The sequence below is a fragment of the Streptomyces sp. NPDC048671 genome (genome assembly GCF_055587045.1).
In genome coordinates, this window is record NZ_JBVJHB010000011.1 from 1 (window position 1) to 55,410 (window position 55,410).

The following is a 55,410-nucleotide window of genomic DNA, read 5'->3' on the forward strand; positions in this document are numbered from 1 at the left end:
TCACCGGTGACCAGCACTTACAGGACAGGTCTTAGCCGGAGACACTCGAATGAGAATCAATCAGGATAACGGCGTGAGACTCAGCAGTTCGGTCTCACATGGAAAACCGACTCAAGAACAAGAACACGAAAAACGCCGATGTATGGACCGCGGTCCAGCACCTCCACAAAGCAATTGCCGCCGGCGGCGGCGTCGACCCGAAACTACTTGCCCTGGTCCACCTTCGCACCAGCCAGATCAACAGCTGCTCCGCATGCATCTACGCCAGTATCACCGGCGCGAAAAAAGCCGGCGAAACAGACGAGCGACTCCACAACGTAGCGGCATGGCGCGAAGCACCGTTCTACACCGACGCCGAACGCGCGGCACTCGCACTCACCGAGGCAGCCACCCGACTCCAGGACGGCGCCGAAGGCGTCACCGACAAAATCTGAGAAGAGGCCAACTCCCACTTCACCGAGGAACAAATCAGCGCAATCAACCTCGAGATCGCACTGACCAACTTCTTCAACCGACTCAACCGCACCATCAAAGAGCCCGCCGGCCAAACCTGGAACTGAAACCAGCACAGCTCATACCCACAGACCAAGCAACAGCCACCGAACTCACCAAAACACCACCCCCGACCCCTCTTCAGTCAGAATGCCAGCCCACTCCACGTCCACGAGGACCTGCTGCACCAACAGCATGTTGACGTAGACCAAGACAGACCGGGGGCACCGTCACCTACACCGGGGTGAACCCGAAGGCCGGTGGCGCGGACGGCGGCAAGGAACTGGACAGCACCATTGTCGCCGTGGGCGACGGCGACCCCGGCCTGGTCTCCCTGAAGATCGGCACCATCACGGTCGATCAGCCGATCGTCACCAACTGGCACACCTTCCTGGCGGACGCCGTCCCCTTCGGCTGAGCCGCCAGCGAAAGCCCGCCAACCGCCCTGCGGGAACTGGTCAGTCGCGGTGGGGGCCGATGACGGAGGCCCCGTCGTGCACGGTGATCGCCATGGCCGGGCAGATGTCGGCCGCGTCCAGGACCCGTTCGTCCGGCTCGATCCCCTCGGCCCGCACACGGGCGCGCTCGCCGTCCAGGGCGAACACCTCCGGGACCGTTCCGGCACACATCCCCGAACCCTGGCAGAGCTGGGGGTCGACGTGTACGTTCCAGGTCACGGCGCTCACCACTCCACCGGCATGACGCGCGGACCGCGCACCAGCATCTCGGACTTCCAGGTGACATCGCCCGCCAGGCGCAGCTCCGGGAAGCGGGCTATGAGGGCGGACAGTGCCTCCTGGAGTTCCAGCCGGGCCAGCGGGGCGCCCAGGCAGTGGTGGACTCCATGGCCGAATCCGAGGTGCTGGTTGCCCTCCCGAGCGATGTCGAGCACGCCCGGGGCGGTGAACCGCAGCGCGTCGCGGTTGGCGGCGCCCACGGCTACCAGGACCGGGCTGCCCGCGCGGACGAGCGTTCCGCCGACCTCGATGTCCTCGGTGGCGTACCGGGGCTGGCCGGCCCCGCTGCCCAGGGGCACGAAGCGGAGCAGTTCCTCCACGGCGTTCGGTACGAGCTCCGGCTCGGCCCTGAGCCTGGCCAGCTGGTCCGGGTGGTCGAGGAGGGTGAGGACGAAGTTGGGGATCTGGGACGCGGTTGTCTCGTGCCCCGCGACCAGGATGCCCACGCAGAGATCGATGAGTTCGAGCTCCGAGAGCCGGTCGCCGTCGTCGCGGGCCTCGATAAGGGCCGTCATCAGGTCATCCTGCGGTACCTGGCGGTGCTGGTCGATCAACCCGGCCATGTAGGAACGCAGTTCGGCGCGGCTGGCGTCGAACTCCTCGGCGGTGAGCGAGCTGGTCGACAGCGCGTCGTCGCTCCATACTCGGAACCGCGGCCGGTCCTCTGTGGGCACGCCCAGCATCCGGCAGATCACCGCGACCGGCAGCGGCAGCGCGAACAGGTCGACCAGGTCGGCGGGCGGCCCGGCCGTCTCCATCTCGTCGAGCAGGGCGGCGGTCAGTTCCCGGACCTGGGGGCGCAGCTTCTCAACCTGGCGGACGGTGAACGCCTTGGCGACCAGGGATCGCAGCCGGGTGTGGTCCGGCGGGTCCATGCCGAGGATCCCGCCGTCGCGCTGCCCCTCGGACTGGCGGGGCTCGTCGTGCGCGGCGGCCGCCGCGCGGCTGAAGCGCTGGTCACCGAGGACCAGCCGGGCATCGGCATAGCGGGTGACCAGCCAGGCCGGTTCTCCGTACGGCAACTGGACCCTCAAGAGGCCCGATTGGTCGCGGACGCGCTCATATGCATCGGAAAGCTGGAGTCCGTCGGGGGTGTTGAAGGGGTAGGCAAGGGGCGCGATATCTGCGGTCGTCACTGCGGCCTCCCGGATGTAAGCAGCTGCTTACAACGGTAGGAGTGTCCTTCGCGGGCAGTCAACGACGCTTTACAGCCGTTATCCTGACGGGCCGTCCGAGAGGAATGCCGCCATGGAACCCGGTTCCGTACCGCCGTCCGAAGAGCGCCGCAGGAATGCTCGGGCCACCCGTCGCCGCCTGCTGGAGGCGGCCCGTGACCTGTTCGCGGAGCGGGGCTACGAGGAGACGACGGTCCGGAGCATCGCCGCGCTGGCCGGGGTCAACCAGGCCTTGCTGTTCCGGTATTTCGGCTCGAAACGGGGTTTGCTGACGGAAGTCGTCGCGCTCGGCGGGCTGGAGCAGTTGCGGGCGACGCCGCCCGAGGAGCTTTTCGAGACCGCCCTGCGTTCGATGCTGACCCGGAGCGCGGAGGGGGCGGAGGACCGTTCCCTGGAGGTCTATCTGCGCTCGGTCGGGCGGGGCGACGAGGCGGCCGGAACCCTGCGGGAGCTGGGGGAGGAGTACCAGGGTGCGCTGGCCGGGCTCTCCGGTGCCCCGGACGCGGTGCTGCGGGCGGATCTCGCCATGGCCTGGCTGCTGGGGATCGGACTGATGCGGACGGTCGTCGCGCGGGAGCCGCTGGCCGGTGCCGAGCCGGACGATGTCTGCCGTCTCGTCCTCGGCACGCTCAGCCATCTGTGGTCGGCAAAGCCGGGCGACGGCGAGGCGTAGGAGGCGACGGCGAGGTGTAGGAAGGGCCCCTTGTCCGTTGTATGACGATCACCACCGGCGTCCGTCCACTCCCTCCCGGTTGACCCCCTCGTCTCGTCGTTTTGTCTGTGATCGTGTTGCGTCGATCGGCAGTTCGCGGATTTGACCCGTAGTTGGCGGGCCGCGATCCGGTGACTGTGAGTTACAGTCGCTCGCGGCCTCGATGCACCAGGGCGGGTTCGCGCCGTCCTGGCCCAGCCGTATGTGGTGAGGCGTACCGGCGGTCCCGGTGGTGCGGCCTCGCGCCCCTGGTTCAGCGGCGGGCCGGACGGGCGCAGCGTACGTTCCTGGAGGTGATCGCGTTCCGGGGCAGGGCGAGGCCGAAGGCCCGTTCCAGTCCTTCGAGGAACAGCGCGATGTTGTCCGTCCAGTTGGCTGCCTTCTCCGCGATGCGGAGGTGCAGGTTGAGGAAGGACAGCGGCGCTTCCGGGGCGAACGGCGCCTCCCCCGGGGTGTACCAGATGAGCTCGTACATGTCCCGCCGGTCTTCGGCGCCGTCCTCGATCGGGAAGGGGTTCTGGTACACCCCGTCCTCGAAATAACTGAAGGCGTAAATGGCCTTGGCCATGGTCGCACCGAGCGTGATCTGCTGCTCGGGAGGCGCGTCGAGGGAGCGCGAGAAGGCATGGTCGAAGTCGTGGTATCCCAGCCACGTCCAGCCGTTCTCCTCCCCGAAGGCCAGCACGCGGGTGAGGTCGTCGGTGCCCTCCCGTGCGTCCCGCTCCTCGACCTGGTGGAGCAGCAGCCCGTCGGCGATGTCCTGCGCGTCGGCCCCGTAGGCGAGGGCGGCGTCCTCGGCGGTCAGCCCCTTGATGAACACGATTTCCGTGAAGGGCTCTTGGCGCCGCCAACTGCCGGCGATCCACGCCACGCCGTCGCCCACCGGGCCCTGGCGGGCGAGGAACTCCTCGAACGCGGCCGCCTGCTTCGGGGGCATGTAGCCCTGGCGGGCTGTGCGCGCCCTGTCCTCCAGCCAGTCGAGCTCCGCCACGGACCTCAGCTCGGCCACGACCACCCGGTCCCGCACGAAGGTCATCCGCCCCCCGTCAGCATGCACGTACCGGATGTACGGGCCCTGCGGGTCCGGGCCGAACGGGTGCCGCTGCCCCAATCCAGATCTGGGCCGGTGTCGCGCTCCGCCGTGGGCCCGTTGGGCAAAGTGTTCCAGCTCGGCGAGCTCCGCCGCGGGGAGGAGCACACTCGTCGGCTCGCCGCCGTCGACGACACACACCCGCTCGCCGGTCTCCTCGACGCGACCGACGAGACCCGCGAAGTCCGCTACGGCGTCGCTCAGTTCAACGTTGTCCATACGAGGGGACATTACTGGCGGCGATGCGACGGCCGGGCCGGGGCGGGTTCTGAACCGCCTCTGCACCACAGAGCGTCACCGCTGCGCAGCCTGACTCGCCGACAAGCGGTCAACAGACCCGCCAACAAGAAATCCACGAAACACGGCCACCTGGGGCTTCGACACCCCAGCCTCGCCAACCAACGATCAAAGTCAGAGATCGACGCCACAGGCAGCGACCCCGTCCCAGCTCCGTCCTCTGTCCACAGGCCCCGGCTCCGAAGGCGTGGTCAACAGGCCGGGCGCAGCGGGCGCGCGGCCCGTACGAAGAGGGAATCGTCATGGAGACGACATCGCCGAAGCTGCCCGAGCTCACCCCGGAGCAGATCTGGCTGGCCGCCGACTACGTGGAGCTGGTCTGGCAGGACCAAGGCAGCGAACAGGAGCGGGCCGCGCTGGAGAAGTTCCACCAGGACGGTGAGGCGCTGGCACGGCTGCCAACTTCACGCCCGACTTCTGGACCTCGCCCGTCGCCTGGGATGTTCTCGTGGCGGAGATCAAGCAGTTCGACCGTTCCGTGCGTACGGGCGTCGCTGCGATGGGTATCGAGCCGTCCTTCGTCCCAGAGGTCTGACGGCTCTTCCGTCCGGTCGGGACGGCATGGAATGATCATGATATGGCCGGTGTGATCACGGCCTAAGAGCCGTCCTGGATAGGCCCGTTCACCGGGCTGAGCCCGCCGCCAGTTCACCAAGCCGGTGACCGCGTTGCGGCGCGACGGAGCGGACGCCATCCGGGGCGACCATGGGGTCTTCCGCTGGAGGACCGAGCGTTGTTGATCGCGGTGCACTGGCATCGGCGGACGGGCCGAACCCGGACAGCCTCGCCTGTCGTACCGGAGGCCGGCTTCGCACCGATGACGCCCTTTGAGGTCCAGGTGCGGGGCGAGGCCGTCGCCCTCCCTTCGCGCATCTACATCGAGGAGCCTGGCATCGGCTTCGACCGGGCCCTGTCCGGAACCCAGCAGATGATCTTGCACTGCTTGTACTCCCGGCACCACGATGGCCGGGTCCGCCAACGGCACCTTCGAGCAGATCACGGCGTCGGGTATGCCATGGGCGAGCCCGTTCGTGACAATGCCCGGAAGCATCAAGCACGCCCGGACAGTGACCGAGCCCCGTAACGAGCTCAGCTCCCCAGCCGTAGACAGAACCAGCCGTACGAAAATCTCGCGCCAGACCCACCGATCAGCAGCCACACGTTCATCGCCAACATCTCACGTGGCCCAGAGGTGTCCCGACCAACCCGTGAACCCGGATGCCATGGAGGGCTCAACCGGACGAGGGCTCAGGCGAGTTGCTTGAGGAGTTCGGCAGCGAGCAGACCGGAGGAGGCGGGATTCTGGCCGGTGACGACGTTACGGTCGACCTCTACATGCGGCGCCCACGGCTCGCCCGCCTCGACCTTCAGACCGGCCTCGGTGAGCCGGTCCTGCAGCAGCCACCTCGCCGTCTCGGCGTTACCGGCCAGCTGCTCCTCGGTGTTGGTGAAGGCGGTGATCCGGTAGCCGGCGTAGGCGTTGGTGCCGTCCTCCTTGAGCGCGGCCAACAGCGCGGCCGGGCCGTGACACACCACGCCCACCGGCAGGCCGGACTCCAACGCCTCGGTGAGGACGCGACCGGAGTCGGCATCGACCGCCAGATCCTCCATCGGGCCCTGACCGCCGGGAACGTACACCGCGTCGAAGTCCGCCGCCCGCACGTCGGAGAGAGCCAGCGGGCTACGCAACTCCGCAGCGCCTTCCACCGCGGCCCGGACCGCGGCAGCGTTCGCCTCACCGCCATTGGCCCGAGCGCTGAGACTGGACGGGTCCGCCGGCGGAACCACGCCGCCCGGAGTGGCCACAGTGATCTCGTGGCCCGCGGCCTTGAACGCGTCGTAGGGGATGACCGCCTCGTCGGCCCAGAAGCCGGTGCGTACCTTGCCGCCGTCGGCCAGCGTCCGCTGATCAGCGCCGGTCATCACAAAAAGGATCTTAGCCATGTGCTCTCCTGAAGGGTTCCGGCCCGCATGGTCGCCCTCCCCGCAAGGGGGGCCGTCGCCGGGCGCCACCGTGGCGACACCCACGACGTTAGACCCGCACGCCGCGGAAGTGCCAATAGAGCTACCCGTGGAGATACCGATCCTGGCCATCGGAGATCCGATGCGAACCATGGATGCGATGACAGCCGTGGAGCCCGGACACAAGGCGTCGCTCTCACTCGCGTCGGAGCGGTCCGGCAGTCGCCACCGCCACCACGGCCCCACACCGGGCGTCGGTCCAGTCACGTACCGGGAGTGTGTCGTCGCCGGCCTTGAGGAGTGCCTCGTGGCGGACCCACAGCCGCAGCAGCGCCGAACCCGGGTCGGCGCGGTCGGCGGCGGCCCGGACCTCGGCCTCCGGGAGGAGCCGGGACAGTACCGGCAGCGGGCCGGGGCGGCGGTCCGCGGGTTCGACGTCGACGCCGATCGGGCCCGGCCCCACGGCGGCCGCCACGCGGCCGTCGGCGTGGCTGAAGGAGAGGCCGACGCCGGGATGCGTGCGCAACGAAGGCCGGCCGTGTCCGAACCTGCCGCAGTCCGGGCAGTGTTGGTCCAGCACGGTGTCGAACGGGGACCGTCCTATGAAGCGCGCGGCGCACAGCCGTACGAGCAGGCGGGCCGCCACCACGTCGTCGCGACGGCTCGGCACCCGGATCCTGGCCAGTCGCCGCAGCTCCCACGGCAGGAGCAGGCTCTCGTCCAGGTCCGGGTGGTCCAGAACCTCGCCGGTCGCCGCGACCGCCACCAGAGCCGGCTGTTGCGCCGGCTGTGGCACGGGCGGGGTCTCGCTCACGGGCGGGGGCTCACCCTGCGGCCGCCACGGAGGAGACCAGGAAGCGCTCCCGTACGCGGTTGAGCGTACGGAAGTCGTCGATGGTGACCTCCTGGAGATCGATGCTGCTGCCCGAGATCTCCTCCAGGAGGTCGATGAACTCCAGGAAGTCCATCGAGTCGATGAGGCGTGCCTCGATCAGGTCCTCGTCCGGGGCGATCTCCTCGTCGAGTCCGGGGTTCTTCTCGTACAGCCATGCGATGACACGTTCCATGGGGCGCGGTCGCTCCTTGCTCTTCGCGGATTTCCTGATTCCTGGGACCGTTCGAAGCCCAGGCTCCGGGGTTCAGATGCCGACGGCCCTCAGTTTTTCGAGCGCCTGCTCGGGGCTGCCGTGGGCCAGAATCATGGCGTGGACCCAGCGTTCGACGCCGAAGGCGACGCACGCGCTGTACACCGGTCCGTGGGAGCCCGCGCGGATGTCCAGCCGCTCGCCGAAGAAGTTGCGGTGCCGGTTGACGGATGCGATGGCCGTCCCGTCGGGGGCGCTGAACTCGTGCTTGACCGGGTCGAGCGCCATCAGCCGGGCCCGGGAGCCGCCCTTGTCGTAGAACGGGTCGTCGGCGGCGGCGCGAGTCAGTTCCAGGCCGAGGAGCGCTGCGGTCTCCTGCACGAACTCCGCACCCTGCTGCAGGTGTTCGACGGCGCCGTCCTTGGTGCCGAGGTAGAGGACTTCGCGCATGTGGAAGCCCCAGAGCCGGCGCAGAGCGTCGTAGTGGGTCTCGTTGCGGAAGCACCGACCGGTGGCGGAGAGGCGCAGGCCCTCGTCCCCGACATCGCGCCCCTCCAGGGAGAGCAGCAGTCCGTAACAGGTGGCCGACGGCAGCAGGTAGCCCGTGGGCCGCAGCGGCAGGCCGGAGGGCGGGCCGCCGCCGGCGAGGACGTCCAGCGCTTCGGAGGTGAAGCCCCCTGCTGAGACACCGAGTTGGGGGAAGTTGCGGAAATAGTCGAGCTTGGTCAGACCTTCGGCGGGCAGCAGCGGCGGGCCCACCACCTCGGGGGCGCCGAGGCGTCCGGCGAGACGGGTCAGGAGTGCGTCCAGGCCGTGTAACAGGGCCGTGTGCACGGGGTCCAGCGGGATCAGGCCGGGCCCCGGGCTCTTGAGACCGCCGTCCGGCAGGACCGTGATGCCGGTTGTGCTCATGAAAGAAATGCTCCTCTGGGGTGGTCGAACAGACGAGGGCCGGAGCCGCGCAGTGGGACCTTAGGCCAGCATCCGACGACTTGTCTAGACCAAAGGTGCAGAGCCAACTCGGCTCGGCGCGAGGGCGTTTCGGATGCGGCCACGCACCTTTGTGACATCCGTCGCGACACTCGGCATCCACTTGACAGCGGAGCAGGTCTGGACCAATTCTGCTCAGCGACGTGGGTGCTCATCTCCGCCCGCAGCAGCCATCCGTACACGCCGCCCACCGCCATCGCTCCGCCGAGGGCCGCCCCGTGCTGCCTTCGTCCGCGCCCTCGGCCGGGCCGCACACCGCCGCGCTCCCCCGTGGCATCCACCGAAGTTCCGCTGGAAGGGACCCCATGACGCCCCCCGTTACCCACCGTCGGCGACGCCCCCGTCTGCACCGGGCGGCGACGGACGCTCCATATTTCAGCGCGGACGGCGAGGCCTACCTCGCGCAGAGCACCCTGCGGGAGCTGAAGAAGACGCAGCCCCTGCGGGTGCTGTCCGAGGAGGACTTCGCGCACTGGCAGACGTACGGGTACGTCGTCGTCCGCGAGGCCGTGCCGGCGGAGACAGCACGGCAACTGTTGGACTTCACCTGGGAGTTCCAGGGGCTCGACCCCGACCGACCCGACAGCTGGTACGAGGACCGGCCCTTCCGCTCCGAACTCGACCAGCAACTGCACGTCTACGGTTTCGTCGAGGCGTACCACCACCAACTGCTGTGGGACAACCGCCAGGCGCAGCGCGTGTACGACGCGTTCGCCGACGTGTGGGACTGCGAAGAGCTGTGGGTGACGCTGGACCGGCTGAACCTCAATCCGCCCAACGTCCGCAACCGCGACCGTGCCCTGATCGAAGCCACGGACCGCGGCTTCGACATCGAGCTGCACTGGGACATCGACACCACGCTCGGCGTCCCGCCGCAGCGCGTGCAGGGCATCATCGCGCTGAACGACACCAGCCCGGAGACGGGCGGATTCCAGTGCTGCCCGGAGCTGTTCAGGCAGTTCGACGAGTGGAGGATCCGCCAGAGCCCCGGCCGTGATCCGCTGCGCCCCTCCATCGACCGGGCCGAACTGCCGGTCGTGCGGCCCGAGCTGCACCCGGGCGACCTGCTCATCTGGAACGGCCTCCTCGCGCACGGCGTGGCGCGGAACATCTCCCCGGACGGGGTGCGGGCGGTCCAGTACCTGTCGATGATGCCCGCCCTGGAGGAGCACTCCCGGCTGCGGCAGTCGAGGGTCGAGTCCTGGCGGCACCTGCGCACGCCGCGCTGGAACCGCACGCTCGTCGGCGATCCCGTACTGCACGAGTCCAAGCGGTACCCCACCGCCGCGCTCACCCCGTTGGGCAGCCGCCTTCTCGGACTGGCGTCGTGGCAGGATGCCCGGGATGGCGGCGCCGCGGTGGGCGGCGCCACGAACCCGGCTGACGGCGAGCGGGGCGGAGCGTCCTCGTGCGTCGTGTCTGCCTGACCCTTCCCACCGATCGCGCCTGCGAGGCGACGATCGCCGCCGTCGCCGAGGAGGCGGCGCAGGGCGCCCGTGACTTCGGGGCCGAAGTCCGGCTGCTGATCCTGGACTCCGCCGACGCGCCGGTGCGCGCCGCGCATCGCAAGGCGGTCGAGGCGCTGGACCCCGCGCCCGGCGTGATCGTCCACCACATGGACGAGGATGCCCAACGAGCCCTGCTGCGGGCGGTGATCAGCAGCTCCGAAGTCGCCCGGCCGGAGAAGGTGCTCGACCTGCTGCTGCCGCAGGGCGTCTCCTACGGCGCCTGCACCAACCGCGCGTTCCTGATCGCGGAGGCCCTGGGCTGCGCGTCCACCCACCGTCGGGACTCCGACAGCCGCTACCAGTCGGCGGACGGCGCCCCGGTCTTCCCCCTCCACCACGAGTTACGGTCGCTGGGCCTCCCCGCGTCCGAAGCGGCGGACTTGGTGTCCCGGCGGCGGCTGGACCCGGCGTACGCGCACCGGCGTGTGTCCCTGGTCGGCGGGTCGTTCGTCGGCGAGATGTCCGTGGACGTCGAGGAGATACGCCGGCTCGATCCAGCCGTGTACCACGAGGTCATCGGCCTCTCGATACCGTCCGGACAGCCCGAGATCTGGCGCCGCAGTCTCGTCGAGAGCTCGTTCCGGGGCGCCGGGACCACCCCGTACACCGGCGACCTGACCACTCTGACGCTCGTCGCCGCGACGCGGGTGGACATGTGCAACATCGCCTTCGACCGCGAGGTGTACGGCCGGGTGCCGCTGCCGCCGGCCCTCGACACGATCGGCAGCGACTACTTCCTCATCCATGTGGTGCAGGACGCCGGGCGGCCCGGCGTCCTGCACAACCGGCACATCGTCAACTACCAAACCGGGGAACGACGTTCGGATAGCGGATTCCTCGCCTACCAGCTGCGGCTGGCGAAGTTCATCCTGTCCACGCCGTACCTGGACGCCGTGTACACGCGGATGCGAGCAGCCGGGAGCACCCTGCTCGACGCCGCCGGACACGTCCGTGCCCCGGCCGTCGCCCACTATGTCCGGGAGGCCGCGGCGCTGGACCCCGCGGAGAACTCCGGGCGCCTGGACGTACTGGAGCGCTGCTACCGCTCGCTGGGCGGCCGCTACACCAGCGCCGCCGACCTGTTCGCCGCCCGTCGCAGCAGCCTTCTCGACCGCGCACGCACGGACATGGAGGACTTCGCGCTGCTGATCGACGCGTGGGAACCCCTGACCCGCACCGCCCGCCGTACCGGGCCGGCAGCGGCCTCGCCGGCTCCGTCCCTCTGAACCGCCCCAGGGCGCGAAAGGCATCACATGAACAACCCACCGGGCACCGCTCCCACGACGCGCCGGATCCCTCGGACGGTACGCCGGTGACGGCGGTCGCCCCCTCCCTGCGGCCGTCGGGCACCCGCACCCTCACCGTCGCCTACGCGGGCGGTGCGAGCGGCCGCGGGCCGCTCACCATGGGCCAGGCGAACATGATCCGCTGCATCCTGAGGGACGAGCCGGAACAGATCAACATCCACGACGTGTGGCCCGTGCCCCCGGACACCGCTCTCGACGCGGTGATCGACGCGCTGCGCCGGCTGGCCGTACGGCACGACGCCCTGCGCACGACGTTCCCCCACTCCCCCGGCGCCGCGCACCGGGAACAGGAGGTGGCCGCCGAGGGATCGTTCGGCGTCACCGTCCTCGACCACACGGACCTCTGCGTCGAACCGGCGCGGTACGCCGAGCAGGTGGCCCAGGCCGCCCGCGCGGAGCGGTTCCGCCTCGACCGCGACTTCCCTCTGCGGATCACGCTCCTCGTCGTCGGCGGCGCGCCGCGCTTCGTCGCCCTGGCGGCCAGCCACGCGGCGATCGACGGCAGCGCCCTCGCCGTTCTGCGCGAGGAGTGGCTGGCGCTGCTGGCCGGCGAACCCCTGCCTTCCGTCACTGCGTACACCCCGCTTGACCTCGCCGCCGAGGAGGCCGCACCGGCCGGGAGACGGAAGTCAGCGGCGTCCCTGCAGTACTGGGAGCGGGTACTTCGCACCGGACCCCAGGCGATGTTCGCCGAGCCGCGCGCGGTGGGCGCCGAAAGCGCGCAGCGCCGGCTGACGCTCCGCTCGCTCAGGGGCGGCCGGGCGCTGGCCCGGACCGCGGAGCGCACCGGCGCCCTGCCGTCCACCGTGCTGCTGTCGGCGTGGTGCGCGCTCGTCGCCCACCGGGCGGGCCAGACGTCGTGTGTGGCTGCCGTACCGACGTCGAACCGGTTCACCACCCGTCTCGCCCGGTCGGTCGCCACCGTCTCCCAGGACGCCCTGCTCTTCCTCGACGTCCAGGTGCCTTCGTTCGACGCGCTGCTTCGCAAGGCGTGGGGTGCGGCCCTGAACGCCTACCGGCACAGCCAGTTCGATGCCGTGGCGCTGTGGGAGATGATCGGGTCCGTCACGTCCGAGCGTGGCAGCCACTTCGCGCGCGATGTCGTCTTCAACGACACCAGCTCTCTGCCCTCGACGTTCGCGCCCGTCGTCGCGCGAGAGACCGAGGCGCCGGACCTCGAACTGGACTGGGGCCCGGAGCAGGTGCTGCCGACCCGCCTCCTCAGCTTCGTCCACGCCACCACGCCCCTGCTCCACCTCAGTCTGTGGACGGACGCACAGCTCTTCCCGGGCGCGGAGGCCGAGGACTTCCTGACCGGTCTCGTCAGGCTCCTGGAGGCATCCGCCGAAGCCGACGTACCGCTTGACGCGCTCACGGAGGTGACGGGCGTGCGGCCTCCCACCCGTCCCGCCGGCTGGCAGCGGGTGGACGGTTGCTGGATCTCGCCGCCGGACGTGGCGGAGGGCCTGGCGGCGGCACTGGGCGGCCTGCCTGTTCACGCGACCGCGCGGTCCGCGGACGGCACGGATACGGACGGCCGGGACGCGGACTCCCGGACCCTCACGGCGTTCATCGCATCCGGCGACGTCTCGCTGACACCCGGCCGGGCCCACGCGGCGCTGATGGAGACCCTCTCCGGCAACCCCGGACGGCTGGCCCCGCACCGGTACGTGATCGTCCAGGACCCGCCGGCACGGACCGACCTCACCTCGGCGTGGCTCGACCGGAACATTCTCATGGAAGGGACCGGTCGCGACCGGACGATGTGACATGACCAGAGACGATTCCACCGAACAATCGCGACCGGACGCCCTCCCCAGCCCGTGGAGCTCCCACCGCTTCCGGCTGTTCTTCACCGCCCGCAGCACCTCGCTGCTGGCCGACGGCATGCTGATGGTCTCCCTCACCACCGCCGTGCTCGGAGCGGGTTACGGCGCCGGCGGCGTGGGCTACGCGCTCGCCGCGTGGATGACACCGATCGCCCTGCTGGTCCTGTTCGGCGGCGTGCTCGCCGACAGGTTCACCCCGCAGGTGATGATGGTCGGCGCCGACGCCGTACGCATGGTGGCGATGCTCGCCCTGGCCGCGCTCCTGGTCACCACCGACATACGGCTCTGGCAGATCATGGCGCTGATGGCCCTGAGCGGCGCGGCGACCGCCATGTTCCAGCCAGGGCTGGCGAGCATGATCCCCCAGGTCGCCGAGGACATCCAGCGCGCCAACGCGCTGCTGCGGATCTCCGAGGCGATCAGCACACTGATCGGCCCCGGCCTCGCCGGACTGCTCGTCGCCTACTGGGACGTGGCGGGCTCCTACCTCGCCATCGCGGCCGCGTACGCCCTCAGCGCGCTGGGCCTCATACCCCTGCGGGGGCTCAGCACGGCCCGGGACGAGGGGAACGACCCGATCTGGCAGCGCCTGGCCACCGGATGGCAGGAGTTCCGTTCCCGTTCGTGGCTGTGGGGGGTGATCTCCGTGTGGGCGGTCTACGGCCTGTTCGTCTTCGGCCCGTCCCTGCCCCTGGGCGCAGCGCTCCTGACCGAGCAGCACGGTGCCGGCGGCTTCGGCTGGATCGCGTCCGCCGACGGCGCCGGCACCATCGTCGGCGGCCTGCTCGGCATGCGGGTCCGGCCCCGGCGGCCGCTGGTAGCGGGGGCCTGCGCGATGTTCTTCTTCTCGCTCAATCCGCTGGCCCCCGCGCTGGGCTGGTCCTTCCCGGTGGCGGCGGTCACCGGGATGATCGCGGGCTGCGGTTTCGCCTTCTGGGGCGTGATGTGGGCGACCAGTGTGCAGTCCCACATCCCGCTGGCCGTCCTCAGCCGGGTCTCCGCGTACGACGTCGCCGGATCGATCATGGTCATTCCGCTGGGCCGGGCCCTGTCCGGCCCAGCGGCGGAGTTGGCCGGCGCCGACCACGTGCTGCTCTTCTCGTCGGGCATGGGCCTCGTCTGCATCGCCGTGATGCTCTCCATCCCGGCGATACGGGGCCTGGGCCGCGCGCCGGTGGCGCCGGTCGATCCCCCCGTGCCCGACATGCGCAACGTCGAAGCGCTCACCGCACCCGCGACGGAGGCGCCCGGCCCCGCGGACGCCGCTCCCTCAGCGAAGGGCGACGGCGCGACGCCGTCCGCACCGGGCCGGGACGAGGTGCCGGTGTCCTGAGGACGCCGTGGCGGGCCCGCCGCTCGACCGCCGAGGGGCGGGCCGGCCCGTCACACTGCTCCGGAACCGAGCGAGCCCGCAGGCATCCGCACAGTCGGTCGCCACGTTCCGTAATACCGGGACCATGTGACCGGGTCCTCCTGGTCCCCGCGCCCGATGCCGTCGAGTTGCGTCCATCGCGCGTGCGGGTCATCATCGACGCCGACACCGAGCCTGTAGGTCGGCCGAATGGAATGGGCAGCATGAGCTCTCAAGGCGACGGACACGAAGCGCGACTCGCGGCGCCCGAGGTCAGCGTCGAGGCCGACGGGCGGCTGACCGTACCCGCCGAACACGTCACCGCACTCCTGCGGTCCATCGCCGGCACCTGGCAGGCGAGCACCCACGACGGCACCCCCGTACTGGTCATGGACGAGGACGCGAACGTCAGCCTCGAACCCGTCACCGTCCGCGCTCTCGCCCACGCCCTGGACAACATCGCCAACCAACTCGACGTCCAATACATCCACATCACCACCCACACGTCACACACCGAATAAGAGCGTCCGCCAGTAGGCGGTGAGTTGTGGCTAAGCGGCTTCGGTGAAGTTCGCCGACGAGTGTTGGTCACATGTTGAGCCCGTCAGCAGCGCGTGACAGGCTCGTGCCCCATGATTGATGACTTCGCGAAGGGCTACCTGCACAGCGACCTGCGAGAGATTCGCAAGGCGATGCTCTGGAAGCTCGACGGGCTCTGTGAGTACGACATCCGTCGCCCGCTGACCTCGACAGGTACCAACCTTCTTGGCCTGGTCAAGCACCTATCGCTTTGGGAGGCCAGATACTTCGGCGAGGTCTTCGGCCGACCGTTCCCCGAACTTCTGCCCCGGTGGGACGACACCGCCGAGCGCGGCGCCGACCTCTGGGCAACCGAGCACGAGACGCGCGAGGAGATCACCGGCCGCTACCGTCGCGTATGGGAACACTCAGATGCGACGATCACCACCCTCACCATCGACTCCCCCGGTCACGTGCCCTGGTGGCCGCGCCCCAACGTGAAGCTGTTCAACATCATGGTCCACGTGCTCACCGAGACCAGCCGGCATGCCGGACACGCCGACATCCTGCGCGAACAACTCGACGGCTCGACTGGGACAACAGCCGAATACGCGACTGATCAGCGCGAGGCAGCCGTGTGGGATGCCCACGGAGCGACGATCGAGCGAGCTGCCAAAGCTGCCGCCCAGAAGGACCATCACTTGACTTCGCCGTAGCCGCTTGGCGGATGCAGGGGCCGGCGGGCCGGGAGTCCCAGCGGTGGGTGTACCAGGCCCGCCTCCGTCAAGCAGGCCATCGTGGAGGCCGCGCCCATGGTCATGCAGTGGCCCGCGGAACGGTTCAATGAGGACTCGAAGCCGGTGAGCTCCTCCTGCGAGACCGCCCCAGCCCGCAGTTCTTCCGTCATCCGCCAGATGTCGGTTCCTGAGCCCACGCCCCGGCCCCGGAACCGGCCGTTGAGCATCGGTCCGCCGGTGAGGACGACGGCGGGCACGCCCGCGCGGGCGGCGCCCATCAGAGCGGCCGGCGTGGTTTTGTCACAGCCGGTGAGCAGCACGACGGCATCGATCGGATCGGCCCGTATCTGCTCCTCGATCCATGGCCGCGAGATTGCGGTGCAGCATCGACGTCGGCCGCCGGAACAGTTCACCGAGTGACATGGCCGGGAACTCCAGCGGGAAGCCGCCCGCTTGCAGCACCCCGCGCCTCACGGCATCCGCGAGGATCCGCAAATGGCCGTCGCACGGCGCCAGTTCGGAGAAGGTGTTGCGGATACCGATGACGGAACGGCCGTCGAAGTTGTGGCGTCCGCACCCCATGGCCCGCAGGTGGTGACGGGCTATGAACCCGTTCTTTCCGCCGCCTCCGAACCACGCGCGGCTGCGCAACGGCTCTCGCGGCGCGGCGGGAACTGCGGGAACTGCGGCGGATGTTGCTTCTGGCCCTGCCAGGCATGTCCGCGCTTTTGGCCGCGACGGGAGCGGCGGTTCGCGGTCGCGCTGTGACCGTGCAGGGGCCTGCCTCGACGACGGGTTTGATAATGCTATCAAATGACGAATTGAGGAAGTTCGATGAACAGGCCTCACAGGGACGGCCGTTGGGCAGCGTAGGGAACGCCGGACAACAGGACCGATGACCGGCCGGCCGACGCCGCCCCCCACATGACGGGAACGCTCGTGCGCTCACACGCTGGATCCGGCACCGAAACATCACAGGCTTGTCTCGCCCCCGCACGCGGCCTTGACTCAGCCCCGCGACAAGCGTGTTATTCACACAACAAGTTCGACTCTGTTGTTTTGTGGGCCTTTTTGGGGTGCTGTTCCATCGACGGCTCGTCGGCACCTCCGGCGGCCTCCAACGCCACATCGTCACCACACGACCCCTCCGGCGCGATGCGCGGCGGTCGCCTCAGCTCAAAGGAGCGTTCCATGTCCCGTTCATCCCGTCGGCACGTCGCCGTCGCCACCGGCCTGCTGCTCACATTCGCCCTGAGCACCGCGTGCTCATCGGGCAAGGAGGACTCCGGGGAGGACTCGGTCGGCAAGGTCGACGGCAAGATCTCCATCACGTACCTGCAGAAGCAGGGCGACCAGGAGTACTTCGTGGGCGAGGCGGCCGGCGCCAAGGCGAAAGCCAAGGAGCTCGGGATCAGCCTCAAGGTGGTCAACCTGGGCAACGACGCCAACAAGACGGTCAGCGAAGTCCAGTCCGCCGTCGCCCAGAAGGCCAAGGGCGTCATCATCGTCGTCCCGGACCCGGCCGTGGGACCTCAGGTCGCGCAGACCGCCAAGGACGGCAAGGTCGCCCTGCTGACCTCCGACGACCAGATCTGCACCACCGGTCCCGACCCGGCCTCCTGCGGCGAGGACGACCTCGTGTCCCGCATCGGCTTCAGCGGCGCCCAGATGGGCACCGAAGTCGGCAAGCGCGCCGCGGAGGAGTACAAGAAGGCCGGCTGGCAGGCCGCCGACACGCGAGTCGTCTCGGCGTGGAAGCAGGACGTCACCGTCTGCGGCGACCGTGTCAAGGCCGCCAAGAAGGCCTTCGACGCCGCGGTTCCCGGTGTGAAGACCATCAACGTCCCCACCGACAACACGCCGACCGGTGCCCAGGACAAGATCGCCGCGACGATCACCGCGAACTCCAAGGTCAAGAACTGGGTCGTCTGGGGCTGCAACGACGAGAACACCATGGGTGGAGTCACCGCGCTCCAGAACGCCGGGATCGGTCCCGACCACGTCATCGGCGTCGGCCTGGGCGCCTACCTCGCCTGCAAGGAATGGCAGACCGACAAGAAGACCGGCATGAAGGCGGCTCTCTTCATCAACGGCAAGGACGTCGGCGCCCTGGCGGTCCAGACCATGTACGACAAGCTCAAGAACGGCAAGGACTTCCCCAAGGAGGCCTTCGCCCCCACCAAGATGATCGACCACTCCAACTGGAAGTCCTCCGGACTCACCTGCAGCTGACCCGGCCCGCCCCGCTTCGGCCCGTGGCCGCACCGGCTTTTGCCGCCACGGGCCGAAGCGGCTGTGCTCCACGCCGGCCCGGCACCCTGACCACACTGCGCGCCATGCCTTCGAGGTGAATCGACAGATGACAAGAGCCCCCCACTCGACAGCCGGCCCAGACCCTTCCGACGGACCACCCGACGACGTGCCTCATTCCGGGTCCATCGGCATAGCGGACGTCACCAAACGGTTCGGTGCCGTGCAGGCGCTCAGCGGGATCACGCTCGACTTCCCACCAGGTCAGGTCACCGCGCTGATGGGCGAGAACGGTGCGGGCAAGTCGACCCTGCTCAAGATCCTCACCGGGGACCACCAGCCGACCGAGGGCCACGTCGTCGAGGGTGACGAGAGCATCACCCTCGACACCCCCGCCAGGGCGCGCGCGGCGGGCATCCGGATCATCCCGCAGGAACCCGAGATCATCCCGCACATCTCCGTCGCCGAGAACGTCTACGCGGGCGCGCTGCCCCGCAAGGCCGGCAGGCGGTTCGACCGGGCGGAGCTGCGCCGCCGGATCAACGCCGACCTGGCCCGGCTCGGCTTCGCCGGCGTCCTGGACCCCGATCTCCTCGGCTCACAACTCACCCCGGCACAGCGCCAGCTGGTCGAGATCATGCGCGCCCTCACCGGCAGTACGACGGCCCGTCTGATCGCTTTCGACGAACCCACCTCCTCCCTGGCCGAGCACGAGGTGGACGCCCTGTTCGCCCTGATCCGGCGACTGCGGGACCAGGGCATCGCGATCGTCTACGTCTCGCACCGCATGCAAGAGATCTTCCAGCTCGCCGACCGTATCGCCGTACTGCGCGACGGCAGCCTGGTCGGCGTCCAGCAGGCGGACACGACGAACGAAGCGGAGCTGGTGCGCCTCATGGTGGGCCGCGACCTCTCCACCATGTTCGTACGTCAGCGGGTCGCCACCGACCGGCTCGTACTCGACGTCAAGAACCTCACCACCGACGACGTGCACGACATCTCGCTGCAGGTCCACGCCGGCGAAGTCGTCGGGCTGGCCGGTCTCATCGGCGCGGGACGCTCCGAACTCGCCCTGGCCCTCGCCGGCGATCAGCCCGTCCACAGCGGCAGCGCGACCCTGGACGGCGCCCCGCTGCCGAGCGGCCGCCCCGGCGCGGTGATCCGGGCCGGACTCGGACTCGCGCCGGAGGAACGCAAGGCGCAGGCCCTCTTCCTGCAACAGTCCGTCCGGGCCAACATCTCCCTGGTCGTCCTCAACCGGTTGCGACGCTCCCGCTTCGTGCGACGGACCGCCGAGCGGGAACTCGCCCAGCGCTACACCGACCGGCTCCGGGTGCGCACTCCGTCCGTCGAGCACGAAGTGCGCAAACTGTCCGGCGGCAACCAGCAGAAAGTCGTGCTGGCCCGGTGGCTGGCCCGCAAGCCGAAGGTCCTGATCCTGGACGAGCCGACCCGCGGCATCGACGTCGGCGCGAAGGCCGAGATCTACCAGATCATCGCCGACCTCGCCGCCGAGGGCGTCGCCCTGCTGGTCATCTCCTCCGAGCTCACCGAACTCCTCGGTCTCGCGGACCGGGTCGTCGTCATGCAGCAAGGCCGTATCACCGGCGAGCTCAACCACGACGAGGCCACCGAAGAATCCATCCTCGCCCTCGCGATGGCCGACGACATCATCAGCACCCGCACCCCCGGAGCCACTTCATGACCACCACCAGCGCCCCTTCCCCAGCAGTCAAGGAGCCGTCGGAAGGACCGGCCTCCCGGCCGAAGCTGCTCTCCCGCATCAGCGGGCAAAACATCAGCCTCGTCGGCGCGCTGATCCTCGTGCTCGTTCTGTTCGGGATCCTCAACGACAACTATCTGAGCCTGTCCAACATGCAGGTCATCGCCGAGGCCGCCACCATCACCGGCCTCCTCGCGATCGTGCAGACCGTCGTGATCATCTGTGGCGGGCTCGACATCTCCGTCGGCTCCCAGACCGGTGTGGCATCCGTCGTCAGCGCCATGGTCTTCACCAGCACCAACACCAACGCCTTCCTCGGCGTGGCGGCCGCGATCGGCGTCGGCGTGCTCATCGGCGTACTCAACGGCTTGATCATCGTCTACGGCCGGGTCAACCCCACCATCGCCACCCTGGCGGGTCTCGCCGCCTACAAGGGCCTCGCCCAGCTCCTGTCGGACGGACGGGCCCAGGGCTATGTCCTCAACAACGACTTCTTCGTCTTCCTCGGCCGCGGGAAGATCGCCGGACTTCCCGTCATGGTCTGGATCCTCATCGTCGTCGCCGTGCTCGTCCATCTTCTGCTGCGGTACACCGACATCGGCCGCAACATCTACGCGATCGGCGGCAACGACACCGCCGCCCGCCTTGCCGGCATCAACATCAACAAGTACCTGATCTGCGTCTACGCCCTCATCGGGATCGTCGCCGCCATCGCCGGCATCCTGCTGACCGCACGCACCGGATCCGGCCAGCCCACCTCCGGCAGCGAAGGCCTCGAACTCAAGGCCATCACCGCCGCCGCGCTCGGCGGCGCGGCCCTCAAGGGCGGCAAGGGCGGCATCGGGGGCACCCTCCTCGCCGTCGCGCTCCTGGGGGCCCTCGAGAACGGTCTCACCGTCCAGGGCATCAACTCCTTCTGGCAGAACGTCGCCCAGGGCGCCCTGCTGGTCGTCGCCGTCGTCATCCAGCAGCGCCGCAGCGGCGAGAGGGCCGTCGGACTACCGCACTGATCCGCCTCCGCGCGGGAACCCTTCCGGGCCGGGGCAGGAGCGGGGGCGCTGCGACCGGCACGGTCGCGGCGCCCCCGAACGCCGACGCCAGGAGGCCCGGTCCAGCCGTGCCGCCGGTAACGAGAACCGGTGCCCCGTCCGGTGCGCGGGGGTCAGCGAGGCCCCACCATGGTGGCCGGCGGGCGTACGGCCAGGAGGAGGTCCTGATCTCGCGCTCCACCCGTACACCACCGATCCGTTCCGCGTCGTCGCCCAGGCGGCTGAGCAGGTCCACCGCCGCGCGGGGCCGGCCCGCGGTGATCTGGGCCAGTGCCAGGACGACAGGGGCCAGGACATCGCGGTAGTCGGGGCCGCCCCCCAACTCGTGCTCTGCGTGCGCGAGGGCATGCGCGGCCACACCCGAGCGGGGATGCAGGACCAGAGCCTGTTCCGCCGGCTCGTGGGCCTCCCTCACCCGGCCCTGCTCCGCCCTGGCCGGCGCCGGCCAGCTCAGCCACGGCCAGCTCTTACAGCTCCGCCAACGAGAGGACCCCGCTCACGCCACGTGCTGGTTGCTGGGGTACAGCGGTTACCGAGGATGTCCCGGCTACGCCTTGCGTGCGACGGCGCACCACATGGGAAGGGTGTCGTCCGGGGCGTCTGACGGTCCCGGACGCCAGCGAGTCAGCGTGACCACTCCCGGTTCCAGGATCTCCAGGCCGTCGCAGAAGCGGTGCACCTCCGAGCGGGTACGGGGAGTGGCCGAGGCGTGATTGGCGGCGCGCTCGTTGTAGATCCGCATGGATTCGGCGACCTCGGGAGCCGTGACGTCGGCGGCCGGATGCGACAGGGCGAGGTAACTGCCCGGGGCGAGGCGGTCCAGCAGCCGGCGGGTGATGTCCCAGGGGTCCTCGGCGTCCTTGATGTACTGAAGGACCGCGATGAGCATGAGGCCGACCGGCTGGTTCAGATCCAGGTTCCGGTGGGCCGCGTCGAGGATCGCGTCCACGTCCCGTACATCGGCCTGCACATAGGCGGTCTGCCCCCCGGGGCCGCTGAACAGGAGCGCCCGCGCGTGCGAGAGCACGATGGGGTCGTTGTCGAAGTAGACAACACGTGATTCGGGGGCGGCCTGTTGCGCCACCTCGTGGGTGTTCGCCGCGGCGGGAATCCCCGTACCGATGTCGAGGAACTGACGGACCCCGACCCCCGTGAGGTGTCGTACGGCTCGGCCGAGGAAGGCGCGGTTGGCCCGGACCGACGGCACGATGGCCGGGTTCGCCCGAGCGGCGAGCTCCGCCGCCTCCTGATCCACCGGATAGTGGTCCTTCCCGCCCAGCCAGACGTTGTACACGCGGGCTGGATGCGCGTTCGCGGGATGGGGTGCGGACAGCGTGTTCTCGCTCATCGTCTTGTCTCCTCGTGCGGCCGCCACAGCCAGCTCGAACTCAAGTCCGGACACGGTACCTCCGTGATCCGGCACTCGTTGCCCGTCAGCCCGGATCGTCTGGTACGCAGAGGGTTTCGTCTGGTATGCAGAGGGTTTCGCACCGGTTCACGGACCGGTGCCCCCGGGCGGTCAAGGGCCTTGCTCCGGTGAGACGTTGCGCGAGTGGCCCGTCGATCCGGCGCACGGCGAAGGCCAGGTCACCGCGGCGCGTATCCCCGCAGGAAGGCCCGTACGCCCGACTCGACAATCGCGCGTTCCGCCTCCTCCGGGAGCGGCAACGCCCCGTCGAAACTCACCTCGTTGATCTCGGTCACCGTGAGCAGCAGCAAATGGCGGGCCGCCCGCGCCGGGTCGTCCGTCGCGAGCAGGCCGTCGGCGGCCAGCGCCGCGAACCGCCCGGCCAGCGCGTCGGACGCCCGTTGCGGCCCGCTCTGCCGCCAGGCCGTGAGGAACTCCCGCGGGACATGGGCGCTTTCGGCCCGCAGCTGGCGCATGACCGCGAAATGGTCGGCGAATCGGTTCGACGCGGCGATCCAGGCTTCCACGAACTCGACGAGGTCCTGCTCGAGGTCGGCCGCCGTCACTCTGTGCAGCCGCCGGTCGATCGCGTCGAGATGTGCCTCGACGACCGGTTCCGACCCCTCGACCACCACGGCCCTGAAGAGCTGGACCTTGCCACCGGGGAAATGGTTGTAGATCGTGCGGGTGGAGACCACGGCCTGCTTGGCGATCGAGTCGATGCTCGTGCGCGTGTAGCCGTCACGCCCGAAGACCTTGCGTGCGCCCTGCACGATGGCCGACCGCTTCTCCGCCATGCCCTGCCTCATGGGGTGGCTTGCCTCTCTGCCGCTGCTGCCCTGGTCAAGCGTATTCGCTGAGGATAAAGTACAACGGTCATTGCATTGACTACTACGCTGGTTGTACCGTGCTTGCGATCGCGAAGCGCGCGAGCATCGGGGCGAGGGCCCGGCGGACATCCGTCACCGCTGTGAATGACCTCAACTCTGTTCTGTAAAAAGGCTGTGCACTCGTATCAGCCGAGGAAGGAACAACGTGCCCACCAAGACGCTGCAAATTCCCACCGCGGACGGCCAGGCCGACGCCTTTGCCGCCTTCCCCGACCGTGACGGCCGGCACCCTGGGGTGCTGCTGTACCCGGACGCCTTCGGCGTACGGCCCGTGGTGGAGGAGATGGCCCGTGAACTGGCCGGGCACGGGTACTACGTGCTCGTCCCCAACGTCTTCTACCGCCATGGCCCGGCACCGGTGATCGAACTTCCCGAGCACATCGGAGCGGAGACCCGGCCCGCGGTCTTCGCCCAGGTGATGCCCTTGATCGAGGCGCACACGAGCGAACGTGCCCTGCGCGACGCCGACGCCTACCTCAGGTTCCTCACCGCCCAGCCCGAGGTCGGCGCCGGACCGGTCGCCGTGATCGGCTACTGCATGGGCGGCGCCCTGGCGATGCGCACCGCAGCGGCACACCCCGATCAGGTGGCCGCCGTCGCCGGGTTCCACCCCAGCCCCCTGGTCACCGACGCACCCGACAGCCCGCACCGCGGCTTCCCCGAGGTCACCGCCCAAGTGCACCTCGGCCTCGCCGAAGGCGACATGTCCCCCGAGACCCTCAGCGAGCTCAACCAGGCCCTGGACGCCGCGGGTATCAGCCACACCTGCGAGATCTACCCCGGCACCGTCCACGGCTTCACCATGTCCGACACCGCGGCCTTCAACCCCTCCGCACTGCGGCACCACTGGGACCGCCTGCTCCCTCTCCTCGACCGCGCCCTGACCAACAGCTGAGGCTCCGGCCCGGAACCCCGGCCCGGAATCCGGCTCCGCAGGCCTGATGGACGCACCCCGCCGGCCGTGCCGCCACCTTGCCGGACTGCCCTACCAGCGGACGGTCCGACCCCGGTAGTCCAGGAACTGCAGTCCGCCCCTGCCAGCCTGGGCCTCAATCGTGTCGGCCACGCCGGGAATGCTCTGGCCGGTCGTCAGACGCGCGGCGGGGCCGCGCAGGTCGGTCTTCACCCAGCCGGGCGCCATGAGCAGCAGTGTGCGCGGATCGTCGACGTGTCGTGCGGCGAAGCTGCGCATCAACTGGTTCAACGCGGATTTGCTCGGCTGTAAACCTTGACGCACGGCGGTGCGCGGCCGGCCATGCGATGGCGTCGACCGTCAGGAACTGCTCGCCGGCCACGTTCGCCGGAGTGACCCCGGAGAACGCCATGACCTCACGGTGCAGATGGGACTGGTCGAAGTAGCCGCCGTCCGCGGCGACTCGGGCCGCGCCTTCACCTGAGACCAGTTGGTGGGCGGCACGGTCGAAGCGGACCAGGTTCGCCGCACGCTTGGGCGGCATACCGGTCTGCGCGTGGAACCGGGGCCACAGGCGCTTGCGGCTCCATCCCAGTTCGGCCGCCAGTTGACCGATCCGGACGCGGCCACGGCCGGCAACGATCCGGTTCCAGGCCCAGGCCACCTCCGGGTCCACCGGCGGCCGCGCGTCACGTCGGCGGGCGAGCAGCGCTGCCGTCAACGCGAAGCGTTCCTCCCAGGAGGAGTTCTCGCTCAGTTGCTCGCGAATCCGTGACGCCTCGCGGCCCCACAGGTCGTCGAGGGCCACCGACGTACCGTCCAGGTCGGCCGGGCAGACGTCCAGGACCGCGCGGGCGATCACCGGGGAGAGGCGTACCTGCACGCACTCGATGTTCTCGCCCCACGCACGAGCCTCGTAGCCGAACCCGAATCCGGGCCCGGCTACGAGGCTTCCCCGATGCCGCCGCCCAGCGCCGTCGTCCACGACGGACGGGCTCGTCCCGAACTCCAGGAGCAGCATCACGGCCGGGTGCGGGACCACCCGCAGCCCGGTGGCGGGCGCGCGAGGAATTCGGAACCCGGCCATGTCGACACCGGGCAACCGGCCGGGCCGCTGCTGACGCGCGATGTCCCACGCGGCGGGATCGCCGTATTCACCCACAGTGGACCGCATCATCAAATGGTACGAGGGCGGGTGGCTTTGTTCACGAGTAGCGGTTCTGGCTCAGCTTCTGTGGTCGGTGCCGGTGAACTACTGGGTTTGGCCTACCTGTTCGATCGCACCGTCCAGGCTGCGGGAAGTTGGCGTGTCCGGATGCCGTCCGTGAACCTACGTCATTCAGTCCGTGCGGTCGTCCTCGGCCGAGCAGCTCGCTGCGGAGAACATCAGCGGTCTGAGAGGGCGGGATGTGAGCCTTTGCCCGGTTCGCCGTTGAGTTTGGATGAGGCGCAGTGACCAGTGGTTCGGGGCGTGGTCGATACCGGGTGCCGGGCGATGGGTCTCAGCGGGCGGGAGCCGGCTCGGACGACGGCCGCCACTCCCGCCTGAGCAGCCCGTAGACCCGCGAGTCAGAGACCACGCCGTTGACAACGCAGTCTTCCCGCAACGTCCCCTCACGCACGAAGCCGAGCTTCTCCAGCACATGGGCAGAAGCCACGTTGCGCGTATCGGCCTCAGCCTGGACGCGATTCAGGTCCAGCGTGTCGAATGCCCACCGCAGCAAAGCGCGCGCGGCCTCGGTCGCATAACCGTGGCCCCACGCCGCATCGTCGAAGCAGTAGCCCAGCGACGCGCTACGGAAGTCCGGATTCCACCCGTTCAGGGTGCACCAGCCGATGAACGCCCCGTCGGAGACACGATCCACGGCCAGCCGCGCCCCGGTGCCTTCCTTTTCCATCTCTCGGCAACGGGTGATGAACTTCTCGGCGCGCGCGCGTTCGGTCCACGGTGGATCGTCCCAGTAGCGCAACACGTAGGCGTTGCTCTGCAGCGCGAACAGGTCGTTCGCGTCCGCGCCTTCGAAGGCACGCAGTCGAAGGCGAGAGGTCTGCAACGAGGGGGTGGGCAGCGACATACTCATGTTCCGTCCCGTGATCGGTGGCCGATCAATCAGACATCCGATGCCGGTCACTCGCAACGGGTTTCCCCGGCGGGCCGGCAGAACGACGTGAGGGGGCCGGCGGTGGGTTTGCCGGGCGGTTACGGTCGCGGCCTGGCGAACAGTCCCTGCTCGGTCTCATCGAGGATTCCGCGCCCGGTCAGGCGCTTCAGTCTGATGCGGACGTTGTTGATGTTGTTCGGCACGAGGTCCAGGTCCATCGTCTCGCATCTAGGCTGGCGCGGTGACTGATGAGCGGGAGCGGGTGCAGCCGTCGGGAGTGTGGGCCACGGCGGTTGGGGTGGCCAGGGTGCGGGCGCGGGAGACCGAGCGGGAGAACGCACTGTTCCGCGACCCACTGGCACAGGCCTTTGCCACCGCCGGCGGCCGGTGGCCCTCCTCGCCGCCGCTGCCCGACGACGAGGCCGCGCGACGCCGCCGGCTGGCCGTGTCGTTCTCCATCGTCATCAGGACGAAGTTCCTCGACGACCTGTTGCAGGAGGCCTCCGCGTCCGGAGTCCGGCAGGTCGTTCTGCTCGGCGCCGGCATGGACAGCCGGGCCTTCCGGATGGACTGGCCCGAGGACACCCGGATGTTCGAGGTCGACACGGCCGCGCCACTGGACTTCAAGGCTTCCGTGCTGCGCCAGGAGCGGGCCGGCGCACGCTGCGAGCGGATCACCGTCGCGGTGGATCTGCGTGAGGACTGGCCGGGCGCGCTGGCCGCCGCAGGACACGACCCGGCCGTGCCGACCGCGTGGATCGCCGAAGGACTACTGATCTATCTGCCCGGGGATGCGGTGGAGCTACTGCTGGCCCGGATCAGCACTCAGTCGGCGGCAGGCAGTCGGATGGGGCTGACGTTGGGCTCGCGCGGCGTGATCGACCGCTTCGGCGCGGACGCCGCGCCGGGATCGGCGGCGTCCATGTGGATCTCGGAGATGCCCGACGATCCGGTGGGCTGGCTGGCCGGGCACGGCTGGGAGGCCGACAGCCACACCCTGCGCGAGCGCGCCGCCACCTACGGCCGCCCGATCAGCACCCCTGCACAGCGCGATGAACGGCCCGGCGGACTGATCTCGGCGGTCCGCCGGTAGAGCGCCTCACGGCCCCTGGATGATCGATTCCAAGAGGGCCTGATGAGTGGAGCCGGCTTCATCATGCGCGCACTGACCGTCTACGACCACTGAAGTCCGCCCGAAAATCGCCTCGCCGGATGGTGCTGTGGTCGACAGTTGTCGGCGTACACCTTTGGTTGCTCCACGAGGTACAGATGAACGTGCTCAGGGGTGGATGGGTTGGCCAGGAGGGCGGGTGGGATCGTAGTGCGTGCGGGCGAGGGCGTCGTTTGCGCGGTGGACGGTGTCGGGTTGCGGCGGTGCGGGCCAGACGCTGAGAAGGTGCTCTTCCACCGGGGTGTCGCCTTCGTGTCCGTCGCCTTCGTCGCGTCCGCGTGCCTGAACGCGGACGCGGTACCAGCCCGCTCCGGCCGTGGCGAAGTTCCCGGCGTCCTCCTCGACATCTCCGCCCCAGCGGAACAGCCGCAGGTTGCCGCTCGTGCTGCGGATACTCACGTCGACTATGGTCTCCCACTCCTGCTCTGAAAGGAGTGGTTCATCCGCGCGGTGTTGGGTGGTCAGGCGTATACAGCCGGTGTGGGTGCCCGCGAGCACCGTGAGATGCTCCGGGCCCCCGGCCACTAGGCTGTTTCCGTCGAAGATCCGCTCGACCGTGTCGGTGTCGTCGTACTCGCTGAGGAACTCATCACCCTGTAGGTAGTACTGCCCGTAGGAGACAGACATGCGATCTGAAGTCCACGTGGTATAGCGCATCCACCGGATCATGCCCTGCCCCACTGATGGCACTGAAGCAGGCCCGTTCCCGGCTGGCGTCCTTGGACGGCCGTGCACGTTCATCCGTACCTGACTGTGCACATTGCGCTGTACGCCGACATCGGACAGGGCTGGGACACCGCGCCGGATGGGATGAGTGGCCCATCGACATCGAGAAACAACAGGGACCGCTGCACAGGGCCAGTCACGGAAACACGATAGCGACAGATCTCCACCGGAGACCGCCTCGCTGGCCGACAGCCGCCCGCCTGCTGTTATCTCTTATCTCTCGTGAGCATCCACGGTCCCCAAGATCCGCAACTGCTGCTCGTAGCAGCAGACAAACGCTGCTGCTACGGAAGTGCGGCCGGGAACATTTGTCCAAGCCACCGACGCGCACCGGCGACGACAGTGGGCCCATGACTCTCCCTGACGGACAACCTGATGTGAACGCCGACGCCGAGGCCACCGGGGATTCGATCCTGCCCCTGCCCGGTGGCGACATCCACGTGTGCCAGGACGGCCCGCGCGATGCTCCCGCACTCCTGCTGATCCACGGTTCCGCCTCCTCGACCCGCTCGTGGGACCAGCTGGTTCCGCTGCTGACCGAGTCCCACCGCGTCATCCGGATTGATCTGCCCGGACACGGCCGCTCGGCCGAACCGTCCGACCGCGGCTACGAGATCCCCGAGCAGGGACGCACCGTCGGCGCGGCGCTGGAACAGCTCGGCGTCGAGCGCGCCCTCGTCGTCGGCCATTCCAGTGGCGGCTACGCCGCCACCGCCCTCATCGAGCAGCGGCCCGACCTGGTGGCCGCCCTTTCGCTCATCAACACCGGACCCAGCCTCAACGCCTTCATCGCACCGGAGTCCGCCGCGTTCACACCGGAGCAGTGGCCACCGGCCGACGAGCAGATCCGCCGGTTCGCCAGCACGGCTTTCCGCGCCGGCTACCAGATCCCCCAAGAAGTCGTGGACGATCTGCGCGGGATGACCTTCCACGCGGTCGCCGCGTCCATGCAGGCGTCCCGCACGTATCTGGACGAACAGGCGCTCCCGGACCGGCTGGCCGTCCTCGGCAAACCGCTGCAGGTGATCTTCGGCGACCAGGACCGCAGGTGGCGGCCTTCGTCCGCTGCCGGCTACCGGGCCGTTCCGGGCGCGCGAGTCGAGTTGCTGGCCGGTGCCGGCCACACGCCCATCCTGGAGGACCCGTCGCGCACCGCCGCGCTTCTCCTGGCCTTCACCGCGCTCCACTCGGTGCGGGCCGACTGAACGAGACGGACGATCGCCAAGGGCTGTGGCCCGGACGGATCAAGCGGAGTTCGGCATCTGCCGGCTTCTGTGTTCCGGTGAACCGGCGATCCGGGCCAAGTGCCGGTACAGATGCGTCGCGGTCACAGCGACGAAGAGTGCGAACAGGGTGACCGGCAACAGCCCGAGGGGGCGGAGCACATACTCCGGGTGCTGCGAGATCTGCGGCCAGTTGACGTAGTAGTTGGCGGTCATGTCCACGGACATGACCGCGACGGCCACCAGCACGCCCGCCGGTCGGAGCCGTGCGAGCAGAACCGCTGCGAGCGGGTCGAGCAGGACGAGAGCGACGAAGTAGACGCGGATGGGCGCCGGTGCGTACGAGGCGTAGCTGTTGTGGCCGCCGCCCGCCAGGTCCACGAGGTGCACGGTGGTGCCCCAGAGGAAGCAGATGACGTACGCCGTCACAACGAAGCGCATCCCCCGCGGCAGACGACGCGATCGCCGGTCTCCGTCCTGGACGGGTGGATCTGTCGTTTTCCTCTGTTCCATGCCGCCCCCGGTTGACTGGCGGCACTCTACTTCGCGGACAGGACGCCATGGGCATCGCGTGTTGAAGCCGGCTCCATGTCCTGGACCGAGATCCTGGGCACTGTCCGGCTCGGGCCGAAGGGCGGCGCGGCCCCGTCGTGTGCCCTGCGGATCCTGGCCCCGTGGCGGGCGCACCGAGGCGTTCGTGGACGACCGGCCGGTCGTCGGTGCGACCGATACCCATTGTGCACGCGGCAGGATCGGGCTCAATGTGTTCGGAGGCCGTGCCGCCGACCAGGACACCCACGTCACCGCACTTCAGGAGACCTCACCCTCATGCTCGACAGAATCGACCTGCTGGTCATCGGCGAATGCGTCGCCGACATCGTCCGGTTGCCCGATGCCGCCGACCAGGTCCACCCGGGAGGCAGCCCGGCCAACGTCGCGTACGGCCTGGCCAGGCTCGGACACGGCGTGACCCTGCTCACCCAGCTCGGCCAGGACGCCGACGGGCGGCAGATCCGCGACCATCTGACAGGTGCCGGGGTCGAGGTGCGCACGGACGGTGCCACGGCCCCGACCCCGTCCGCCGCCGTCACCCTGGACAGCGCCGGGCGGGCCGCGTACACCTTCGAGATCAGCTGGACGCTCGGCGCGGTGTCCTTGGAGCAGCCGCCCCGGCATGTCCACACCGGGTCGATCGCCGCCGTGATGGAACCGGGTGCGGCCTCGGTCGTCGCCGCCGTCGACTCGCTGCGGACGGCCGCGACCGTCAGCTACGACCCCAATGTGCGGCCGGAGCTGATGGGGGATCATACGGACGCCGTCCGCAAGGTCGAGCGCTGTGTCGCGCTCAGCGATGTGGTCAAGGCCAGTGACGAGGACCTGGAATGGCTCTACCCGGGGCAGGAGCCGGGGCGGGTCGCCGAGCGGTGGCTCGCCATCGGACCGGCCGTCGTCCTGGTCACGCGGGGCGGCGACGGTGCCCTGGCGGTTCTGCCCGACGACCGGGTCACGGTCGGGGCGCCGGCCGTCGACGTCGCCGACACGGTGGGGGCGGGGGACGCCTTCATGTCGGGCACCCTGCACGCGCTCGTGGCGCACGGACTGCTCGGCGCGAACGGCCGGGAACGGCTCCGCTCGATGGACCGGGCCACCGTCGCCGACGTCCTGCGCCAAGCGGCGGCCTCGGCGGCCGTGACCGTCGCCAGGGCCGGCGCCAACCCGCCCGACGCGGCGGAACTCGCCGGGGCGCTCGGCCGGACCGGCGGTTGACACCGCGCGTCGGCGCGGCTGAGGGCGCGTGTCGGCCCACGTGTCGCGCCGGTGCCTCACGCGCTATCCCCAGCACCATTTGGGGTCCCGGCGGGCAGCGGCGATGAGCGGCCGGGTGGGTTTGGGGCGGGGCTGGAGCCGGTTGCGCACGGAAGGCCGTCCGGGGGCGGGCGCGCTGGTGGCGGTGAGGGTGCGGATGTGGTCGGTGAAGCCGGGGGCGGGCAGGGGCAGCTCGAAGTCGCCGATGTGGCCGACGGCCGCGGGAACGTAGTCGAGCACGGCACCGACCATGGCGGGTACCGGGGCCGGATCGGTCTTGAGCGCGCCGAGAATGCGCAGCGCTGTGGGCAGCAGGCTCGCGTCGGTGGTCGTCACCGCGTTGAGCGCCTCGCTGACGATGCCTGGCACGTCGTCAGCGGTGACGTCGGGCACGGCGTCGGTGAAGTCGTCGGTGGAGGGGGGAGCGCTCTGGATCTGCTCGGTCTGTTCGTACCACCAGCGGGCTTCACCGTGCTCGCCGAGCGCGAGGTGGTGGAGGTAGAGGCAGTAGGAGGCCGCGGGGTCGCCGGCGCCGGCCGCGTACTGCCACCAGAAGCGGGCCTTCTCCTCGGATTCGGCGAGCTGGAGGATGCAGCCGAGGACGCGCGCTCCCGGAGGTTCGGGGAGTTGTGGGGTGAGGAAGGTGTCGAGGGCGCTGAGGGCGGTGTTGCGGGTGACGACGGTTTCGCAGAGGGTCTGCAGGTTCTGGGCCGCTTCGTGCTCCGTCGGTTCCTCCGGTACGGGGGCGGATGGTGGCGGTGGGGCGGAGGACGGGCCGGTGGTGCGGAGCCGGGCGAGGAGACGGGTCTCGGCGGCGTTGATGTCGTCCTGGGTGTAAGGGGTGGTGACGAGGCGTGCGCGGGAGAGGAAATCCGTGATGTGGCGTGTCATCGCCGTCCTTCCATGGCGCGGTCGGGTCCCAGGATGTCCCGCAGCCGGCGCGTCGCATGACGGACCGTGGAGCGGACGGTGGCGCTGGTGATGCCGAGGACGTCGGCGACCGCGGGTGCGTTCAGCCCATGGAGGTAGGTCATCACCATGACGTCGAGCTGACGCTCGGTGAGCTGACGCATGGCCCTCATGAGGGCGAGGGACTCGGTGATCTGCCCGTACGGGTCCACGGCGTCGCGCAGGGCGAAGGTGTTGAAGGCCTCGTCGTCGAGCAGCGGGGGCCGGCGCCTGCGCGCACGGCTGTGGTCGTTGACCTTGTTGCGCATGACGGTCCAGGCGTAGCCGGCGGGGTTCTCGACGAGCAGGACTTTGTCCCAGGTGCGCAGCAGCTGCTCGAAGGCGCTGTCGATCGCCTCTTCGGCGTCGTGGCGGTTGTGGAGGAACGTCTCGGCGTAGTGGATGTAGCGCGGGCGGTTCATCTGGTGGAAGGCGGTGAAGGAGAGGTCGGGGGGCTGCTGGGTCATCGGATCGGTGCCCTGACGGGTGCGGCTTCGGTACTCGGTCACCGGCCTTCCGTCCTTTCGTGGGGACGGCGGCTCATCTCGCTCGCCCCGGCCCGGACTCCCGCGGCCGCCAGGTGGCGCAGCAGGGTGAGGGCGTCCTTGCCGAGGACGCGGATCGTGACCGCCAGGATCATCAGGTCACCTACGAGGTGGGTCGTCACAGGCGAGAGCCTCTGTTCGTGCGAAGAGCCGGGCGCTTCTTCGAGCCCGGGAAGTGCGCGGGTAGTGCGCCCCTCACCCTCAACAACACCTCGGAACGAACAAGTGTGCAGGGGCAATTCGGGGAAAGTTACGGAGCGACAGACCTGGTGACGCACAGATGTTCCCTCCTGCTCATCCAGCACCATTAGCCACCCCACGCCACGCGCACGCCAGCACCGTCACCAGCGCACACGCTCCACGAGCGGCACTTTGCATAAATTTGCGCGAATCCAGCAAACATTGACAGTGACTCAAGTCACACACTCGGGATCACCCCGTCGCGGCGGAGCTGTAAACCACGGCTTCTCCACGGCCACAACTCCCGTACGCGAAACATTGGATGTCTTGTGGGGCACAACCATCTCCGTGGGGTCGCCGTCCTACGGGGTGGATGTGAACAGGCGACCGAAGGAAGACTTCATGCTCTGGATACGACGCCCTGACACCCACAATGCGCGACGGACCGGCAGACGGCACGGCGCCCGTGCGGCAGCAGCGCTGGCCGCCGCACTCCTGATCTCGGGCGGTCTGACCGCTGTGTCGCTCACCCCCGGGGTGGCCCACGCGGCCGGGGGCCGCGCGGCGCCGGCGGAGGACTTCAACGGCGACGGCTACGCGGACCTCGTCACGGCAGCCCCTGGCGCGACTGTCTCCGGCAAGGCGCAGGCGGGCTATGTGGCGGTGACGTACGGCTCGGCGAACGGCATTGATCCCGCGCGCAAGACGCTCGTGAACCGCTCGACGAGCGGAGTGCCCGGATCGGCCACCGCGAAGCAGCGGTTCGGGGACACCTTCAGCAAGGGGGACCTCGACGGCGACGGCTACAGCGACCTCGTGATCGGCTCGGCCAAGGGGTCTGCGGGCAGCGTCATCGTGTGGGGTTCGCCCTCGGGACTCACCGGCGGCACCGCCATCGCCGGCTACGGGCTGACCCCGCAGGTGGGCGACTTCGACGGTGACGGAAAGGCCGATCTGGCGCTGCTCGGTGACGCCGAGGCCGAAGGCGATGACTCCGTACCGCAGTCGGCGAACCTGTGGAAGGGCCCCATCTCACGCGCGGGCAAGCCGACCGCCCGGCTCAATTTCCTGGACAAGTCGGAGTGGTGGGGCGACAACGGCTCCGGTGCGGGCTGCGCGGCCGACGACTCGTGCGTGAACGGCCCCCACTCTCTCAGCGGGCCCAACACCGCCACGTCGGTCGGTGACGTCAACGGCGACCACCGCGACGACATCGCCATCTGGGCCTACGAGGGCGACGGAGTCTGGGCCACCCATGTCCTGTACGGCGGCGCCGGCGGATTCACGGAGAGCGGCACGCTCGGGGACATCGGCTCCGAGGGCGACGACAGGGCCACCGACATCGGTGACGTGGACGGCGACGGCTACGGCGACGTGGTGATCGGCAGCGGCGGCGAGATCAGCAAGGTCACCGTCCTGTACGGCTCGGCCTCCGGCCCCTCGTACGACCGGGTGCAGAGCTTCGACCAGTCCCTGCCCGGGTTCTACGGCGCCGAGGAGGAGGGCGACCACGTCGGCTCGTGCGTCTCGGTCGCCGACGTGACCGGGGACGGCCGCGCGGAGATCGCCCTCGGTATCGACGGTGAGGACTTCGGCAGTCTGACCGACGCCGGCTCGTTCGCGCTGCTTCACGGCACCGCTTCCGGTGTCACCGGTGAGGGCAGCCAGGTGATGCACCAGAACACCGCGGGCGTGCCCGGTGTCGCGGAGACGAACGACCAGTTCGGGGCGGCCTGCGCGCTCCTCGACATCAACGGCGACGGCCATCGCGACCTCGCGGTCTCCTCGACCGCGGAGAACGCCTCGGCCGGAGCGGTGTGGACCCTCAACGGCACCGCCGACGGCCTGACCACGAAGCTCGCGACGGCCTTCGGTCCGGGTGATGTCGGGGGCCCGGTGACCAAGGCGCTGTTCGGCAGCTTCCTGCGCTGACGGCACCGCGTTGCTTGCGGCGTTGGGGGGGGGGGGGGGGGGGGGCGCCCCCCCCCCCCCCCCCCCCCCCCCCCCCCGCGGGCCCCCCGGGGGGGGGGAACCCCGCCCGGGGGGGGGGGGGCGGCGGGGGCGGGGGGGGGGGCGGCGGGGGGGGGGGGGGGGGGGGGTGGTTGGGGGGGGGGGGGGGGGGGGGGGGGCGCCCCCCCCCCCCCCCCCCCACGCCGGACACCGGAAGCCGTCGGGACCCCTGGAGCCGGCTACGACGACGGTCGGTTCGGTTCCGGAGAGACACCCCTGCCAGGGCGGAGCGCTCGCCCGCCGAGTGTTGCGCGGCGCACGGTGGTGCCGGCTGCGGATCGCGGATGATGGACTCGTGCCATGAAGACACTGCCGCCCCGCGTCCTCAAGGCGCTGGAACAATTCCACGCCGCCCGTCCGTGGGACCACAACGCCCACTATCACCGCTGGATCATGCGGCAACTCCCGAGGCGCTTCGACACGGCTCTCGACATCGGATCGGGCAGCGGGGACCTGGCCCGGTTGGTAGGCACACGTGCCACGTCCGTACAGGGCCTGGACGCCGACCCCACGATCGTTGCCCGAGCACGGGAACTCACCGCGCCGGCCGCGCCCGTCACGTTCACCGTCGCAGACGCGCTGACCGGCATACCGCCCGGTTCCTACGACGTGATCACGTGTGTCGCCGCCATCCACCATCTGCCGTTCCCCGAAGCTCTCGCGCTGTTCCGCCGGCACCTGGCACCGGGCGGGACTCTGGTCGTCGTAGGACTCGCCCGAGCACAGTCGCCCGGCGATCGCCTGCTCGGCACAGCCGCCATCCCGCTGAATATCGTGATGGCCTGGGCCAAGAACCGGGGGCGCACGTCAGCACGGCCGGAATCAATGACCGCTCCCACCCGGCCGGCGACGATGAGTTTCGCCGACATCGTTCGTGACGCCCGGAACGTGCTGCCCGGTGCGCGGCTCCGCCGACGGGTCTTCTGGCGATACACATTGGTCTGGCACCAGAACTGACGCGTGCCCCGATCGGCGGGCTCGACGGCGAGGCCGGGGAACAGGTCCGGCGCCGTACGCACGCCACGGGGCCTCTCGGCAGGTGACGAACGGAATATGTCGCGATGTCCCGGGTCCCGGACGGGGCGGGCCCCGTCATGGGCGCGGCGCGGGCTCCTCGGGGCGCACAGCACCGCCGGCATCCCCCGTCACACGCGTGCCCGGATGCCACAGCGAACAGATGAAGGCCAGCACGAGGGCGCCTGCCATGGAGTAGAACACCCACTGGTTCGCCTCGGCGAAGTCCAGACGGATCGCCTGCATCGACTCCCGCGTCAGTTCCGCGGCCCTGCCGCCACCCGTGGGCTGCCGCGCGTCCGCGTTCCCGGTGACGGCTTCGGCGATGTGGTGGGCGGCGGCGTGCGCGGCTCCGCGCGGCACGCCCTGCGCCCGCAGCGTCTCACCGACACGGTCCACCGTGACGTGCGTCAGCACCGTGCCGAACACCGCCAGGCCGATGCTGGCGGCGAAGTTGCGGACCGTCTGCGTGATGCCGGTGACCTCGCCGTACGAGGCGCCGATCGACCGGTTGACGGCGTCGGTCGAGGCGGGCGCGAGGAGGAAGCCGATGCCTGCGCCGGCGATCGCCGCGTACGGCCACTGGTCGTGCATCGCGAGCGTCGTCAGCTTGGCGGCCCACAGGGCGAAGCCGACCGCCCCGAGCGCGGCACCGATCTTCAACGCCGGGCGGACGCCGCGCTTGTCCAGGATGCGGCCACCCCACTGGGAGGCGAGGGCGAACCCCACAAAGAAGTACAGCAGGTAGAGCGCCGCCTGGTTGGGCGAGGCGCTCAGGGAGACCTGGGCGTACACCGAGGCGAAGAAGAGCATGGGCACGAAGGCCGTCATGGCGAAGAAGAGCACGAGCATGTCGACGGCGAAGGCCCGGTCCCGGAAGACCTGGAGCTTGATAAGCGGGTGGCGCCGACGCAGTTCGAAGCGGCAGAAGAAGGCCAGGATCACGAGCCCGACCACGATGCACGCCCATGTCGCCACCGCGTCCCAGCCCCAGGACGCGGACTGCTGGAGTCCCAGTACGGTCACCCCCATGCCGACCGCCATCAGCACGGTTCCCGGCACGTCCAGCGGTTCCCGGTTCGAGCTCTCGGGGATGCGGGCGAGTACGGCCAGGACGATCGCGATCACGGCGACGGGGACGTTGATCCAGAAGATGGCACGCCACGTCCATTCGGTGAGCCATCCGCCCAGCAGCGGGCCGATGGCCGTGAGCGCACCCGAGACGCCGAAGAACAACGCCAGCGCCCGCCCACGCCGTTCCACCGGGAACACCGAGATGACCACGGCGAGCGCCGCCGGAAACATCAGGGCCGCACCGAAGCCCTGGATCGCCCGGAAGCCGATCAGCCACGCCTGGGCGTAGTCACCCGTCGGCACGGCTCCGCAGAGCACCGACGCGATGACGAAGACGAGTGTGCCGCAGAGCATGACGCGGCGATGGCCGTAGATGTCGGACAGTCGGCCGCCGAACGCGAAGAAGGCGGCGAGGGTGAGCAGGTAGGAGTTGATGACCCACTGCATCTGCGAGGAGGTGAGGCCCAGCTCGTGAATGATGTCCGGTGCGGCGATCGCCACGATGGTCTGGTCGATGAACGTCATCGACACCGCGAACATCATCGCGGCCAGCGCCAGCGTCTGGTTCGGCGGCCCGTTCGCCCCGGCCGTCGCGGGGCGGTCCGGACCATGTGCCTGCGAAGCCGAGTTGCTCATGGCCCAATATTCTCCGCACCCACCCCCGTGCGCACGCCGGGCGGCAACGGGACCCTTGTCAGTATCCAGAATCCTGGTTACTGTTTGATTCGTGAACGATTTCGATGACCGCTTCCTCACGCGCAACGGCCTCGCCGCGCGGCAGCTCGCCGTCCTGCTCCTGCATCACGAGCCGGACACCCGCCTGCCCCGCGTGCGCGACTTCGCGGAGAAGCTGGGCTGCGGAAACGGTACCGTCCAGGCGGCCCTCCACCTGCTGGAGGACGCCGGAGCGATCTCCACGACCGCCCGCGGCCATCTCGGCACGTTCCTCGTCCACTCGGACCGCACCGTCCTGTGGCGGCTGTCCGGCCTGGGGACGCTGCTCGCGGCGATGCCGCTCCCCTACTCGCGACGGTACGAAGGCCTGGCGACCGGGCTGCGCAGCGCGTTCGAGGAGGCCGGCGCACCGTTCGCGATCACGTTCATGCGAGGCGCCGGAGCCCGGACCGCCGCACTGCTGGAGGGCAAGGTCGACCTGGTGGTCCTGTCGCGGTTCGCCGCCGACCAGCTGATCGCCGAGCACCCGGTGGAGCTGGTGGCCGACCTCGGTCCCGCCACCTACGTCGGCGCCCACGGCATGCTGGTGCGCCGCGGTGTCGACCTGGACGCTCCCGGGCTGCGGGTGGCGGTCGACCACGCCTCGGAGGATCTGCGGATGCTCGTGGAGCGGGTCTTCGCCGGCCGGGAGGACGTCGAGTGGCGCGAGGCGTCATACATGCAGTTGAGCGACCTGTTCGCACGGAACGAAGTGGATGCGACGGTCTGGAACCTTGACGAGGCGCAGGACCGGCTCGGCATCAGCGTCGACGTGCTTCCGCTCGGGGACGAGGTCAACCGGGAGCTGGCCCTGCGCAACTCCACCGCCGCGGTGATCGGCCGGTCGGACGGGGCCGGGGCGCTCGCCGCGGTCCGCGACTCGCTGGATCTGTCGCTGGTGACCCGGCTGCAGAACGAAGTACTGCGCGGCGAGCGCGTCCCCTCGTACTGACCAGCAGGTTCAGTGACCGGAGTCTCATAAATCCGGGGCGTCGTTCGCCCTCAAAATACAAAATCCTGGTTACTGTTGATTTTTAGGAGGATCACCATGGACGACCAGCTCGCACTGCGGATCCAGCTCTTTCGCGAAGGCGGTCAGGTCAGGCCCGAGGTGGCCGACTTCGTCACCGCCGAACTGACCTCTCTGGAGGCCGAGGGCCGCACGGTCACCGAAGCGACGGCGGGAATGCTGACCAGCCATCTGATGATGGCGCTCGGCCGGATCCTGGACGGCGAGGCGATCGAGCAGTTCCTCACCGACGACCAGGTCGCCGCCGAGCTGGCCGGGCATCCCGACGCGGTGGCCCGTGCCCGTGCAGTATCGGCCCGCGCCGAACGGGAGCTGGGGGCCGCGCTCCCCGAGTCCGAGGTCAACTTCCTCGGCATGCATCTGGCCGTACTGGCCCAGCAGTCCCCCTCCGCGCCCACGTCCTGACCGCTCACGGCAGGCGCCACGTCCCCCCTTCGCACAGAGAGAAGAACAGCCATGACGAAGATCCTCACCGGTGGAGTCGGCAAGGTCGAGGTCACCGCGGCCATCGGCAAGCTAGGCATCGACTCGCTCGATGTCGTCGTCTCCAGCGACATGGATGCGGCGATGAAGCTCCGGGCCGGCCAGGCCGACTACTACCTGGGCACCTGTCACACGGGCGCCGGCGCCTCGCTCGGCGTGCTCGTCGGCCTCATGGGCAGCGCCGCCTGCCACACCTTCGGCCGGAGTGTTCCGACGGAGGAGAAGGTCGCCGAACTGCTCGCCGACGGCAAGAAGGTCTTCGGCTTCTCGATGGACCAGATCGACATCATCGCCCCCCTCATGGCGCGCGCCATCGCCGCCCGCGGCTGAACCCAGCCTGTTCTGATCATCCCGGGCACCAAGGAGTGACTCGTGAGCACCACACTCGCCGCCGGCGCCAGCCTTGACTTCACGCTGGCCCAGCAACTGACCGTGATAGCCCTCTGTGCGCTGACCGCCTACATCGCGCACATGGCCCTGGCCGTCTTCAACGACGGGGTACGCCCCTTCATGCTGGACTTCATCCAGGGACGCACCACCCGCAGCGCGACAACGGCTGTCTCGTTCGGTCTCTCTGCCGGATTCATCTTCGGACTCGGTGCGCCGATGGCCCTGTCCACGGGTGTACTGAACCCGTGGCTGCTCTTCCTGCCCACGGACATCCTCGGGATGCTGGCGCCGAGGAAGTGGCTCGCCCCCATCCTCGGCGGCGCCTGGGGTGCGGTTGTCGTGTTCGGTCTGAACGGCGCGAACAACGTCGCGCACGATCTGCCGGTCGACTTCCTGACGGCGATGCAGCAGATGTCGACGCCGATCCTGTTCCTCTTCTCGCTGTTCCCGGTGCTCGCCATCACCAAGCAGTTCGGCCGCAAGTGGGGCGGTATCGCGGGCGTCCTCGAACTGGCCCTCGTCGTCATGACCATGAAGCTGTGGCCGAACATGTTCGCCGGAGCACTGGCCATGGCCGTCGGTGTGCTGATGCTCATCGGGCTGGCGGTCGCCAAGGACGTCAGGCAGCGCCGGGCCGACCGGGCGTCGGGCGTCGAGGAGGTCGTCCTTGAGAACGACCCGATGGCGTCGCTGTTCAGCGCCAGCGCGGCTCGTCTGCGCAAGTACCTGCCGCTGTTCATGGTCCTCGGGGCCGGGGTCTGTGTGCTCGCCCAGATGCACATATTCGGCGGCGGTGAGGCAACCAGCTTCCTGATCGCGAAGGGGCAGTACTCCGAGGCCGCCCAGGTCGACTTCTACCGAGTGTTCGGCTTCATCCCGCTGATCGCGACGACCGCGCTCGCCTCCGGCGCGTACGGCATCGCCGGTTTCACGCTGGTGTACCCGATCGGCTACCTCATGCCGAACCCGTTCCTGGCGGCTGTCGTCGGTGCGCTCGTGTTCGGCGCCGAGGTGCTGGCCCTCTCCTGGATCGGCAAGGTCCTCGGCAAGCTGCCCAGCGTCCGGGACTCCTCGGAGCACCTGCGCAGTGCCATCGGCGACACCCTCCAGCTCGCGATCCTCTTCGGTTCGCTGATGGCCGCCAACGCCATGGGCGGCGGACTCGGCATCCTCGTCGTCGGCGGGCTCTATCTGCTGAACGAGGCGATGGGCCGGCCCATCGTGAAGATGGCCGCGGCACCCGCGGCCGTGATCGTCGGCGGCATTCTGCTCAACGTCCTGTACTGGCTCGATCTGTTCACCCCGGTCAAGGGCTGACACGCCCCCCGGACCGGGGGCCTGCCGGCCCCGATACCAGGGCCGGCGGGCCCCCGGACCGGACCGGGCCCGTACGCGAAGAAGGAACCCCCACGATGAACCACCCCGCCCCGCACACCCTGCGCACCGTCACCGGCGATCTCCCGACCGCCTCGGTACGCGGCCCCGCCCTCGCCCACGAACACCTCGTCCTCGACCTGGACCAGCGGGGCGACGGCGCGGCCGTCCTCGACCCGCGACACCACGCGGCGGCCGTGACAGCCGAGCTGAGCGCGCTGCGGGAGGATTTCGGGCTCTCCCTCGTCGTCGAGCTGACCTGCCGGGGCATGGGGCGCGATGTCCGCGCCCTGGCCTCGATCGCACGGGACGCACAGGTCGCGGTGGTCGCCGCGACCGGCTGGTACTACGAGCCGTTCCACACCCCGGAGATCGACGCCTCCGACGTGGAACAGCTCACCGCGGTCCTCGTCCGCGAGATCGAGGACGGCATCGGCGGGACCGGAATCCGGCCCGGCGTCCTCGGTGAGATCGGCAGCCACGGGGACGTCCCCACGGCTCCCGAGGCCAAGGTGCTGCGGGCCGGTGCGCGGGCCGCGCGGGCCACCGGCCTCTCCCTCGCCACCCACGCGCAGCTGGGCCGGGGCGGGCTCGCCCAGCTGGAACTGCTCACCGGTGAGGGGCTGCCCGCCCACCGCGTCAGCATCGGCCACCAGGACCTGCTCGACGACCCGGGCGTCCACCGCGAGCTCGCGGCGAGCGGGGCGTACGTCGCCTTCGACACCGTGGGCAAGTCGTCCTACCAGAGCGACCGGACCCGGCTGCGGCTGCTGCTCGCCCTGGTGGAGGCCGGGCACGCCGACCGGGTACTGCTCAGCTGCGACATCTCCCGCCACGGCTACCTGCTGGACGAGGGCGGCCAGGGCTACGGGCACCTGTTCCGGAGCTTCCTGCCCGCGCTCCGGGCGGCAGGCGCCGACGACGACCTGATCGACCTGCTGACCCGTCGCAATCCGCTGCGCTTCCTGACCGGCGCGAGCGTGGAGGAGAACTGACATGAGCCCCGTACTTCCCGCCACGTTCCCGCTGGCGACCGTCGGCCTGGACGAAGCCGTCGCCACGCAGTTCCGGCTGCTGGAGGCCACTGCGGCCCACTTCGAGGGACAGCAGCTCTTCTCGTCCGACGCGGGAGTCGTCCCCGGTCTCGGCCGGCCCCGCACCACCGCCCGCGTCGAGGCCGTGCTCGCGGACTTCTTCGGGGCCCAGGACGCCGCCTTCGTCCAGGGCGCGGGCACCGGAGCGATCCGGGCCGCCCTCAACGCCGCTGTCCGGGCGGGCGACCCGCTGCTCATCCACCGGGCTCCGGTCTACCGCACCACGCAGGTCACTCTGCGGGGCATCGGCGTGGAGACGGCCGAGGTCGACTTCAACGACGCACCGGCACTCCGCGAGGCCCTGGCGTCCGGGCGGTTCCGGTGGGCGTACATCCAGCACACCCGCCAGCGCCTCGCCGATTCCTACGATCCGGCCGAGGTCATCGCAGCCTGCCGGGCGGCCGGGGTCCGCACGATCGTCGACGACAACTACGCCGTGATGCGCACTCCCGCCGCCGGTGTGGAACTGGGAGCCGACGCCTCCTGCTTCTCCCTCTTCAAGCTCCACGGGCCGGAGGGCGTCGGTCTCGTCGTAGGCGCCCGCGATCTGGTCGAGCACGTCCGCCGCGACAACTACTCCGGCGGCGGGCAGGTCCAGGGCCACCAGGCACTCGACGCCCTGCGCGCCCTCACCCACGTTCCCGTCATGTGGTCCGTGCAGTCCCGGGTGGGCGCCGAGGTCGCGGAACGGCTGACGGCCGGCGAGGTGGACGGGGTGGCGGAGGTACGGATCGCCAACGCCCAGGACCGCTGTCTGCTCGTCCGCCTCGACCGGCCCGTCGCCGCTGCGCTGCCCGCCGTCGCCGCCCGCTTCGGAGCCGCCCCCTATCCTGTCGGCTCCAACTCCCGCTACGAGATCGCCCCGCTCTTCTACCGGATGTCCAGCTCCGCGCTGGACGACTCCCCCGAGCTGGCCGACTGGATCGTACGCATCAACCCGATGCGGGCCGGCGCGGATCTCGTCATCGACATCCTGCGCCGGTCGCTCGCCGCCCTGGACGACCCGAAGGACGACTGACCGTGTTTCTCGACACCGTGCTCACCCGCAATCCCGGGCTCGTCGACGCCGCGACCGCGCTGCACCGTAACGGCGAGATCCCGCCCGACACCTACGTCGTGGACCTGGACGCCGTCGAGGCCAATGCCGCACTGCTGGCGGCCGAGGCCCAACGCCTCGGCATCAGCCTCTGGTTCGTCGTCAAGCAGCTCGGCCGCAACCCCGAACTGATCCGGGCCATCGCCCGGCACATCCCCCGCTCAGCCGCCATCGACCCGGCGGAGGCCCGCACCCTGCACGCCGCCGGGGCACAACCAGGCAACCTCGGACACCTCGTCCAGATTCCCCGGCGCGCGCTGCCCGAGATGCTGGCCTGGCGCCCGGAGACCGTCACGGTCTTCGATCCGGCCAACGCCCGCGCCGTTTCCGACGCGGCACGCGAACTGGGCTTCGTCCAGGACATCCTGATCCGGCTCGAAGGCGCCGACGGCGCCGTCTACCCCGGCCAGGAGGGTGGCGTACCGCTCGGCCGGCTGGACGCCTTCGCCAAGGAGGCCGAAGCGCTGGACGGCATCCGGATCGCGGGCGTCACCGCCTTCCCCTGCGTCCTGTGCGACCCCGAGACGGGCGTGCCGGCCGCGACCCCCAACTTCGGCCTGGCGCTCAGGGCCCGCGAACTCCTGGCCGCGCGCGGACACCACGGCCTCAAGCTCAGCGCCCCCAGCGCCACCTCGATGGCGTCCCTCCCGCTGCTCGCCGAACTGGGAGCCACCCACGGCGAACCGGGCCACGCCCTCACCGGCACCACCCCACTGCACGCCCTCGATCCGGCCCAGCCCGAGAAGCCCGCGTACGTGTACGTCAGCGAGGTCGCCCACACCCTCGACGACGGACGTCCAGCGATATTCGGCGGCGGCTTCTACACCCGTTCACACATCCGCAGCGCCCTCCTGCCGCGCACCGGCGCCCGCCTGGGCGTTCAGAACGCACCCGCCGAGAACATCGACTACTACCGGCTGCTCGACGCACCCACCCGCGCGGCGGACGCCCGTATCGGGGACACCGCGCTGCTCGCCTTCCGCACCCAGATCTTCGTCACCCGCTCGACCGTCGCCGTCGTATCCGGGCTCGCCGCCGGCAGCCCCCGGCTGAACGGGCTGTACGACGCCCAGGGCCGAGCCCTGTAAGGAGCACCTCATGGCCAAGACCGTCATCGTCGTCATCGACGGATTCGGCGTCGGCGCCATGCCCGACGCGGGCACCCTGCGCCCCGGCGACCTCGACGCCGACACCTGCGGACACGTACTCGACCACTGCCGCGCCGCGTTCGGCCGGCCGTTGCGCCTGCCGGTGCTCGGGGCGCTGGGGCTCGGGCTGGTCCACCCGCACCCGGACCTGGCACGGCGCACCCATCTGCCCGTGGCCGCGGGCAGGGCCGCGCTCGGCTATCCGGGCGCGGACACCTTCGCGGGCCACCAGACCATGATGGGCGCCGACTTCAGCCGGGTGACGGTGGCCCGGCTCGCCGACCACCTCGACGAGGTGTCCGGCGCGCTCACGGCGGCCGGCCACCGGGTCGAGCGGCTGGACGGAAAGCCGCTGCTCGTCGTCGACGGAACGGTCCTGGTCCACGACAACCTGGAGGCCGATCCCGGAATCAACTGGAACGCCTCCGGCCGCCTCGACGACCTCCCGTTCGAGGGACCCGGCGGAATCCTCGCCATCGCCCGTACCGTGCGCGCCGTCGCCCCGGTCGCACGGGTCATCGCGGTCGGCGGCCACGCGGACGGCCCGCTCGGCGACTTCGTCCGCCCCGGCGACGGGGGAACGGTCGGGCTGGACACCCCCGCCACCGGTTTCTACCGCAACGGCGGCCTCCAGGTGCAGCACCTGGGCGCCCCGCTCGACCACACCCGCCAGCTTCCCGAGCTGGCGGCACGGGCCGGGATCCCGGTGGCCCTGGTGGGCAAGGCCGCCGACATCCTGGTGTGCGAGGCGGCGACACGTCATCCGGCCGTCGCCACCGCCGACGTCCTGTCGCACACCCTGGACGCGGTGCGCGCCGAGGGCGACGCCCTCGTGGTCGCGAACGTCCAGGAGACGGACCTGGCGGGGCACCAGCAGGACACGGAACGGTACGGGCACCTGCTGGAACAGGTGGATGCCGGGCTCGCCGGACTCGTGGCGCTGCTCGCGGACCCCGGTGACCGGTTGATCGTCACCGGGGACCACGGCAACGACCCCACCATCGGCCACGCGCTCCACACCCGGGAGTACGTCCCGGTACTGATCCACCGGCCCGGCGCGGACGGCGTGGAACTCCTCCCGGACGCGCACAGCCTGGCGGACGTCGGCGCCACCGCCGCCCTGGCGCTGGCGCTGGACCCGGAGGGCCTCGCGGGCGGCACTCCGCTCCACACGGGTCGCCGCGCGGCCTGAGCGCGGCGCACAGGACAGACGACGTGACGCGGATCGGGGGCCTTCCTGAGCGGAGGGCCCCCAACCGGGCCCCGGCCTCCCGTCTCCACGTCCCGAGGACATCGCTTCTACGGTGAAATCATCGGGCCGGACGGGTGACTTGGCCCTCCTGGGCCTTCTGCCGGGTTGACAGCACGGCTATGCCTGTTGCTCGTGATCAAGAACCTGCTACGCGCCGGGACGGCGGTCGTTCTCGCCGCCATGCCTCTCACCTCGACCGGCCCCGCACACGCCACGGAGGGCCCCGCGGGGCCCCGGACGAACCCGTGCGCCACCGTCATCGCGCCCATCGGCTACGCCTGTGTCCCGGCGCCCAAGCAATGCTTCGCGGCGCCGTGTTACCAGTACGACCTTGTGCCGCTCCTGCCCAGGCCCTGGCTCCCGGACCGGTCCCGGGCCGCCTGAACCCGACGCTCGGCACTTACGGGAAGCGCTCAGGCCGCGAGCGGCATCGCGACCGTCACCATGGCGAGCAGCCCGATGTACGCCCAGGCGTGGGCGCGGTCGGGGATCCGCGGCGGGCGCCTCCGCAGCACCGCGATCACCGGCAGAGCGCCGAGAAGCAGTGCCGAGGCGGCGCGGAGGTCGACGAGGCCGACCAGGCGCACGTGCGCGTCCACGGCGGCGGGCACCGCGGCGCCGCACAGGGACACCACGGCGGCCGGGAGCGCGATGGCGAGGGTGAGGGGGTTGGCCAGGGCGGTCGCCACCCGCATCGTGTGCCCGGCCCGCCGCATCGCGGGGACGGTCATGACGCTGCCTCCCACGCCGAGGAAGGCCGCGACCGCGCCGACCGGCGCGCCGAGGGCGGCGGGCAGCGGACGCGGAGCATCGGGAACTGCCTCGTCCCGTGTGCACGGGCGCAGGAATCCCGGGCGCAGGAGCAGGTCGGCGATGGTGAGAGCGACGTAGGCGACGAAGGCCCACCGGGCCGTATCGGCCGGGGCGAGCCGTGTGGCGGCCGCTCCGGCCGCGGCGCCGACCGCCAGCAGGAGGAGCAGCGGGCCGCTGCCCCGGAGCGCGCGGAGCACCCGCCGCGGGGTGACGGCCGTCGCGAACCCGGCGTTCACCACCATCACCAGGGCCGAGGTGGCCGTCGCCACCCGCATCGCGTCCGCGCCGAGTGCGGCGTCCGCCCACACCACGACCGGCACGGCGACGAATCCGCCGCCGAAGCCGAACAACACCGTCGTCATACCGGTGAGAAGCCCGATCCCTGTCAGGATCCCTGTCAGTGCCACAACGTCCATGGGCCCCACTCCACCAGCGCGGACGGTGTTCCCGCATTCGATGGTCGGCACCATTCCTTCGCGTCCCGGCCAGTAGGGTGGACGGGTGAAGAACGTCCCCCTCACCGACGTCGACCACGTCGAACGGGCTGTCCTGCCCATCGGCACCGACTACCCGCCCGGCCACGTACTGGACTGGCACGAACACCGGCGCGCGCAGTTCCTCTACGGCGCCACCGGAGTCATGATCGTCGACACCGCCGAGGGCACCTGGACCGTTCCGCCCGAACGCGCCGTGCTGATCCCGGCCGCCACCCTGCACCGCGTCCACATGCTGGAAGTGAGCACCGGGAGTCTGTACATCGAGCCGGATGCCGTCCCGTGGTGGCCCGTGACCTGCATGGTCGTGGATGTTTCGCCGCTGCTGCGCGAGCTGCTCCTGGTCGCCGTCGGGTTCGAGAGCGACTACAGCCTGTCCGGGCGGGAGGGAGCCGTCGCCGCGCTCCTCCTGCACGAGATCGCCGAGCGCGCCCCGCTCCCGTTCCACGTCGGGATTCCCGCCTCCGCCGACCTCGCGAGGCTCTGCCGTGCGTACCTGGCCGCCCCGGACGCCGGTGTCACCAACGCCGCGTGGGCCGCGCGGACGGCCATGAGCGAACGGGCCTTCACCCGTCGCTTCCGCTCCGAGGCCGGCGACAGCCCCGCCGTCTGGCGGGCCCGCGCCCGCCTGCTCGCGGCCGTTCCGCTGCTGCGGACCGCGTCGGTCAGCGAGGTCGGCGGCCGTCTCGGATACGCCTCCCCCGCCGCGTTCACCGCCGCCTTCACGCGCACCTTCGGCCTGCCCCCGTCCCGCTTCACGGCGGGCCGCCAGGGCGTCGGCCGCGGTCGCAACTCCTGAGCGATCCGGGGGCACTTCAGCGTCCACGCCGCTCCGCCCGCTCGCCACGGCGCGTCAGCGACGCTGCCGATGCCAGGGCTGGCCAGGCCGCCGATGCTGACGGTCGGCCCGAGGGTGATCCCGCCGGCCGTGCCGACGCGGGGTAGGCAGGCCGTCCAGTCACGACGGTAACCGTGTCGGTGACGGTGACGGCAGAAAAAAGCAGGGCCCGAAACCGTATGGTTCCGGGCCCTGCTTCGAAAGTAGCGGGGACAGGATTTGAACCTGCGACCTCTGGGTTATGAGCCCAGCGAGCTACCGAGCTGCTCCACCCCGCGTCGTTGTGATCCCTACGGTACGGCATTTCGGCAGGCGCCCCGACCACTTCCCGCTCGCGAGTACGTCCGTGGCCTCCGGGCCGTCCTGAACACCCGCGATACCGGGCCGGCGGATTTCGCCCTGGCGTCGTACGCGCACCTCGTACTCGTAGCAGTCGGTCACCGTTCGAGATGCAGGTGCGCGGGAGCGCTGATTCGCTGGTGGCGTCGGCTCTCCCCGAGATCCAGGAGTGATCATGAGCGTTGCGGATGAATCCGGAGGCCGCGCCGAGCGTATTCGCGCCAAGGCGCAGGAAATGCAGGAGGCCGCGGAGCAGGCCTCCGATCCACAGGAGGCGGCGCGCCTCAAGGACAAGGCGCGCCGCCTCCAGGAGCGGAGTGATCAGGTGAGCACCAAGGGCGACGGGAGCATGAATCCCCTCTGAGCGCCCTCCTGAGATCCGGTCGGCGGCTGTTCGAGGACTGCGGTTGATACGGAGGAGGCACGCCGGCCGGATCGGCGGCCCGGCCGGCGTGCGACGGCCGGGCCCGAATGTCGCGGGACCCCGGGCCGCGGCGCTACTGCGTGAACCTCGGGAGCCACTTCACCTGGTAGTCGGGGTGCCCCGCGTGCTCCGCGGCCATCTGCCGGACCACGAACCCCAGCCCGAAGGCACGCCCCGAGGCGAAGTCCCGGTCAGGGCGGTCGGTGTCCAGCTTGGCGACCTCGGCGTACTCGTCCAGGAGAACGCGGCTCGTCTCGATGCGCTGGAGGGTTCGCGCGGGATCCTGCCGGGCGATGTGGTGGTTGTAGCCGTGCGTCCTCAGACTGAACGCGATCGCACCGACCCGGTCGTGGATTTCGCCCGGCGCCTCGGCCGGACACCGCCACCCCTCGCCGCCGGCCGCTCGTGCGAGATCCTCTTCCTCGTCGAGACGTGCCCGGACGAACGCGACCAGGTAGGAATTGTCTGTCATCAGGTTCTGAAATCCTTCCCACTCGGCCCCGCGCCTCAAGGGGCCGTGGTGGAGAGTATCCCGCCGCGCCCTCCGCCCCGTAGCAGCTCATCGCCCACCGTGTGTCCGCCGTTGCGTGCGGGGCTCCTGGGCAGTTGTTCCCGGCCTGCCGGGAAGACGGCCGAGAGGACAGCCGGGGCGGCGGCCGGAGGCCCCACCCGTTCCGAGGGAACCGGTGGGGCCTCCGGGGCGCGCTCAGCGGTACGCGAGGCCCGGTCCTCGCACTGTGCCACTCCGTGCCGTGCTGATCAGTGCTCGGTCTCCGCCGGTTCCAGGACGAGGACCGGGATCTGCCGGTCGGTCTTCTTCTGGTAGTCGGCGTAGTCGGGAAACGCCTCGACGGCGCGCCCCCACCAGAGCGCCTTCTCGTCCCCGGTCACCTCCCGGACGTTCATGTCCCGGCGCACCGGACCGTCCTGCAGTTCGGCGCGCGGGTCGGCCGTCAGGTTGTGGTACCAGACCGGGTGCTTCGGGGCTCCGCCCTGTGAGGCGACCACCGCGTACGCACCGTTGTGCTCGACGCGCATGAGCGGCGTCTTGCGGATCTTTCCGCTCTTGGCTCCCCGGGTGGTCAGAATGATGACGGGCATGTCCCGCATCGTCGTCCCTTCCGTACCGCCTGAACTCTCGTACTGCTCGACCTGGTCCCGGACCCACTGAGCGGGGCTCGGCTCGTACTCACCCTGGAGAGGCATGACTTCTGTCCCATCATCGACGATCCGGCCGTGACACTTCATCGGCCGCGGTTCCTCATCATCGCTTCAACCGCATCGGCCGCCCAGAAATCCCGTGACGGCGGACGTGTCGCGCCAGGTTCGATATGAGCATGCCGATCCCGTCCGCAGACGCGGTGACGGACTCAGCGTTGCCGTGCCCGGCCGAATCGGCGCGGCCCGGACGGCAGGCGGGTGACGGAGCCGACCATCCGGGTGTCGCCGGCCCGGTGCACCGCATCGGCTCGCAGGGCCACGGAAGGGACCCCCACCCTGTGCAGGGCAGAGGTCCCACTCCTACGGGGAGGCGCCTGCGGGGTCAGCTGACGTTGACGTCGATGCAGGCGTAGAAGGCGTTGGCCGTGTCGGCGATGTTCCAGACCGCGAGGACCTTCTGCTGGCCCTTGAGGTTGCCGAAGTTCACCTGGTGGGTGACGGTCGCACCGGGCTGGGCGCCGTTGTCGTTGAACTCGGCGATCTTCTGACCGCTCGCGAAGTACTGCCACGTGCTGGTGGCGTGACGGGCCGTCAGCACCCACTGGAACGAGGTGCTGGCGCTCACCGGAGTGACCTTCCAGCCCTTGGAGTCGTCGTCGAGCTCGGCGAACCCGCTGTTGCCGCCACTGCAGCTGGTCAGCCCCTTGGGGCCTTCCACGCTCTGGGGCTCGTAGGTGATGGAACCGCAGCTGACCGTTCCGGCGGCACACTGCGCCTGCCTGCTCGGGGGTGACGAGATGTAGCCGTGGGCGCTGGCCGAACCTGCCGGAAGGGACAGAGCGAGTACCGGTGCGAGTACGGCACCGAGGGCTACGGCGGTCTTCCTTTTCGCGTGCATGCTTCTCCTTCACATGAGGCATCGCTGCACGCGGGCGGACTGTGGGGGCCCGATAGCGGCAGTCCAGCCTCTCGAGTGTGGGGCCAAGAGGCGCGAAGGGAACGGCAGGTTCCATGACCGGATCCACCCCGGGAACACGGGTGTCCGGCGCCGTCCCTGCACTTGGACTAGACCATACCCACCGAGGCGGAGTCGTCAAGAGTGCTGCTTCGACAGGGAGTTGGGGAGCGGAGTCGAGGGGCGTCGAGGAGAGGAGCCGAGGAAGGGAGCCGGGGAAGGGAGTTGAGCGGGCTCGATGGCCATACCTAGCTGCCGGCGTCACCGTAGTGGACCGTGACCTCCTTGAAGCCGAGCGAGCCGAGCAGCCCCTGGAGCATGGCGGTGGTGTTCTTCTCGGCGCGCCGTGTCAGCCCGCTCTCCTTGGCCGCCTCGCCGATGTGCTGCGCCGCCAGCTTGTTCACCGCCTGCTCGCTGCCGGGGTTGTCGGAGAAGAAGTCCCCGATCCGGTCGAGGAGGCCGCGCTGCTTGGACACCGCGTAGGAGCGGTCGGGGTCGAGCGCCGGCTTCCCGAGTACGGCGTGCGGCAGCCGGAGCTCCGCCGTGGTCCGGTCCTTGTTGACCACGACTCCGCTGTTCGCGATCTCGCCCAGGTCGACGGAGGCACCGACCGTGCCCGCGCCGACGTAGAGGGTGCGGGAGCCGCGGATGGCGTCCGGGAGGAATTTCGTGTCCTTCTCCAGATCGACGACGACCTGGAAATTGCCTGCCGCCGCCTCGTACCTGCTCATGTCACGGATCGACTTGAGCACGGCGGGACCCGAGCGGTCCTGGGTCCTCTCGCCGAAGATGTCGCCCAGCCCCGGCAGCAGGCTGAGCCGCGTACCGAGGAGCAGCAGTACGACGGCGCCCGCGCAGACCGCGGCCGCCCTCCCCCATCGTCGGGTGCGGCGGGGGCGGTCGCCGTGGCGACGGCCCTCCGGTTCGTCGGGCTCGCCCGGTGCGTCTGTCGGCAAGTCGGTGGAGGTCATACTCCCCGTGTGACCCGGCCGCCCGGATCCACTCCGCCGTCTGCCGCGGTTCCGCCCGATTCCGTACGTTGATACAGACGGCTCGTCCGTGCCGGGCGGGTTCCGGACCGGCTCTCACGCCCCTGTGACGCCGTCGAGCCGCTCGCGTACCAGATCGGCGTGGCCGATGTGGCGGGCGTATTCGCTGATCATGTGGATGTGCACCATCCGCAGGGAGTAGACCTCGCCGTCATGGGTGAAGGTCTCGTCGAACGAGACACCGGCGACGACCTCGTCCGCCAGCCGGCATTCCTCGACCAGCCGGGCGTAGTCCTCGGCGGCGCGGGCCGGATCGAGCTCCTCGAAGTCCGCGTCCTTGCCATGCGCCAGGCCGTACATCGGCTCCATCGTCTGCCCGGCGAAGCGCTGCCTGAACCAGGTGCGTTCGACCTTGGCCATGTGGCGCACGAGTCCGAGGAGCGACAGGTTCGACGGCTCCACGGTCCGCTCGGCGAGCTGCTCGCCGGTCAGACCGCTGCACTTGTGCAGGAGGGTGCTGCGGAACCATCCGAGATATCCGGTGAGCATCTCGCGCTCACCCGCGACGAACGATCCGCCGGTGCGTACTGCCTCAGGTGCTGTCCATGTCATCGCGCGATCATGCCGTTGGCGGGTGTTCCACGCGACCCGTTTGTTGCCGCATCCACATATCCGTGTCGTCGGACGACGACCTGGTGACGGATGTCGTGATGGCGCTGACGAGCCCGAGGACCAGGAAGAACACCAGCAGCGCCTTGCCCCCGCTGCTCATGACCAGGGGCCGGGTGGCGGAGCGCCCCTGCCGCTCCGGTACGGAGAGCGCGTCCTCGCCGAAGAAACCCTTGGGGTAGGCGGGACTGAGCATCGATACATAGGCGGACACGCGCATCTCGTAGCGCAGCGTGGCCGCCGTGGCCTCGAAGAGGGGGCGGGGCATCCGGCCGAGGATCAGCGTGATCAGCCACCACAGGATCGCCAGGGCGTACCAGCCGGATGTGGCGAGGCTCTGCACGACGGCGGCGGGAATCACCAGGATGAGCCGGAAGAACACGGCCAGCCGGTTCAGCCTGGTCGGGCGGACGTCGATCTGGACCGGGTAGTCGGGCGCCGGGTTCAGCGTGAAGGGCGGATAGCTGTCGATCAGCAGCATGCCGCTCGCCGCGACCCTCGTGCGGTAGCCGAGCACTCCGGCGAGGAAGCGGAAGACGGGCTCGGGCAGCCGTCCCAGGACGAGGGCGGCGAACCAGCCGAACACGGCGGTGAAGAAGGCCGCGATCTCCAGGAAAAACAGCACGACGAAATGCGGAATCAGCAGGAGCAGACGGAAGAAGACGGTGAGCCGGCGCTGACGTGCGGGCTCGACGAGGTCCAGCAGGGGCAGGAATTCCTCCGCGTCCCCCGCCCTTCGCCCCGGGCTCCACTGGACGTCGGCCATGGTGCTCCCCTTCGGCAGGTGATCGGTACGCCCTCTGCGCACTCGGCGTCCCCTCACGCTCGGGCCGGGGGAAGCGGCCCGCAAACGGCCGCGGGCCGATCGGGTGCCCGCCGTTGCGGACCCGGCGGGCCCTGCACGCCGGGGAGGAGCCCGTAGCGGGTCTCGCGCACTCCAACGACCTCGGCCGGCCGAACGTCTGCAACTACGCTCATGAAGAACGCGGCGTGGGCCGGGACTTCTCGGCCGCCCCCGCCTTCGTCGCCGGCTTCCTCCGTGCCGTGACCTTCGCCCATGCCCCCTGCCACGGACGCCGGCGTGACGCCGTCCCGCGGCCGGCTGGTTCCGGAGCACGAGCCCGCCCAGGAGCCGGTTCCTGTTTCTGTTTCTGTTTCTGTTCCGGTTCTGGTCCCTGTTCCGGTTTCTGTTCCTGTTCTGGTCCCTGTCCGTCCGCGAGCACGTGGTAGCGGTGGCTCAGCCGACGGCCCAGCAGCAGATAGCCGAGGAGCGCTCCGGCGGTGTTGAGGATGACGTCGTCGACGTCGAAGGCCCGCCCCGCGACGAGCGCTCCCTGCACCAGTTCGACAATCGCGATGACCAGCACGGTCAGCAGGACCATGCGGATCATCCGCAGGCGGCGCGGCACGAGGATGGGCAGAAGTACGCCGAACGGCATGCCCAGCACCAGGTTTCCGCCCGCCTGCTTGCAGGCGGAGAGGAAGGTGTAGTCCTCGGCGTACTGCCGGAGCGAGCGGCCGGGCCGCAGGTTCGACTTCACCAGTTCCTCCGAGGCGGGCGACGGTGTGAGCGTCACCTTCGCCAGCACAACCGAGAAACCGACCATGGCCAGGAAGGCCAGCACCAAAAAGGTCACCCGCAGGAGAACGCTTCCCCATGTTCTGCGCCGCGTTCCGTTCCGCGTACCGCTCTCAGCCTCTGCTCTCATGGGCGACGAGTGCCCCCGTCCGGCTGGAGCACACCTGGCCGTAGCGGCGGTCCCAGGCCCGGAGTGTCGTCGGCGCGACGCCGAGCCGACGTGCCACTGTGCCCGGAGGAAGGACAGCCATGACCGCGCTCGCACCCGAGGACACGCTGCCCGGCGGGCCGGGCCCGCGACCGTGCGTCGCGCAGGACCTCGCCGACGAGGAGCTGGCCGCCGGTCTGCTGCGCGGCAGCGAGGACTGTTTCGCCGCCGCCTACCGGAGGTGGGGCACACTCGTGCACTCCCTGGCGGCCCGGTCCCTGGGCGACAGCCGTGAGGCCGAGGACGTCACCCAGCAGGTCTTCATGGCCGCCTGGCACGGCCGTCTCGGCTACCGCCCCGAGCGCGGCCCGCTGCCCGGCTGGCTGGTCGGCATCACCCGTCGCAAGATCGCCGACGCGCTGTCCGCCCGCACCCGGCGCGGCGAACTGGCAGCCGCGACGGCGGCGCGGCTGCAGCTCACCGAGAGCGGCGCGGCCGGGCGTCCGGAGTCGGCGCTGGACCGGGTCCTGGTCGGTACGGAGCTGGGGAAGCTGCCCCAGGTACAGCGCCGCATCCTGTACATGGCCTACTACGACGGTCTCCCCCAGACCCGCATCGCCGAGCTGACAGGGCTCCCGCTCGGCACGGTCAAGAGCCACGTGCGCCGCGCGCTGCACCGGATCCGGCGTTCGATGTCGGGCGGCGACGCGGATCGGTAGCCGCAACGGCGCAGTGCCACCTCCGCCCGGAGAGCGTGATGCGCGGCGACGAGGCACGGTGAACCGAGCAGCACCCCAGCCGATGCGGAGATCCCATGAGGAGCAACACCACGGACAAGTCCCTGCACTGCCTGGTGACCGGGGCCACCGGATACATCGGGGGCCGGCTGGTGCCCGAACTCCTGGAGGCCGGGCACCGGGTCCGCTGCATGGCGCGCAGCCCGGAGAAGCTGCGGGACTACCCATGGGCCGGGGACGTGGAGGTCGTCCGGGGGGATGTCACCGACGCGGCCTCGGTCGCGTCGGCCATGGCGGACATCGACGTGGCCTACTACCTGGTGCACGCGCTGACGACCGGTGCGGACTTCGAGGACACGGACAGGACGTCGGCCACGGTCTTCGCCGAGTCGGCCCGCGCACGGGGAGTCGGCCGGATCGTCTACCTCGGCGGTCTCACGCCGCCCGGCGTACCCGAGCGGGAACTCTCGCCGCATCTGCGCTCGCGTGCCGAGGTCGGCAGGATTCTGCTGGATTCCGGGGTCCCGGCCACTGCCCTGCGGGCCGCGGTCATCATCGGATCCGGGTCGGCCTCCTTCGAGATGCTGCGGTATCTCACGGAACGGCTGCCGGTCATGGTGACGCCGAGCTGGGTGTCGACCCGGATCCAGCCGATCGCGATCCGGGACGTGCTGCGCTACCTGGTCGGCAGCGCCCGGATGCCCCGTGAGGTGAGCCGTGCCTTCGACATCGGGGGGCCGGACATCGTCACGTACCGCGAGATGATGCAGCGGTACGCGGAGATCGCGGCCCTCCCGCACCGGCTGATCCTGCCCGTGCCGATGCTGACCCCACGGCTGTCCAGCCACTGGATCGGGCTG

General features: G+C 70.0%; 53 protein-coding genes, 1 tRNA gene and 4 pseudogenes (1 of these 58 only partly in view). 31 read left to right on the top strand and 27 right to left on the bottom strand.

The genetic code is table 11. From position 1 onward, the window contains the following. The first annotated feature begins 98 nt into the window (after positions 1–98). Positions 99–560: pseudogene (locus tag ACZ6S6_RS22730) on the top strand (carboxymuconolactone decarboxylase family protein). 176 nt (positions 561–736) lie between these two features. Continuing rightward, entirely contained in the window at positions 737–910 is a 174-nt protein-coding gene (locus ACZ6S6_RS22735) for a hypothetical protein (RefSeq protein WP_469706756.1), read from the top strand. A 40-nt stretch (positions 911–950) separates the two neighbouring features. Here ACZ6S6_RS22735 and ACZ6S6_RS22740 read toward each other — a convergent pair whose 3' ends face one another. Next, positions 951–1,169, bottom strand: a complete 219-nt coding sequence (locus ACZ6S6_RS22740; RefSeq protein ID WP_362966162.1) for a ferredoxin — start codon at positions 1,167–1,169, stop codon at positions 951–953. 5 nt (positions 1,170–1,174) lie between these two features. Next, positions 1,175–2,365: a cytochrome P450 gene (locus tag ACZ6S6_RS22745; RefSeq protein ID WP_469706757.1), complete on the bottom strand. Its 1,191-nt coding sequence runs from the start codon at positions 2,363–2,365 to the stop codon at positions 1,175–1,177. Positions 2,366–2,477: 112 nt separating this feature from the next. Here ACZ6S6_RS22745 and ACZ6S6_RS22750 point away from each other — a divergent pair, with 112 nt between their 5' ends. Continuing rightward, on the top strand, positions 2,478–3,077 hold the full coding sequence (locus ACZ6S6_RS22750) for a TetR/AcrR family transcriptional regulator (protein ID WP_469706758.1): 600 nt from the start codon (positions 2,478–2,480) through the stop codon (positions 3,075–3,077). 292 nt (positions 3,078–3,369) lie between these two features. On the opposite strand, the gene ACZ6S6_RS22755 is transcribed toward ACZ6S6_RS22750, so the two are convergent. Beyond that, positions 3,370–4,425 (bottom strand): type II toxin-antitoxin system Phd/YefM family antitoxin, encoded by a 1,056-nt coding sequence (locus ACZ6S6_RS22755; RefSeq protein ID WP_469706759.1) that lies wholly within the window; start codon positions 4,423–4,425, stop codon positions 3,370–3,372. Positions 4,426–5,116: 691 nt separating this feature from the next. Here ACZ6S6_RS22755 and ACZ6S6_RS22760 point away from each other — a divergent pair. After that, positions 5,117–5,257, top strand: a pseudogene (locus ACZ6S6_RS22760) (IS5/IS1182 family transposase); the annotation flags it as partial. 494 nt (positions 5,258–5,751) lie between these two features. Here the strand turns inward: ACZ6S6_RS22760 and ACZ6S6_RS22765 are convergent. From ACZ6S6_RS22765 to ACZ6S6_RS22780, 4 genes are all read right to left on the bottom strand, one after another. Further along, positions 5,752–6,447, bottom strand: coding sequence for a type 1 glutamine amidotransferase domain-containing protein (locus ACZ6S6_RS22765; RefSeq protein WP_362966172.1), 696 nt, complete (start codon positions 6,445–6,447; stop codon positions 5,752–5,754). 214 nt (positions 6,448–6,661) lie between these two features. Next, entirely contained in the window at positions 6,662–7,279 is a 618-nt protein-coding gene (locus ACZ6S6_RS22770; RefSeq protein ID WP_469706760.1) for a 4'-phosphopantetheinyl transferase family protein, read from the bottom strand. A gap of 10 nt (positions 7,280–7,289) precedes the next feature. Continuing rightward, entirely contained in the window at positions 7,290–7,532 is a 243-nt protein-coding gene (locus ACZ6S6_RS22775) for an acyl carrier protein (RefSeq protein WP_362966176.1), read from the bottom strand. 72 nt (positions 7,533–7,604) lie between these two features. Continuing rightward, a complete protein-coding gene (locus ACZ6S6_RS22780) occupies positions 7,605–8,462 on the bottom strand; it encodes a class-II aminoacyl-tRNA synthetase family protein (protein WP_469706761.1) in 858 nt (285 codons plus the stop codon). 383 nt (positions 8,463–8,845) lie between these two features. Here ACZ6S6_RS22780 and ACZ6S6_RS22785 point away from each other — a divergent pair, with 383 nt between their 5' ends. The 6 genes from ACZ6S6_RS22785 to ACZ6S6_RS22810 all read left to right on the top strand — a co-directional run bounded on the left by ACZ6S6_RS22785 (position 8,846) and on the right by ACZ6S6_RS22810 (position 15,770). Next, positions 8,846–9,967, top strand: coding sequence for a phytanoyl-CoA dioxygenase family protein (locus ACZ6S6_RS22785; protein WP_362966180.1), 1,122 nt, complete (start codon positions 8,846–8,848; stop codon positions 9,965–9,967). Next, positions 9,949–11,274, top strand: a complete 1,326-nt coding sequence (locus ACZ6S6_RS22790) for a DUF6271 family protein (RefSeq protein WP_469706762.1) — start codon at positions 9,949–9,951, stop codon at positions 11,272–11,274. Before ACZ6S6_RS22785 ends, ACZ6S6_RS22790 begins: the two co-directional genes overlap by 19 nt. Before the next feature lie 86 nt (positions 11,275–11,360). Then, positions 11,361–13,124 carry a condensation domain-containing protein gene (locus ACZ6S6_RS22795; RefSeq protein WP_469706763.1) on the top strand — a complete coding sequence of 588 codons (1,764 nt, stop codon included), beginning with the start codon at positions 11,361–11,363 and terminating at the stop codon, positions 13,122–13,124. 1 nt (position 13,125) lies between these two features. Further along, entirely contained in the window at positions 13,126–14,517 is a 1,392-nt protein-coding gene (locus ACZ6S6_RS22800) for an MFS transporter (RefSeq protein WP_469706764.1), read from the top strand. 242 nt (positions 14,518–14,759) lie between these two features. Further along, entirely contained in the window at positions 14,760–15,056 is a 297-nt protein-coding gene (locus tag ACZ6S6_RS22805; RefSeq protein WP_362966188.1) for a hypothetical protein, read from the top strand. A 111-nt stretch (positions 15,057–15,167) separates the two neighbouring features. After that, entirely contained in the window at positions 15,168–15,770 is a 603-nt protein-coding gene (locus tag ACZ6S6_RS22810; RefSeq protein ID WP_469706765.1) for a DinB family protein, read from the top strand. Here the strand turns inward: ACZ6S6_RS22810 and ACZ6S6_RS22815 are convergent. Further along, positions 15,752–16,373, bottom strand: a pseudogene (locus tag ACZ6S6_RS22815) (dihydroxy-acid dehydratase domain-containing protein). The gene ACZ6S6_RS22810 and the pseudogene ACZ6S6_RS22815 overlap by 19 nt on opposite strands. A gap of 609 nt (positions 16,374–16,982) precedes the next feature. Between ACZ6S6_RS22815 and ACZ6S6_RS22820 the strand changes: the two are divergent. The 3 genes from ACZ6S6_RS22820 (at position 16,983) to ACZ6S6_RS22830 (ending at position 20,774) form a co-directional block, all read left to right on the top strand. Then, complete coding sequence (locus tag ACZ6S6_RS22820) at positions 16,983–18,023, top strand: substrate-binding domain-containing protein (protein WP_362966192.1); 1,041 nt, start codon at positions 16,983–16,985, stop codon at positions 18,021–18,023. Positions 18,024–18,210: 187 nt separating this feature from the next. Continuing rightward, positions 18,211–19,746, top strand: a complete 1,536-nt coding sequence (locus ACZ6S6_RS22825; RefSeq protein ID WP_469706766.1) for a sugar ABC transporter ATP-binding protein — start codon at positions 18,211–18,213, stop codon at positions 19,744–19,746. Next, positions 19,743–20,774, top strand: a complete 1,032-nt coding sequence (locus ACZ6S6_RS22830) for an ABC transporter permease (protein WP_362966196.1) — start codon at positions 19,743–19,745, stop codon at positions 20,772–20,774. The genes ACZ6S6_RS22825 and ACZ6S6_RS22830 overlap by 4 nt, the downstream gene beginning before the upstream one ends. 586 nt (positions 20,775–21,360) lie before the next feature. Here ACZ6S6_RS22830 and ACZ6S6_RS22835 read toward each other — a convergent pair. Further along, a complete protein-coding gene (locus ACZ6S6_RS22835; protein WP_469706902.1) occupies positions 21,361–22,161 on the bottom strand; it encodes an SAM-dependent methyltransferase in 801 nt (266 codons plus the stop codon). A gap of 239 nt (positions 22,162–22,400) precedes the next feature. Further along, positions 22,401–23,018: a TetR/AcrR family transcriptional regulator gene (locus ACZ6S6_RS22840; protein ID WP_469706767.1), complete on the bottom strand. Its 618-nt coding sequence runs from the start codon at positions 23,016–23,018 to the stop codon at positions 22,401–22,403. 238 nt (positions 23,019–23,256) lie between these two features. Here ACZ6S6_RS22840 and ACZ6S6_RS22845 point away from each other — a divergent pair, with 238 nt between their 5' ends. After that, a complete protein-coding gene (locus tag ACZ6S6_RS22845; RefSeq protein ID WP_469706768.1) occupies positions 23,257–24,006 on the top strand; it encodes a dienelactone hydrolase family protein in 750 nt (249 codons plus the stop codon). 355 nt (positions 24,007–24,361) lie between these two features. Here the strand turns inward: ACZ6S6_RS22845 and ACZ6S6_RS22850 are convergent. Next, positions 24,362–25,111 (bottom strand): annotated as a pseudogene (locus ACZ6S6_RS22850) (helix-turn-helix domain-containing protein); the annotation flags it as partial. A gap of 415 nt (positions 25,112–25,526) precedes the next feature. After that, positions 25,527–26,099 (bottom strand): GNAT family N-acetyltransferase, encoded by a 573-nt coding sequence (locus ACZ6S6_RS22855; protein ID WP_469706769.1) that lies wholly within the window; start codon positions 26,097–26,099, stop codon positions 25,527–25,529. Between the two features lie 268 nt (positions 26,100–26,367). On the opposite strand from ACZ6S6_RS22855, the gene ACZ6S6_RS22860 reads away from it, so the two are divergent. Continuing rightward, positions 26,368–27,219, top strand: a complete 852-nt coding sequence (locus tag ACZ6S6_RS22860; RefSeq protein WP_469706770.1) for a class I SAM-dependent methyltransferase — start codon at positions 26,368–26,370, stop codon at positions 27,217–27,219. 186 nt (positions 27,220–27,405) lie between these two features. Here ACZ6S6_RS22860 and ACZ6S6_RS22865 read toward each other — a convergent pair whose 3' ends face one another. Further along, complete coding sequence (locus tag ACZ6S6_RS22865; protein ID WP_469706771.1) at positions 27,406–27,954, bottom strand: hypothetical protein; 549 nt, start codon at positions 27,952–27,954, stop codon at positions 27,406–27,408. Positions 27,955–28,373: 419 nt separating this feature from the next. Here ACZ6S6_RS22865 and ACZ6S6_RS22870 point away from each other — a divergent pair, with 419 nt between their 5' ends. Then, positions 28,374–29,228, top strand: a complete 855-nt coding sequence (locus tag ACZ6S6_RS22870) for an alpha/beta fold hydrolase (RefSeq protein ID WP_469706772.1) — start codon at positions 28,374–28,376, stop codon at positions 29,226–29,228. A gap of 39 nt (positions 29,229–29,267) precedes the next feature. Here the strand turns inward: ACZ6S6_RS22870 and ACZ6S6_RS22875 are convergent, their stop codons facing one another. After that, positions 29,268–29,687, bottom strand: a complete 420-nt coding sequence (locus ACZ6S6_RS22875) for a hypothetical protein (RefSeq protein ID WP_362966208.1) — start codon at positions 29,685–29,687, stop codon at positions 29,268–29,270. Between the two features lie 387 nt (positions 29,688–30,074). Here ACZ6S6_RS22875 and ACZ6S6_RS22880 point away from each other — a divergent pair, with 387 nt between their 5' ends. Then, a complete protein-coding gene (locus ACZ6S6_RS22880; protein ID WP_469706773.1) occupies positions 30,075–31,013 on the top strand; it encodes a carbohydrate kinase family protein in 939 nt (312 codons plus the stop codon). Between the two features lie 63 nt (positions 31,014–31,076). Here ACZ6S6_RS22880 and ACZ6S6_RS22885 read toward each other — a convergent pair whose 3' ends face one another. From ACZ6S6_RS22885 to ACZ6S6_RS22895, 3 genes are read right to left on the bottom strand one after another with little or no spacing between them, the layout of a single operon-like run. Then, positions 31,077–31,943: a hypothetical protein gene (locus ACZ6S6_RS22885; protein ID WP_362966212.1), complete on the bottom strand. Its 867-nt coding sequence runs from the start codon at positions 31,941–31,943 to the stop codon at positions 31,077–31,079. Next, on the bottom strand, positions 31,940–32,509 hold the full coding sequence (locus ACZ6S6_RS22890) for a sigma-70 family RNA polymerase sigma factor (RefSeq protein ID WP_362966214.1): 570 nt from the start codon (positions 32,507–32,509) through the stop codon (positions 31,940–31,942). Before ACZ6S6_RS22890 ends, ACZ6S6_RS22885 begins: the two co-directional genes overlap by 4 nt. Then, a complete protein-coding gene (locus ACZ6S6_RS22895) occupies positions 32,506–32,667 on the bottom strand; it encodes a hypothetical protein (RefSeq protein ID WP_362966216.1) in 162 nt (53 codons plus the stop codon). The genes ACZ6S6_RS22890 and ACZ6S6_RS22895 overlap by 4 nt, the downstream gene beginning before the upstream one ends. A gap of 460 nt (positions 32,668–33,127) precedes the next feature. Here ACZ6S6_RS22895 and ACZ6S6_RS22900 point away from each other — a divergent pair, with 460 nt between their 5' ends. Both ACZ6S6_RS22900 and ACZ6S6_RS22905 read left to right on the top strand, forming a co-directional pair. Further along, positions 33,128–34,657 carry an FG-GAP-like repeat-containing protein gene (locus ACZ6S6_RS22900; protein WP_469706774.1) on the top strand — a complete coding sequence of 510 codons (1,530 nt, stop codon included), beginning with the start codon at positions 33,128–33,130 and terminating at the stop codon, positions 34,655–34,657. A gap of 378 nt (positions 34,658–35,035) precedes the next feature. Continuing rightward, complete coding sequence (locus ACZ6S6_RS22905) at positions 35,036–35,692, top strand: class I SAM-dependent methyltransferase (protein WP_362959170.1); 657 nt, start codon at positions 35,036–35,038, stop codon at positions 35,690–35,692. 135 nt (positions 35,693–35,827) lie between these two features. Here the strand turns inward: ACZ6S6_RS22905 and ACZ6S6_RS22910 are convergent, their stop codons facing one another. Beyond that, on the bottom strand, positions 35,828–37,459 hold the full coding sequence (locus ACZ6S6_RS22910) for an MFS transporter (RefSeq protein ID WP_469706775.1): 1,632 nt from the start codon (positions 37,457–37,459) through the stop codon (positions 35,828–35,830). 91 nt (positions 37,460–37,550) lie between these two features. Here ACZ6S6_RS22910 and yhfZ point away from each other — a divergent pair, with 91 nt between their 5' ends. The 8 genes from yhfZ to ACZ6S6_RS22950 all read left to right on the top strand — a co-directional run bounded on the left by yhfZ (position 37,551) and on the right by ACZ6S6_RS22950 (position 45,344). Next, positions 37,551–38,489 (top strand): GntR family transcriptional regulator YhfZ, encoded by a 939-nt coding sequence (gene yhfZ / locus ACZ6S6_RS22915; RefSeq protein WP_469706776.1) that lies wholly within the window; start codon positions 37,551–37,553, stop codon positions 38,487–38,489. A gap of 96 nt (positions 38,490–38,585) precedes the next feature. Beyond that, positions 38,586–38,972, top strand: coding sequence for a transcriptional antiterminator (locus ACZ6S6_RS22920; RefSeq protein WP_362959176.1), 387 nt, complete (start codon positions 38,586–38,588; stop codon positions 38,970–38,972). A 51-nt stretch (positions 38,973–39,023) separates the two neighbouring features. Continuing rightward, complete coding sequence (locus tag ACZ6S6_RS22925) at positions 39,024–39,380, top strand: DUF2620 domain-containing protein (protein ID WP_362959178.1); 357 nt, start codon at positions 39,024–39,026, stop codon at positions 39,378–39,380. A 42-nt stretch (positions 39,381–39,422) separates the two neighbouring features. Beyond that, on the top strand, positions 39,423–40,757 hold the full coding sequence (locus ACZ6S6_RS22930) for a YhfT family protein (protein ID WP_362959180.1): 1,335 nt from the start codon (positions 39,423–39,425) through the stop codon (positions 40,755–40,757). A 95-nt stretch (positions 40,758–40,852) separates the two neighbouring features. Next, on the top strand, positions 40,853–41,809 hold the full coding sequence (locus tag ACZ6S6_RS22935) for a phosphotriesterase family protein (protein ID WP_362959182.1): 957 nt from the start codon (positions 40,853–40,855) through the stop codon (positions 41,807–41,809). A 1-nt stretch (position 41,810) separates the two neighbouring features. Beyond that, entirely contained in the window at positions 41,811–42,926 is a 1,116-nt protein-coding gene (locus ACZ6S6_RS22940) for an aminotransferase class V-fold PLP-dependent enzyme (protein ID WP_362959184.1), read from the top strand. 2 nt (positions 42,927–42,928) lie between these two features. Then, on the top strand, positions 42,929–44,092 hold the full coding sequence (locus ACZ6S6_RS22945; RefSeq protein ID WP_362959186.1) for a YhfX family PLP-dependent enzyme: 1,164 nt from the start codon (positions 42,929–42,931) through the stop codon (positions 44,090–44,092). 10 nt (positions 44,093–44,102) lie between these two features. After that, on the top strand, positions 44,103–45,344 hold the full coding sequence (locus ACZ6S6_RS22950; protein ID WP_362959189.1) for a phosphopentomutase: 1,242 nt from the start codon (positions 44,103–44,105) through the stop codon (positions 45,342–45,344). Between the two features lie 473 nt (positions 45,345–45,817). Here ACZ6S6_RS22950 and ACZ6S6_RS22955 read toward each other — a convergent pair whose 3' ends face one another. After that, a complete protein-coding gene (locus ACZ6S6_RS22955) occupies positions 45,818–46,633 on the bottom strand; it encodes a TSUP family transporter (protein ID WP_469706777.1) in 816 nt (271 codons plus the stop codon). A gap of 85 nt (positions 46,634–46,718) precedes the next feature. Here ACZ6S6_RS22955 and ACZ6S6_RS22960 point away from each other — a divergent pair, with 85 nt between their 5' ends. Then, positions 46,719–47,510, top strand: coding sequence for an AraC family transcriptional regulator (locus ACZ6S6_RS22960; RefSeq protein WP_362959198.1), 792 nt, complete (start codon positions 46,719–46,721; stop codon positions 47,508–47,510). Between the two features lie 243 nt (positions 47,511–47,753). Here the strand turns inward: ACZ6S6_RS22960 and ACZ6S6_RS22965 are convergent. Then, positions 47,754–47,827, bottom strand: a tRNA-Met gene (locus ACZ6S6_RS22965). A 236-nt stretch (positions 47,828–48,063) separates the two neighbouring features. On the opposite strand from ACZ6S6_RS22965, the gene ACZ6S6_RS22970 reads away from it, so the two are divergent. Continuing rightward, the gene (locus ACZ6S6_RS22970) at positions 48,064–48,252 is read left to right on the top strand and encodes a DUF6381 family protein (protein WP_362959201.1); all 189 of its coding nucleotides are present in this window, start codon (positions 48,064–48,066) and stop codon (positions 48,250–48,252) included. Between the two features lie 133 nt (positions 48,253–48,385). Here the strand turns inward: ACZ6S6_RS22970 and ACZ6S6_RS22975 are convergent, their stop codons facing one another. The 7 genes from ACZ6S6_RS22975 to ACZ6S6_RS23005 all read right to left on the bottom strand — a co-directional run bounded on the left by ACZ6S6_RS22975 (position 48,386) and on the right by ACZ6S6_RS23005 (position 53,795). Then, on the bottom strand, positions 48,386–48,784 hold the full coding sequence (locus tag ACZ6S6_RS22975; RefSeq protein ID WP_362959204.1) for a DUF6221 family protein: 399 nt from the start codon (positions 48,782–48,784) through the stop codon (positions 48,386–48,388). Positions 48,785–49,071: 287 nt separating this feature from the next. Beyond that, a complete protein-coding gene (locus ACZ6S6_RS22980; protein WP_362959207.1) occupies positions 49,072–49,518 on the bottom strand; it encodes a nitroreductase family deazaflavin-dependent oxidoreductase in 447 nt (148 codons plus the stop codon). 337 nt (positions 49,519–49,855) lie between these two features. Continuing rightward, entirely contained in the window at positions 49,856–50,371 is a 516-nt protein-coding gene (locus ACZ6S6_RS22985) for a lytic polysaccharide monooxygenase auxiliary activity family 9 protein (RefSeq protein ID WP_362959209.1), read from the bottom strand. Between the two features lie 305 nt (positions 50,372–50,676). Further along, positions 50,677–51,399 carry a DUF4230 domain-containing protein gene (locus ACZ6S6_RS22990; RefSeq protein ID WP_362959211.1) on the bottom strand — a complete coding sequence of 241 codons (723 nt, stop codon included), beginning with the start codon at positions 51,397–51,399 and terminating at the stop codon, positions 50,677–50,679. Between the two features lie 114 nt (positions 51,400–51,513). Continuing rightward, positions 51,514–52,029 carry a DinB family protein gene (locus tag ACZ6S6_RS22995; protein WP_469706778.1) on the bottom strand — a complete coding sequence of 172 codons (516 nt, stop codon included), beginning with the start codon at positions 52,027–52,029 and terminating at the stop codon, positions 51,514–51,516. A gap of 7 nt (positions 52,030–52,036) precedes the next feature. After that, entirely contained in the window at positions 52,037–52,852 is an 816-nt protein-coding gene (locus ACZ6S6_RS23000; protein ID WP_469706779.1) for a DUF4389 domain-containing protein, read from the bottom strand. Positions 52,853–53,060: 208 nt separating this feature from the next. Beyond that, the gene (locus tag ACZ6S6_RS23005; protein WP_469706780.1) at positions 53,061–53,795 is read right to left on the bottom strand and encodes a VanZ family protein; all 735 of its coding nucleotides are present in this window, start codon (positions 53,793–53,795) and stop codon (positions 53,061–53,063) included. A gap of 119 nt (positions 53,796–53,914) precedes the next feature. Here ACZ6S6_RS23005 and ACZ6S6_RS23010 point away from each other — a divergent pair, with 119 nt between their 5' ends. Both ACZ6S6_RS23010 and ACZ6S6_RS23015 read left to right on the top strand, forming a co-directional pair. After that, entirely contained in the window at positions 53,915–54,532 is a 618-nt protein-coding gene (locus tag ACZ6S6_RS23010; protein ID WP_469706781.1) for an RNA polymerase sigma factor, read from the top strand. A gap of 95 nt (positions 54,533–54,627) precedes the next feature. Continuing rightward, a protein-coding gene (locus ACZ6S6_RS23015) for an SDR family oxidoreductase (RefSeq protein WP_469706782.1) crosses the window boundary here: on the top strand, positions 54,628–55,410 show its 5' portion. It continues 753 nt past the right edge of the window; 783 of the gene's 1,536 nt are visible here — the first part of the coding sequence; its start codon is at positions 54,628–54,630; the stop codon falls past the right edge of the window.

Excerpts from the sequence above, each read along its gene's own strand:
- ACZ6S6_RS22780 (WP_469706761.1), bottom strand. The coding sequence starts at position 8,462 with ATGAGCACAACCGGCATCACGGTCCTGCCGGACGGCGGTCTCAAGAGC.
- ACZ6S6_RS22755 (WP_469706759.1), bottom strand. The coding sequence starts at position 4,425 with ATGGACAACGTTGAACTGAGCGACGCCGTAGCGGACTTCGCGGGTCTC.
- ACZ6S6_RS22765 (WP_362966172.1), bottom strand. The coding sequence starts at position 6,447 with ATGGCTAAGATCCTTTTTGTGATGACCGGCGCTGATCAGCGGACGCTG.
- ACZ6S6_RS22935 (WP_362959182.1), top strand. The coding sequence starts at position 40,853 with ATGAACCACCCCGCCCCGCACACCCTGCGCACCGTCACCGGCGATCTC.
- ACZ6S6_RS23000 (WP_469706779.1), bottom strand. The coding sequence starts at position 52,852 with ATGGCCGACGTCCAGTGGAGCCCGGGGCGAAGGGCGGGGGACGCGGAG.
- ACZ6S6_RS22990 (WP_362959211.1), bottom strand. The coding sequence starts at position 51,399 with ATGACCTCCACCGACTTGCCGACAGACGCACCGGGCGAGCCCGACGAA.
- ACZ6S6_RS22950 (WP_362959189.1), top strand. The coding sequence starts at position 44,103 with ATGGCCAAGACCGTCATCGTCGTCATCGACGGATTCGGCGTCGGCGCC.
- ACZ6S6_RS22905 (WP_362959170.1), top strand. The coding sequence starts at position 35,036 with ATGAAGACACTGCCGCCCCGCGTCCTCAAGGCGCTGGAACAATTCCAC.
- ACZ6S6_RS22865 (WP_469706771.1), bottom strand. The coding sequence starts at position 27,954 with ATGCGCTATACCACGTGGACTTCAGATCGCATGTCTGTCTCCTACGGG.
- ACZ6S6_RS22810 (WP_469706765.1), top strand. The coding sequence starts at position 15,168 with ATGATTGATGACTTCGCGAAGGGCTACCTGCACAGCGACCTGCGAGAG.
- ACZ6S6_RS22750 (WP_469706758.1), top strand. The coding sequence starts at position 2,478 with ATGGAACCCGGTTCCGTACCGCCGTCCGAAGAGCGCCGCAGGAATGCT.
- ACZ6S6_RS22955 (WP_469706777.1), bottom strand. The coding sequence starts at position 46,633 with ATGGACGTTGTGGCACTGACAGGGATCCTGACAGGGATCGGGCTTCTC.
- ACZ6S6_RS23005 (WP_469706780.1), bottom strand. The coding sequence starts at position 53,795 with ATGAGAGCAGAGGCTGAGAGCGGTACGCGGAACGGAACGCGGCGCAGA.
- ACZ6S6_RS22885 (WP_362966212.1), bottom strand. The coding sequence starts at position 31,943 with ATGACACGCCACATCACGGATTTCCTCTCCCGCGCACGCCTCGTCACC.
- ACZ6S6_RS22805 (WP_362966188.1), top strand. The coding sequence starts at position 14,760 with ATGAGCTCTCAAGGCGACGGACACGAAGCGCGACTCGCGGCGCCCGAG.
- ACZ6S6_RS22940 (WP_362959184.1), top strand. The coding sequence starts at position 41,811 with ATGAGCCCCGTACTTCCCGCCACGTTCCCGCTGGCGACCGTCGGCCTG.
- ACZ6S6_RS22925 (WP_362959178.1), top strand. The coding sequence starts at position 39,024 with ATGACGAAGATCCTCACCGGTGGAGTCGGCAAGGTCGAGGTCACCGCG.
- ACZ6S6_RS22775 (WP_362966176.1), bottom strand. The coding sequence starts at position 7,532 with ATGGAACGTGTCATCGCATGGCTGTACGAGAAGAACCCCGGACTCGAC.
- ACZ6S6_RS22920 (WP_362959176.1), top strand. The coding sequence starts at position 38,586 with ATGGACGACCAGCTCGCACTGCGGATCCAGCTCTTTCGCGAAGGCGGT.
- ACZ6S6_RS22900 (WP_469706774.1), top strand. The coding sequence starts at position 33,128 with ATGCTCTGGATACGACGCCCTGACACCCACAATGCGCGACGGACCGGC.
- ACZ6S6_RS22975 (WP_362959204.1), bottom strand. The coding sequence starts at position 48,784 with ATGACAGACAATTCCTACCTGGTCGCGTTCGTCCGGGCACGTCTCGAC.
- ACZ6S6_RS22910 (WP_469706775.1), bottom strand. The coding sequence starts at position 37,459 with ATGAGCAACTCGGCTTCGCAGGCACATGGTCCGGACCGCCCCGCGACG.
- ACZ6S6_RS22835 (WP_469706902.1), bottom strand. The coding sequence starts at position 22,161 with ATGAGCGAGAACACGCTGTCCGCACCCCATCCCGCGAACGCGCATCCA.
- ACZ6S6_RS22785 (WP_362966180.1), top strand. The coding sequence starts at position 8,846 with ATGACGCCCCCCGTTACCCACCGTCGGCGACGCCCCCGTCTGCACCGG.
- ACZ6S6_RS22800 (WP_469706764.1), top strand. The coding sequence starts at position 13,126 with ATGACCAGAGACGATTCCACCGAACAATCGCGACCGGACGCCCTCCCC.
- ACZ6S6_RS22820 (WP_362966192.1), top strand. The coding sequence starts at position 16,983 with ATGTCCCGTTCATCCCGTCGGCACGTCGCCGTCGCCACCGGCCTGCTG.
- ACZ6S6_RS23010 (WP_469706781.1), top strand. The coding sequence starts at position 53,915 with ATGACCGCGCTCGCACCCGAGGACACGCTGCCCGGCGGGCCGGGCCCG.
- ACZ6S6_RS22830 (WP_362966196.1), top strand. The coding sequence starts at position 19,743 with ATGACCACCACCAGCGCCCCTTCCCCAGCAGTCAAGGAGCCGTCGGAA.
- ACZ6S6_RS22985 (WP_362959209.1), bottom strand. The coding sequence starts at position 50,371 with ATGCACGCGAAAAGGAAGACCGCCGTAGCCCTCGGTGCCGTACTCGCA.
- ACZ6S6_RS22880 (WP_469706773.1), top strand. The coding sequence starts at position 30,075 with ATGCTCGACAGAATCGACCTGCTGGTCATCGGCGAATGCGTCGCCGAC.
- ACZ6S6_RS22980 (WP_362959207.1), bottom strand. The coding sequence starts at position 49,518 with ATGCCTCTCCAGGGTGAGTACGAGCCGAGCCCCGCTCAGTGGGTCCGG.
- ACZ6S6_RS22855 (WP_469706769.1), bottom strand. The coding sequence starts at position 26,099 with ATGTCGCTGCCCACCCCCTCGTTGCAGACCTCTCGCCTTCGACTGCGT.
- ACZ6S6_RS22840 (WP_469706767.1), bottom strand. The coding sequence starts at position 23,018 with ATGGCGGAGAAGCGGTCGGCCATCGTGCAGGGCGCACGCAAGGTCTTC.
- ACZ6S6_RS22870 (WP_469706772.1), top strand. The coding sequence starts at position 28,374 with ATGACTCTCCCTGACGGACAACCTGATGTGAACGCCGACGCCGAGGCC.
- ACZ6S6_RS22970 (WP_362959201.1), top strand. The coding sequence starts at position 48,064 with ATGAGCGTTGCGGATGAATCCGGAGGCCGCGCCGAGCGTATTCGCGCC.
- ACZ6S6_RS22875 (WP_362966208.1), bottom strand. The coding sequence starts at position 29,687 with ATGCGCTTCGTTGTGACGGCGTACGTCATCTGCTTCCTCTGGGGCACC.
- ACZ6S6_RS22995 (WP_469706778.1), bottom strand. The coding sequence starts at position 52,029 with ATGACATGGACAGCACCTGAGGCAGTACGCACCGGCGGATCGTTCGTC.